The following is a 57,671-nucleotide window of genomic DNA, read 5'->3' as shown; positions in this document are numbered from 1 at the left end:
GTCCGCATCGCCAAGCGCCCGGCGCTGTCGGTGCGGGGCACGGGCGGCTTCACCCCATCGGCGGCGGATCCCCGGCTCGCGGCGCTGTTCGCGCGCGGCGGCTTCGATGCCGGTAGCTTCCGCTTCACCCCGGCCGAAACGCGTCGCGACAATCGCGCCGTCACCGTCGCCGTCCGCGCGCAGACCAACCGTGGTATCGATACCACGCGTCTCGCGACCAGCACCGCGCCGACCGTCGGATTGGCGCCGATCGCGTATAATCTGGGCATGTCGGTCGGCTGGAAGCGGTTTGCGGTGTCGGGCGATCTGGCACGCGTCGATCTGGCCGAGATGCCGGGCAGTCGCAGCTCCGCCGATGTGGCGGTCAGCTATGCGGGCAAGCGGTTCACGGGCAGCGTCAAGGCTGCGGCGGATCGTCCGCTCGCCAATACGCCGCGTCTCGTCGAGGATGCGCCGAGCTATTCGGTCGATCTCGGCGGATCCTATTCGCTCACGCGGAACATCGATGTGACCGCCGGCGTCCGCTATCGGTCGGATCGTGAGCGGTTCGTTCGGCTCGAGGACGATCGTCGCGACAGCCAGGCCGTCTATCTCGGGACCGCCTTCCGCTTCTGATCCGGGCGCAGCTGACCGGCGATAAGCCGTGAACCGCCCCTATCACGTCCACGCATCGATCGCGGCCCAGCCGTGAAAGCCCAATACCCGAAGCCGTCGCCACCGTGCGGCCGTCATACCGCCCAGCGCGATGACCGGCAGGTCGAGTCCGCGTGCAACCCGCAAAGCGGCTGCGGGACCGATCGCTGGTGCCCCCGGATGCGACCGCGTCGGATAGATCGGCGACACGAACAGCGCGTCGGTACCGGCCCGCGCGCCGAGCATCGCCTCGTGCCGATCATGCGCGGGCCAGGTCCGCAGGCTCCCACAGCGGCCGGCGCCATGCACGCCATCGATCCCGGCAAATCCGGGCCGCGCAACCACCACCAGCCGTCGTGCCTGCGCGATGCGGCGGATGCGCAGCGCCAGCGCCCGACGCTGCGCCGGGGGCGTCTGGTAATGGCGGATCACGACCCCTGATCCGGGTGGAATACGCTGCAGCGCATGCCATAGCGCATCGCTCATCCGCTCGTCGGTCATCAGCCAGAGGCGCGGGACGGGGTTTCGGTGCGGCATCTTGCTGCCTATAGCGCCCCGCATGACAGACACGAACGGCATGACCGACGAAACCGACCGCACGCAGCGCCTGGCCGAGATCCGCGCGCGGATCGCCAAGGCTGCCGAGATTGCCGGTCGCAAGCCCGAGGACGTCGCCTTGATCGCGGTGTCGAAGACTCATCCGGCGGCGGCGATCGAACCCCTGCTCGAACAGGGTCAGCGGATATTCGGCGAGAATCGCGTCCAGGAAGCGGCGGACAAATGGCCAGCGCTCAAGGCGCGATACCCCGACGTCGTCCTGCACCTGATCGGGCAATTGCAGTCGAATAAGGCGGCGGACGCGGTCGCGCTGTTCGACTGCATCCATGTCGTCGATCGTCCGTCGCTGGTCACGGCGCTCGGCAAGGCGATGCGCGAGAGCGGACGGCGGCCCGACTGCTATCTCCAGGTGAATATCGGTGATGAGCCGCAAAAGGGCGGCTGTGCGATCGCCGACCTGCCCGCGCTGCTCGACGCGGCCCGCGCGGCCGACCTCCCGGTTGCGGGGCTGATGTGCCTGCCTCCCGCCGACGTCGAGCCTGCGCCCTATTTCGCGCTGCTGGCAAAGCTTGCGCGCGATTGCGGGCTGTCGGGGCTGAGCATGGGCATGTCCGATGATTTCGAGACCGCGGTGACGATCGGCGCGACGCACGTCCGGATCGGCAGCGCACTGTTCGGCGCGCGGGGGCATCGCGCATGACCGGTGCATTCCGGTTCGATGCGCTGCTGTTCGATTTCGACGGTGTGCTGATCGACAGCGAGGCGCTCGGCAACCGGCATATCGCCGAATGGCTGACCGCTGCGGGGCACCCGATCACCCCGGAGGAGTCGATGGCGAACTTCATGGGGCTTGCCGGGCCGCAATTCGTCGACGCGATCGAGCGCTGGATCGACCGGCCGCTGCCCGAGGCGTTCTACGCGGCGCGCAAGGCGGAGGACGACCGCGTAATGGCCGCGGGTATCGATGCGATCGCGGGTGCGGTCGCCTTCGTCCGCGCCTTGCCGGCCGACCTGCCCAAGGCGATCGTCTCGTCGAGCCCGACCCGCTGGATCGCGCGGCACCTCGACCATATCGGCCTGCGCGACGCGTTCGGCGATCATCTCTACAGCGGCCGCGAGCATGTCACGAACGGCAAGCCCGCGCCTGACCTCTATCTCTACGGTGCCGAACGGCTCGGCGTCGACATCGGCCGGACCGCGATCCTTGAGGATTCGCCGGTCGGCGCGACCGGCGCGGTGGCCTCGGGCGGCTATGTCATCGGACTGTCGGCGGGGTCGCATTGCGGGCCGGATCACGGCGCGCGGCTCAAGGCGATCGGCGTCGATGCGCTGGCCGACGATTTCAACGCGGTGGCGCGCGTCCTGCGAGAGGGGGCCTAGGCCCGCCGCCTGCGCAGGATCGCGCCGACGCCCGCGACCAGGTCATAGGGGATCGCCGCAGCCTCGCGTGCGCGCATCTTGATCTGGTAGCGGCGGCTGCCGCCATGTGGGACGTGAATCGCGCTGGCGGGCATCCCCAACATTGCGAACAACATGCGGATGCGCGGTTGGTGATAGCCGTCGGTGCAGATCATGCACTGGGCATAATGCCCCGCGCGGGCGAACCGAGTGGCTGCGACCACGCTCTGCAGCGTATCGAGACTGGCTTCGTCGAGATGGATCCGCGACCGATCGACCGTTTCGGCCAGCCGATCGGCCATCACCGACGCCTCCGACGGACCATGACGGCCGATCGCGCCCGAGCAGAACAGGTCCGCCTCGGTATAGCGTGCCGCTGCCGCGGCCGCGAACGCGATCCGTCGCTTGAGCGTCGGGCTCGGGCTGCCATCCGCACGGACCGCGGCGCCGAACACGACGATCAGCCGCCGCGAGGGAGGTATATCGATCAAAGCTGATGTCCGGTGCGGTCGCGCTTGGTCGCGAGATAGCGGGCATTGTGCGGATTGGCGGGCAGCGCATGGGGGACGCGCTCCGCCACCGTAACACCGGTCGCTTCGAGCCCGGCGACCTTGGCCGGATTGTTGGTGAGCAAACGGACTCGGTTCTGGCCGAGCAGGCTCAGCATCCGCGCGGCAACACCGAAATCGCGCGCATCGATCGCGAAGCCCAGCCGGGTGTTGGCGTCGACCGTGTCGAACCCCTGATCCTGCAGCGCATAGGCGCGCAGCTTGTTGACCAGGCCGATGCCGCGCCCCTCCTGACGCAGATAGAGCAATATGCCCCAGCCGCTGTGCTGGATCGCGTGAATCGCGGCGTGGAGCTGCGGCCCGCAGTCGCATTTGAGGCTGCCGAGCACGTCACCGGTCAGGCATTCACTGTGCAGCCGGACGAGCGGGGCATCGCCGTTCGGCTGCCCGATCAGGAGGGCGATGTGTTCGTCGGCGCTTTCCGGCGAACGGAAGGCGACGATCTCGGCATCCTCCGCACCCTCGACCGGCAGCCGCGCCCGCGTCGCGATGACGAGCCGGGTCGCATCCTCATGCGCGTCGATATCGGCGGCGGTCGCGGTCGCCTCGGGCGCACCGCTGCCCAGGAAGAAGGCGGGCAACAGCCCGGCGATCCGTGCGAGCCGCAGCGCGGCCGCGGCTGCGTCGGGGTGCGGGACGGGCAGGGTGCGGAACGGACCCTTGAGCGGCGTCGCGAGGTCGAACTGCGGGTCGGCAAGCGCGGTCGCCGCGGGGAAATCGATCCAGGGCGCGCGATCGACCAGGACGGGGGCGGTCGGGTCGGCCGCCTCGAGTTGATTGGCGAGCTTCAGCGTCACCGCCCGTCCCGACGAGATCAGCACCCCGCCGGTCGCCGGCGGATCGAATGCCGCGAGCCGGTCCGCGTCCGCCGTCTCGACCGCGAGCAACGTCAGTCCGTCGATCGCGATCGGCCAGCCGCGGCGCAGGGCATCGACCGCGCGGGCCGCGGCGCGCGGATTGGGGCGATCGCTCAAAAGGCGAACTCGGTCAGGATCGGGATATGGTCGGAGGGCTTGAGCCAGCTGCGGCACGGCTCGAAGACGTGATGCGCGATCGCGGCGTCCGCGGCCGCGCCCGTCGCCCACATGTGATCGAGCCGCCGCCCGCGATCGGACGTCGCCCAGTCCTTCGCGCGGTAGCTCCACCAGGTGAACAGCCGCGCAGGGGCGGGATGGAAGCGGCGGCCGAGATCGACCCAGTTTCCCGCCGCCTGGAGCCGGGCCAGCGCCTCGACCTCGACGGGCGTATGGCTGACGACATCGAGCAGCTGCTTGTGACTCCAGACGTCCGCCTCGAGCGGCGCGATATTGAAATCGCCGACCAGGATCGTCGGGCCGCTGAGCGTTTCCGACCAGCGCGTCATCCGCTCGAGAAAGTCGAGCTTCTGGCCGAATTTCGGATTGGCGTCGCGGTCGGGGACATCGCCGCCCGCGGGAATGTACACATTCTCCAGCCGCACGCCGTTTTCCAGGCGCACGCCGACGTGGCGGGCTTCGCTGTTCGCCTGCCAGTCGAACCGGTCGTCGGCGACGATCGGCACCTTGCTCAGGATCGCGACGCCGTGATGCATGCGCTGGCCGTGGAGCACGATATGCTCATAGCCGAGCGCGCGGAACGTCTCGAAGGGGAAGTCGTCGTCGACGACCTTGGTTTCCTGGAGGCACAGGATATCGGGCGCGGCTTCCTTCAGAAAGTGCTCGACGATGGCGATCCGGAAGCGGACCGAGTTGATGTTCCAGGAGACGATTTTCACGCGTGCGATGTAGCGCCGCGTGGGGGTGGCGACAAGGATCGCGCGGCGGCGTGCCGATCAACGAAAAGACCCCCGCTCCGGGGGCGTGGAGCGAGGGCCGACTCAGCGTTCGTCACGCAGGCAGACAATGGGGACACCATCCGGGCAACAGGGGGAAAAATCCCGAATGCCCCACATCCGCGACTCAGCTCCTAGCGCCAGGAACCTGTCGCCGGGATGAATGAAACGACAATGCCGTTCATTTTCAGGAGGTGACCAGACTCACCGCGTCCGGCGCGGGTCGTTCCACCGGAAGGTGTTGTCGCTGACCGGTCCACCGAATTTCTGCTTGGACAGGCGGATGGTGGTCCGGTTGTTCTGGCTGTCGAGCGCGACCCAGCCCTGCAGCATCAGCCCGCCGGGGGCGGCGGCATCGCGTGCGAAGACCAAGGTGATGCGGCCATATTCGGGGTGCTTGGGGTCGTTCGCCTCGACCGAGACGACGCGGTTGTCATAGCCGGGCACCAGCTTGGCATAGCGCGTGATGTCGCGGCTCGGGTCGAGCAGCACGCCGAGCGGCGAATTCTTGATCGGCCAGCGCTGCACCTGCTTCACCGAATAGTCGATGAAGGTCAGCGCGCCGCCCTCGGCCACGATCAGGATCGGCACGCCCTTCTCATACTGGAACCGCAGCTTGCCCGGCTTCTTGAGCGTCAGCACGCCGGTCAGCACCTTGCCGTTGCGATCCGCCTGCGAGAAGTCGGCGGTCATCGTCGTGACCGATTGCAGGTGCTTCTGCACGGCCGCGAGGTCGCCGGTCGCCTGTGCGGCGATCGGCGACGGCACGGCGGCGACCGAGAGGGCGGCGATCGTCGCGATCACCGCGGGGCGGGTGTTGAACATCGAAATCTCCTTGGACGCCGGGCAATGCCGGGCCCGGCTTGAACGGGTTGTGAACTGGGATGCGTGAGGATCGGGTCATCGCCGCCAGAGCCTCCGTCATCCTGGGCTCGACCCAGGATCCAGGATGACGAGCGCCGGACTGCGTGGCTCTGGATCCCAGACCTCGCTGGGATGACGGGCAGGGTGTGGTGGACGCCCCCCTCAACCCCTCAGATCGCATGCCCTTCGGTATCGCGCAGGACCTCGCGGCGTCCGACATGATCGGGCCTGCCGACGATGCCATCCTTTTCCATCCGCTCGATCAATCGCGCGGCCGAGTTGTAGCCGATCCGCAACTGCCGCTGCAGCCACGAGGTCGACGCCTTTTGCGACTCGCAGACCAGCTGGATGGCGTTGCGATATTGCTGGTCTTCCGCCGAATCCTCGCCGGTCGGCGAACCTTCGAGCGTGAAGCCGTCCTCGGGCTCCTCGGTGACCGACGAGATGTAATCGGGCAGGCCCTGCGACCGCCAGTGATCCGCCACCAGCCGGACCTCGTCATCGCTGACGAACGGCCCGTGGACGCGGACGATGCCCTTGCCGCCGGGCATGTAGAGCATGTCGCCCTTGCCCAGCAGCTGTTCGGCGCCCTGTTCCCCGAGAATGGTGCGCGAATCGATCTTCGACGTGACATGGAAGCTGATGCGCGTCGGCAGGTTTGCCTTGATGACGCCGGTGATCACGTCGACCGACGGCCGCTGAGTCGCCATGATCAGGTGGATGCCCGCCGCGCGCGCCTTCTGCGCCAATCGCTGGATGAGGAATTCGACCTCCTTGCCCGCGGTCATCATCAGATCGGCCAGCTCGTCGACGATCACCACGATCTGCGGCAACACGTCATATTCGAGCTTCTCCTCCTCGTACATCGGCGCGCCGGTGTCGGGATGATAGCCGGTCTGCACCTTCCGCCCGAGCGGTTGCCCCTTGGCCTTGGCGCCACGCACCTTGTCGTTGAAGCCGGCGAGGCTGCGCACGCCGACCGACGACATCTGGCGATAGCGATCCTCCATCGTCTCGACCGCCCATTTGAGCGCGCGCACCGCCTTGGCGGGATCGGTGACGACCGGCGACAGCAGATGCGGGATGTCGTCATACATGCTCAGCTCGAGCATCTTCGGATCGATCATGATCATCCGGCACTGGTTCGGGGTCAGCTTGTACAGCAGCGACAGGATCATGCTGTTCAGGCCGACCGACTTGCCCGACCCCGTCGTACCCGCGACCAACAGATGCGGCATCGGCGCGAGGTCGGCGATCACCGAATCGCCCGCGATGTTCTTGCCGAGGATGATCGGCAGCTGCGCGGCCTGATCCTCGAACGTCTGGCTGCCGACGAGCTCGTGGAGCGACACCGCCTCGCGCCGCGCATTGGGCAGTTCGATGCCGATCACGTTGCGTCCCGGGATCACCGCGACGCGTGCGGAGATCGCCGACATGTTGCGCGCGATATCGTCGGCCAGCGCGATCACGCGGCTCGCCTTGATGCCGGGCGCGGGCTCGAGTTCGTACATCGTCACGACCGGGCCCGGCCGCACCTCGATGATCGATCCCTTGACGTGGAAATCGTCGAGCACATTCTCCAGCAGCCGCGCGTTGCGCTCGAGCCCGGCCTTGTCGACGACATTGCCCTGGCTCGGCGGCGACGGCGTCAGCAGGTCGACGCTCGGCAGCGTGTAATTGTCGCGCAGGTCGAGCTGGCGTTCCTTGGGTTTCGCCTGCGACGGCGCGTTCTGGCGATCGGCGATGACGGGCGCGGGGCGTGGATCGGGTTCGGCGATCGCGCGCGGCTCGACAGGCTTGCGCGTCAGCGTCAGCGGCTCGTCCTCGTCGTCAGGCCCACCGACATAGCCGTCGGCCCCGTCATCATAGCCGAGCGCCGGGATCCGGTTGCGCCGGAAGCGCCACTTGCGCTCGCCCAGATCGATCTCGATGCTCTTGCCCCAGACGATCGCACCCGCGATCGCGGCGACCAGGCCGACGGCGCGCGCCGACCAGAGTTCGGCGACCGGCTGGCCCAGGAAACCAAGACCCCAATGCACGGCATTGGCGACCGACAGGCCGATGATGCCACCCCAGCCTGCAGGAAGTGCGAGGACCGACGCGTCGGACACGAAGGCGAGCGCGCTGGCCATCAGCGCGACGCCGAGCGCCGCACCGCGCAGCATCCGTGCCCAGCGTCCGACCGGCAGGTCGCGCCACAGCCGCATCGCAAGGATCGGCCCGACCGGCAGCAGCAGCGCGACGGCGGGGCCGAACAGCGACAGCGCGATATCGGCGAACCACGCGCCCGGCGGGCCGATCAGGTTGGCGGGATAGCCGCCCGACGCGGTGTTCAGCGCCGGATCGCTGGCATGATAGCTGGCCAGCGCCAGCGCCATCAGCAACGTCGCGACGAACAGCGCGATCGCGGCGATCAGCGCGCCGCTGCGCACCGCTCCCGCCTTTACCGTCTCACGCCATAAGGCTGGCTGCGCGCGGCTGGCCATGACCTCAAATCCTTCAATGTGCGAAAATCCGACTTTTCATCGCGCCGAGCGGGTCCGACGTCAAGGCGAGCACGCGACAACACGGGTTAAAGCGACCCCGGATCGACGTTGGCAGCGGCGGGCGGGCGGGATAGAGCGGCACCATGGACACAGATGTACTCATCCTCGGTGGCGGGCTGGTCGGTGCGACGATCGCCGTGGCGCTCGACGTGCACGGCATCTCGACGATAGTGATCGATCCGGCGGACCCCGCGGTCACGCTGGCGCCGGGCTTCGATGGCCGCGCCTCGGCCGTCGCGAGCGCGAGCCACCGGATGCTCGATGCGATCGGTGTCGGCGCGACGCTGGCGGGGCAGGGCTGCGCGATCCGCCAGATCCGCGTCAGCGACGGGCTGGAACCGGGCAAGCTCGATTTCGTCCCCGCCGCGGACGACGGCGCGCTGGGCACGATGTACGAGAACAAGCTGCTCCGTCACACGCTGTTCGATGCCGCGAGCGCGGCGGCGCATGTCGACCTGCGGATGATGACGCGCGCGACCGATCTCGACCGCAGCGCCGCGGGGGTGACCGCGACGCTCGATTCGGGCGCGGTGGTCCGCGCGCCACTGGTCGTCGTCGCCGAGGGGCGCAAGTCGCCGACGCGCGAGGCGGCCGGGATCACGATGGCGCACTGGTCCTATGATCACACCGCGATCATCGCCGCCTTTCATCACGAACGCTCGCATGAGGATGTCGCCTACGAGATCTTCTACGCCAGCGGCCCGTTTGCGCTGCTGCCGCTGCCCGACGATGCGGAGGGGCATCGCTCGGCGATCGTGTGGACGGTCGACACGAAGAACGCCGCAGGGATGCTCAAGATGGGTGACCGCGCGTTCCTCGCCGAAGCGACCAAGCGCATGGGCGGCTTTCTCGGCGAGCTGTCGACGCTGACGCCGCGCTCCTCCTATCCGCTCGGCTTTCAGCATGCCGCCAGGATCACCGACACGCGGCTCGCGCTGGTCGGCGATGCGGCGCACGGTATCCACCCGATTGCGGGACAGGGGCTCAATCTCGGCTTTCGCGACGTGGCGACGCTGGCCGAAGTGCTCGTCGAGGGCAAACGCCTCGGCCTCGACCTCGGCGATGCGGCGCTGCTCGCGCGCTACCAGCGCTGGCGCGGGCTCGACACGTTCATGACCGCGGCCGCGACCGACACGCTGACCCGGCTGTTCGGCATGCCCGGCACGACCGCGAGCGCGGTGCGCCGCTTCGGCATCAGCGCGGTCAACGCGCTACCGCCGCTCAAGGATCGCTTCATGGCAGAGGCGCGCGGCGAGAGCGGCGACCTGCCCAAGCTGCTTCAGGGTCTGACGATCTGACCATCGCCCGTCCGCGCGATCTGGCGTTCGTGCGGGCGGGACAGCAGCATGACGGCGAGTGCGGCGCCGACCAGGCACATCAGCATGTCCCACTGCGTATCCCAGGGGTCGCCCTGCGTACCGAGAAACGCGTCTGCGCCCTCGCCGAGCGAAACCGCCGCACCGAATTCGATCAGTTCGTACAGCGCGCTGATGGCGAGGCAATAGGCCAGGACGGTGATGGTCAGCAGCCGTGGCGACGCGATATGCCGACCCCGGATTAACAGCTCGCGCAGCACGAGCGCGGGGACGAACCCCTGGATCAGGTGACCGAACCGGTCATAGGGATTGCGCGCGAGATGCAGCCAGTCCTGCACCATGAAACCGACCGGGACACGAGCATAGCTATAGGCGCCACCCAGCATCAGCACGAAGCCGTGAAACGCGATCAGGGATAGCGCCAGAGGGGTGAAGGCGAACCGGTGACGCAGCGCCACCAGGATCGGAAAGGCGATCAGGACGGGCGCCACCTCCATCCACCAGGTGGCGCGGTCGAAGGGCGACCATCCCGATGCCGCGAGCCCGATGCTCCAGGCCACCCCGAGAATGACGAGGCGGCGGTCGGGTTTCGCCATCAGGCGGTTGCGGCACCATCGATTGACCGCGCCTCTTCGACCAGCATCACCGGCACGCCGTCGCGGATCGGATAGGCGAGCCCGGCGGCATCGGAGATCAGTTCCTGCGCGGTCTCGTCATAGCGCAGGGGGGTGCGCGACACCGGACAGACGAGGCGTTCGAGCAGCCAGGGATCGAGCCCGCTCATTGCAGCGTCACCTGTTCGTCGCCGTCGTGTCGCCCGAAAAACTGCATCAGCTGGATGATCAATTCGGCACGCGTTTCGATGTCGGGGGCCTCGAGCAGCGCCTGCTTGGCGGCCGAATCGAACGGGGCGATCTGCGCGATGCCGTTGACGAGGCTCTCATCGTCGAGCCGCGCGACCGCGTCCCAGTCGACCGCATAGCCCTGCACGTCGGCAAAGCGACGCGATTCGAGTTCGAGCGACGAGCGTCGGCCGAGCGACAGCGTGTCGTCCTCGATCACCGGCAGCAGTTCTGCCTCGACCTGGCGGAAGGGCGTGGTGACATCGAGTTCGCGGACGATGCGGAACATCGCGACGCCCTCCAGCACGACATTGTACCGGCCGTCCTCCAGCGCCTCGACTTCGGCGATCTTGCCGACGCAGCCCAGTGCGTAGAGCTCTCCATCATCACCGCGCGGCTGGATCATGCCGATCCGCCGGTCGCGCGCCATCGCGTCGCTGATCATTGCCCGATAGCGCGGCTCGAACAGGTGCAGTGGCAACTGCATGCCCGGGAACAGCAGCGCGCCGGGCAGGGGGAAGATGGAGAGCCGGGTCGTCATCCGAACAGGATCGCAGACAGGCGCCGCCGCTGTCCAGAGACCCAGGGATCCTCGAGGCCCACCACCTCGAACAATTTAAGCAGCTGCGTCCGCGCGGCGCTCTCGTTCCAGTCGCGATCCGCGGCGATGATGGCGAGGAAGCTGTCCGCGGCGGCATCGCGGTCGTTCGCCGCCATCTGGCCGTTTGCGAGTGCGAAGCGCGCGGCCAAATCGTCTGGTGCTGCCTCGACCGCGGCGATCAGTGGCGACAGGTCGGCGACCGGGGGTGCGGACTGGGCCAGCGCCAGCGCGGCCTGCGCGCGGTGGATCGCCGGATCCTTGGCGATCGCGGGGTCCAGGTTCGCAAGCCAGTCCGCCGCCTCGTCGAGCTGCCCGGTCAGGACGAGCGCGCGGACGAAGCCGGCATGGACCGCGGGGTGCTCAGGCGCCATGTCGGCGATCTGGCGGAAGATCCCCAGCGCGCGTTCCCCGTCGCCCTCGGCAAGGACCTCCTCACCCATCGCGATCAGCGGTTCGATGTCGGGGGCGTCGGTATTGGCCTCCGCTTCGATCGGCAGCTGCTTGAGCAACTGATCGAGGATCACACGCAGTTGTGAATCGGTGCGTGCGCTGGTCATGTCGGCGACCAGCTGTCCCTGGTACATCGCATAGACGGTCGGGATCGACTTGATCTGGAATTGCGCGGCAATGAACTGGTTCTTGTCGGTATCGACCTTCGCCAGCACGACGCCCTTGTCCGCATAATCGGCGGCGACCTTTTCCAGCGTCGGACCGAGCGCCTTGCACGGCCCGCACCATTCCGCCCAGAAGTCGATGATCACGAGTTTCGTCATCGACGGTTCGACGACATCGCGACGGAACGCCTCGACGGCGTCCTTCTCGGCAGGCGACATTCCAAGCGTGGCCAACATACACTCCCGTATTGAACTCTGCGCTATCTGGGGCGGCGGCGCGGTGATTGCCACCATCTTACCGACACTCTCAATGGAAGTCGCGCGACTTGGGCAGGACACGCACGTCGCGGGGATGCTGCGCGCGCGAGGGTTGCAACAGCGACGTCCGTGAATCCGGACTGCGCGTCGGGACGGAGCGGACCACTTCGTCCGCGCGGCACAATGGTGCATCAAGCGCATGGTCCTCGGACAGGAACCGGAGCATCGCGCTGCGATCCTGGACACTCGATGCGATCAGATGCGTGACGCCCTCCTCGCTGCGCTGGATCACCCCTTCGAGAACCATCAGCCGCGAGGCCATCACCGCGCGGCGGTTCGCCTCGAAATCGCGCGCCCAGATCAGCCCGTTGGTGACGCCGGTCTCGTCCTCGATCGTCACGAAGATCGCATTGCCCTTGCCCGGGCGCTGGCGGACGAGGACGATGCCCGCGACCCTGGCGCGCCGGCCGTCCCTGGTGGCACAGGCCTGCGCGCTCGACAGGATTCCCTCGGCGGCGAAGCGATCGCGCAGGAACGCCATCGGATGCGCCTTCAGCGACAGGCCGGTCGTCTGGTAATCTGCAGCGACCTGTTCGGACAAGGGCATCGCGGGAAGCTGTGCATCGGGTTCGACCCCCAGCTCGGGCACATCGGCGGCGGCGAACAGCGCGAGCTGCCTGGGCGGGGTGCGGCGGACGTCCCACAGCGCCTCGCGGCGGTCCTTGGCGAGCGAGCGGAACGCATCCGCATCGGCGAGCAGGTTCATCGCGCGCTGCGGCAGGTCGGCGCGGCGGGCAAGGTCCTCGATCCCGGTGAAGCGCGCGAGCGTGCGCGCCGCGACGAGATTGTGCGCCCATTCCGCGCGGAACCCGTCGACCTGCCGAAAGCCGAGGCGCAACGATTCCTGCCCGTCCGTGGTACCGGCTTCGAGGCCATTGTCCCACAGGCTCGCATTCACGTCGACGGGCAGCACGGTCACCCCGTGTTCGACCGCGTCGCGCACCAGCTGTGCCGGGGCATAGAACCCCATGGGCTGCGAATTGAGCAGCGCGCAGGTGAACACGGCGGGGTGGAAGCATTTGATCCACGACGAGACATAGACCAGCCGCGCGAAGGACAGCGCATGGCTTTCGGGAAAGCCGTAGGATCCGAACCCCTCGATCTGTTTGAAACAGCGTTCGGCAAACTCCGCCTCATAGCCACGGCGGACCATGCCACCGATCAGCTTGGCCTGGAAATTATCCATGCCGCCGACCTTGCGGAACGTCGCCATCGACTTGCGCAACTGGTTCGCCTCGCCCGGCGTGAACCCGGCCGCGACGATCGCCAGCTTCATCGCCTGTTCCTGGAACAGCGGCACGCCATAGGTGAAGCGCAGCAGCTGCTGAAGTTCGTCGGGCGGACCGAAACGCGGGTGGGGCGAGGGGAAGTCGACCTTCTCCTTGCCGCTGCGGCGGCGGAGATAGGGATGGACCATGTCGCCCTCGATCGGTCCGGGGCGGACGATCGCGACCTGTACGACCAGATCATAGAGTTTGCGCGGACGCAGCCGCGGCAACATGTTGATCTGCGCGCGGCTTTCGACCTGGAACACGCCGATGCTGTCGCCCCTGCACAGCATGTCATAGACACGGTCGTCCTCGGCGACGGCGATCGTGTCGAGCAGGTGATTGCCGTGGCCATGCTCGCGCATCAGGTCGAAGCTCTTGCGGATGCAGGTCAGCATGCCGAGCGCGAGGATATCGACCTTCATCAGCCCCAGCGCGTCGATATCGTCCTTGTCCCATTCGATGAAGGTGCGGTCCGCCATCGCACCGTTGTGGATCGGCACCATTTCGTCGAGCCGTCCCTGCGTCAGCACGAACCCGCCGACATGCTGCGACAGATGCCGCGGGAATTCGAGCAGCCGGTCGACCATCTCGCGAAGCCGCGCGATCTCCGGATTGTCGGGATCGAACCCGGTTTCGGTGAAGCGGCGTTCGTCGAACCGGCTCGAAAAACTGCCCCAGACCGTGCTTGTCAGTTTCTGCGTCACGTCTTCGGTCAGGCCCAGCGCCTTGCCGACCTCGCGCACCGTGCTCTTGGGGCGATAATGGATGACCGTCGCGGCGATCGCCGCGCGGTCGCGACCATAGCGGCGATAGATATACTGCATCACCTCCTCGCGCCGTTCGTGCTCGAAATCGACGTCGATATCGGGGGGCTCGTCGCGTTCGCTGGACACGAAGCGCGAGAAGAGCAGGTCGTATTTCATCGGATCGACCGAGGTGACGCCGAGCAGATAGCAGACCACCGAATTGGCCGCCGAGCCGCGCCCCTGACACAGGATCGGCGGGTCGCAGCTGCGCGCAAATCGGACGATGTCGGAGACGGTCAGAAAGTAATAGGCGTAGTTCTTCTCGCGGATCAGCGTGAACTCCTCGTGGAGCAGCGCCAGCATCCTGTCGGGTACGCGGTCGTCATAGCGTTCGAGCGCGGTCTGCCAGACGAGATGCTCCAGCCAGTCCTGCGCCTCCCATCCCGGCGGGACAGGCTCGTGCGGATATTCGTAGCGCAGGTCGTCGAGCGAGAACGCGATCCGCGCCATCAGGCGGGCGCTTTGCCCCACCGCATCGGGACGATCGCGGAACAGCCGCGCCATCTCGTCTGTGTCCTTCAGATGGCGTTCGCCATTGGCGGCGAGCAGGCGACCGGCCTTGTGGATGCTGGTGCCCTCGCGGATGCAGGTGACGATGTCGTGCAGGTCGCGGTCGTCGGGATAGGCATAGAGCGCGTCGGTGGTCGCGAGCACGGGTATGCCCGCGGCGTCGGCGAGCCGCGCCAGCCGTGCCAGCCGCCGCCGATCGCGTCCGCCGCGCGGCATCGTCACGCCGAGCCAGACACAGTCCGCCCCCAGCCGCTTCACCGCGTGGAGGACGCTCGACAGGTCGCGGTCGCGGCGTTCGGGCAGCGTGTCACCGTCGGGCAGCGGCGAGACGGCCGTTGCGCCCCGTGCGCTGCTCTCGGGCATCACCACGAGCATCATGTCGGCATGATGCGCGATCAGGTCGCCGAGCCCGAGGATGCAGCCGCCTTTTTCGGCGCGTCGGTTGCCGACCGTCAGCAAGCGGGTCAGTCGCCCCCAGCCACGCCGGGTCGAGGGATAGGCGACGATGTCGGGGGTCCCGTCCTCGAACACCAGCCGCGCCCCGACGATCAGCCGGAAGTCGATCGGCGGCAGCATCATCCCCAGCAGTCCGTCTTTGGCCTTCTTCAGCGCCTGGTGCGCGCGGACCACGCCGGCGACGGTGTTGCGGTCGGCGATGCCGATGCCGCCAAGGCCCAGCTCGACTGCGCGACCCACCATGGTTCCGGCATCGCTCGCGCCGTCGAGGAACGAGAAATTGGTCGCCGCAACGAGTTCGGCAAAGGCGGAATCGGCAAAGGCGGTCACGGCGCGGTCATGCGAAGACGCCGTGGAGATACCAGCGCGGGGTCTCGACCTCCGAATACAGGCCGTGCCGGAAGATCCAGAAGCGGCGGCCGCGGCGATCCTCGACCCGGTAGTAATCGCGCGTCGGAATGTCCTGACGCCGCCACCATTCGCCTGCGATGCGTTCGGGGCCTTCGCTGTGCGCGACGTCGTGGACGGTGCGGCGCCAGCGGAACCGGTGCGGCGGACCGTCCGGAACCTCGGCCATCATCGATTCGATCGGGTGCGGCGGATCGAACAGATAGATCGGGCGCAGCGGCGGTTCGCCCGATTCGGGGGCGGCCCACGGTGCCGGGCGCGCACTGACCGCGGCGGCGTCCGCCGCCGGCAGCATCAGTTCGGCCTGTTCGGGGATATGGCTGTCGCGCGCCGCGAACCGCCTTACCCGTGCCCGACCGAGCCGCGTGCCGAGCTGGTCGACGAGTTGCGCCACGTTCCGGTTCTGGCCATCCCGGTCCTGACCGTCTCCCTTCTGCCCGCCCTCCAGTTTCAGCTGAGTCGCATCCAGTCGTTCGGCGAGCGCGATGTCGAGGCGGATCAGGTCATAGCCGAAGCCGGGGTCGAGCGGGTCGGCGAGACTGTCGATCCGTTCGCGGAACAGCCGCATCAGCACGGCGACGTCGCGCGTCGGCTGGCCCGTCTCGATCCGCAACCGCTGGACAAGCCCATCGGCGCGAAACAGTCTCGCCTCCCAGCGCCTGCCACCCTCATGGCGTTCGGCGAGCTGGATCCCGGCCTCGGTCGCAAGCTCAGACAGGATCTCGAGCGCATAGTCGGTCCGCGCGATCGGCTCGGCAAAGCGGCGTTCGACGCCGATCCGTGCGATCGTCTGCCGCGGCACGATCGGGCCTTTCACCGTTCCGTCGAGCCTGCGGATCATCATCGCGGCGTCTTCGCCGAATCGCGCCGCGATCACGCTGAGCGGGCGTGCCATCACGTCGCCCACGGTCTTCAACCCGGCGCGCGACAAGGCGGTCGTCGCATCGTCGTCGAGGCCGAGTGCTGCGACCGGCAGGCGCTTCACCGCGCGGCGTTCGTCGGGGGCAGGGGCCCCTGCGAACCGCGCAAGCGCCCGCGCGGTATCCGGCGTGTCGCCAAAGGCATGCCGCACCAGCAGGCCGCGGCGGGCCAGCCGTTCCTCGAGATCGGCGGCAAGCCGGCGCTCTCCCTCGAATTCATGGACGCAGCCCGCGATGTCGAGGATCAACCCGTCAGGGGCATCGAGCGCGACGGACGGGGTATAGCGCTGACATCCGTCCGCCAGCCGCTCGAGCCATTCGTGATCGGCATGCGGATCATGCTGATAGGTTTCGAGTCCGGGCACGCGCGCCCGCGCATCGGCAAGCGTCAGCCCGGGTTCGAGCCCGGCGCGAAGCGCTTCGCGGTCGAGCGACTTGAGCCGTACCCCGCCCGCAACCGTCTCGACGAACGCGATCGGTGCCTCAGCCCGTCCGACGAACAGATGGGGGCGCATCGTCCGCAGCCGCTCGATCGGCAACCATGGGAATACCAGCGCCAGATAGCGGCGCGGTATCGATGCCGGTTTCAATGTCGGGTTGGGGGAGGGCTTGTTCGAAGTCATACGCGTCACGATTCCACTCCACGCGCCAGCGCAGGCCGGCCTGGCCTCCGCGTCGACGCAGCAATTCGATATCGAAGGCCGGCTTGCCCGGGGCGTCCGCGTCCAGCGGTTGCGACCGGCACGATGTCACCTGCCAGCGCGTCGCGGCGGCGCTGGGCACGGGGGCCGCATCGATCCTGAGGCTGAGGATGGTCACGCCCGAGGTTTCCGCGGCCAGCATCAGTCGACGCGTCGCCGTCAGGTCGATGCTCGCCGCCCGACCCCAGGATTCGATGACCAGCGTTCCCAGCCCCTGGCATCGTGCGGCATCCGCGGCGGTGCGCAACAGGCTGGCCTCGTCATCGACCAGCGCGAGCACCAGCGACGATACGTCGAGCCCCATTTCCACCAGACCGTTCGCATGGAGTCGCCCGCCCTGGCGCTCGCTCGCCTCGGTGCGCAGCCACAATAAAGGCACCGCTCGCGCGGCCAGAGTCGTGGCGACCGCGAAACCCGCGGCGCTTGCCGAATCGTCGACCGACGCGAAGATCTCGTGCAGCTGCGCCTTGGCCATGCCCTCGGTCATCCAGGCCTCGACCGCCCGGCCATCGCGCTGCGATGGCAGGCCGGTCGTCGCAATCCGCTTGAGGCGGGCGATCAGGGCGGTCGAGTCGTTCACAATTGTTCTTGTAATGTTCTATTGGGGGAGTCGCCAAGGACAATCTTCGCGATGGTCGCTGCAAATTTTGCAAAGAAGGCGCTTGCCGGATCCGAAACCCCGGGCTAATAGCGCGCCTCACCCCGCCACCGTGTCGTTACTGACCGGCGGCACAGGCGCCAGAGCGGGCGTAGCTCAGGGGTAGAGCACAACCTTGCCAAGGTTGGGGTCGAGGGTTCGAATCCCTTCGCCCGCTCCAGTTTTCCAGTGGGTTCCCCACTGGATCCCCACTAAGGGGGACATTAGGGGTCCGTCATGGTGGCCTCACCTACCTCCTCCATCGTATCTTTAACCGAATCGGATCGTAGCGGATCGTCGGGTGACTTGCATGCGTCGATGTCGCTATCGAGCGCGTTCGCTACTAGCGTCGCAAACTCTGCCTTCTCCTTGGAGGTTAGTTCAGCCAAGCCTGCTGAGGCTTTTATATCGCGTAGCTGGCGCTCCGCCTCTGTGTGCAGCGCACACGCCTCTGCGGAGGCCGCTAACGTCTCTTGATACGCGAGCTGACTGAGGCGGCGTAGTTGCTCAGCTCGATATGAGCGAAGAGCAGCTAGCAGTCTTTCCACGTCCGCACCCGGTGGAGGTGCAAAGCCAGGAATGGTAGTGGTCAGTTCAGAGGATCGAATGAGGAGATTGGCGCTCGACGCATTCAGTTGATCGCGGTCAGCAATGATCCCCTGCTCGGCCGAGTCTATGCGATTTAGGATTCCCTGCTGAGTGATGACGAGCCGTTGGGCTTGCTCCGACGTAGCACGTAGCTGTGGGGGGACCTGCGCTACGCTGATAGCGTTGCAGAATGAGATAGCGAAGGCGATCGCTGCTGTTGTACCCGGTATCAACTGGCGGCGGCGGCGGCGGCGGCGGCGATCTCGTAGCATATGCATCGTTGCCTGACCCCTTGTGCGTTAAGCATAGAGGCGGCGGCTTGAAGCCGGGTGTTCGAAACCCCGGCAAAGCTCAAGGCGCAGACGCCTTTGGACCCTAAGGCCTTGGACATGCGCGCCCGCCACCCGGCCGCAGCATGACTGTGACCGGAGGCTTTGCTCGGGAGGTTTCGACGCCTCACTCCCGAGTGACGCGGGAGCAAGGCAACCTTAGAGGGTAACTGATACTGCCAACAAGAGGGTAATAATCGCGATCAACTAGATTGCGATTTTTCTCTCTTAATGTACAATTTTAAGACCTTAAGAGAAATAGAAAGCATAGCTTAGCGGAAGGGTAGTACCCATATTACCATACTCATTCTTATAAGCATTGAGTATCGCAAAAATGCCTCGGGGAAAATTTTTCCCTTTTAAGACGCCATTATATTTCAAAGCGAAAATTTCTGTGAGTACGCCACCTTTTACGTAGCACCATAAAAAATGACCATTAGCTCAGAGACGACCTATTTGACGAAATAAGAAAATCTAAAAAAGCAGACATCTTGATTTACAATTGATCTAAGCACGATTTTGAGCAGAATAGGGTCGGGTTTAAAAATATTTATTTACACCGGCTCACAAAGAATAAGGTAGTAACCTAAAATTGACAAAAACGTGGTCAACGCGGAAAAAAGACTTTATTGCTAGTGGCGCAATTACTTGCGAAACAACATAGCTTCGTCTTGCAGGCCACCTTTAATAATTGAGAATGGCCGGTTTCGGGCTGGTGTCAAATTGGTGTCTGCATCAGCTGATAGCTGGAATGGGTAGGAAAGCGGAACGGCGGCTTTCGGGTAGGTGGGGGCAATAGTTGCGATAGCTAGGCGGCTGTTTTTTTACCGGCTACCTCCCGCTCAACCTTCCACCACGAAAAGTGATGCGTTTTCAGGCACTTAGTGGAATGCATCGTGATTGAACCAACATACTGCCAATTATGGCATTTTTTATTGCGATAATTCGGCGTTCAGGTGACGATGCGTCAACAGGAGGGGTTATGTCGTTGAAGATATTGCATCTGTCAGATTTGCATTGGTCACCGTGGTCCGCAAAGGATCTTGAAATCGTTATAGATGCCCTCTTGATCGACCTTAAAAGAATGCGAGTCGAGAAGGGTTTGGAACCTGAGATCATTATCTTTAGTGGCGATTTAGCTATGGGGGGTGACGACAGCAGCTGGTTTCAAGGGGGGTATGACGCGCTCATAAAGCCGCTAATGGCCCAGACGGGCGTTCCTATTGATCGAGTTTTTTTAGTTCCCGGCAATCACGACATTGCTCGCGAAGAGGTCAGAGCGCGACCAAGTATCGAGCAATTCTATAAAGGTAAGCTGATAAGCAAGGAATCGATAAACGATTTTATCGATCGGCCGTCGAAGGCCGGTGACGAAAAAGAGTTATCCTTGCGCAGAATGAGTAACTTCTATGATGCTCATGACTCATATCATCCGTCAGCGATTTCAGCCACTGAATTTCTTAGAACATTTGAATTTACTCATCCCGAGTGCAGCGTAGGGGTCGCCTGCTTCAATACAGCTTGGCGGGCCAGTGGAGAGTCCGACAACAGAGATTATGGAAATCTGTTACTCGGTGAACGGGCGATAGATCAAGCGCTAAAGGATATTGGACACTGCGACTTCCGTATTGCAATTCATCATCATCCCCTCGATTGGCTTGTAGAAGCCGATCGAGCAGCAACTGATTTTCTTACCCGCAAGTCTTTTCACCTGTCTTGCTGTGGGCATGTGCATACCTCTCGTCCTTCAATGTCGAGGGACGCAGCCGGTATTTGCATATTGAGCCAAGCGGGTAGCGTTTACGATAAACGAGAGTGGTTCAATGGTTACCAGTTTATCGAGATCGACCTTCCTAGCAGAGACTATAAATTTACGGTGCGTGAATACATTGACAAACAGCGCCGGTTTGACGCTGCTAATACGGTGTGTGACGGCGGCGAAATGACGCTAAGTAACGTGCCGCAGGGTGATGAGCGCAGGACTGATCAAGTTGAGCTGTTTATGCGGGCCAATCGCAATGGTTTGCGAGATACTGTTGCGGCTCACCTGAACTTTGTCGGTCAACCGGCTATGTCAGCTGAGCAAGTTATTCGTCAGTTTGTATCACCACCATTTATGGAACGGGCTGCTAAGAGCCTTGATAAGGAAGTTGGTGAAGGTAAGTCGCTAAATCGCAAGGCGCTTTCTGATATTTTGGCTAGCAGAGACAATACCCTGTTTGTTGGTAGAAATCAGTCAGGAAAAACAAGTCTCGCGTACTTCATCGCTTATCAAATCGCCTTCGATAATTGGACAGTCGACCGTTCCATACCGGTATATATTGATGCTCGGACGTTCACGTTTAACAAGTATGGCTACAAAAAAGCTGTAACTAATCTTTATGATATGGTTCCAGCTGGTTTTAACATCGAGAAAGCCATTGAAAGCGGTTATTTCACTTTCATATTTGATAACGTTGAGGCAAATGAGGTAATTCTCGAAAAGCTGGCAGCCAATGTAGAGTTATTTAAAAATAATCGATGGATTATAGTAGGCGAGCCGAACTCAGATGGCATATCTCCTGACCGTCTTTTTAATGAGCAGTTGCCGTCATTTACTAAGTTACAAATTCGCCCGCTAAATCGCGGTGCAATTAGAACGCTCTCAAAAAGGTGGTGTGAAGGAACTACTGAAGATGCGAAGGTGGCGTACAACTTAGTAATGTCTCAGATCGTGCGGGACGGTCTTCCAAGGACTCCATATATGGTGTCGCTTCTACTTTGGGGGCTTCATCAGACTAAAGAAATGGTAAAGATAAATGAAGCGATATTGCTTGGCAATATCATTGATCACCTTATCGGAAAAGCGGATTTTCGCCTGTCGCGGCGGGGCGCGCTTCATCCCGTTGGCAAAGAGATAACCCTACAAAACCTTGCCAAGTTTCTTAAAGATAAGGGTGGATCAGCTGACGAAAACGAGGTTGTTACTTATTTGATTGGATTCTTCGATAAGAAAAAGCTGTCTTTTCTGGGGGGTGACGTTCTCGATAAGCTTGTTTCCTGTGGAATACTAAAGCGTGACGGAGACTTAATCGCTTTCAAGTATCCATGTTTTCAAGACTATTTCTATGCTCAGCTACTGCGGAACGACAGAGGTCTTCTAGACTTTCACATGAGCGGGCTGAACTTCCTAGAGGTTCGTAGAGAGATTGAATTGCTAGCCGGTATTCGCCAGCAGAATGACGATCTCATAGCGTCAATAATTGAAACAATCGACGCGCGTGTGCCTGAAAAATTCTCGAACCAGTCGGTGGCGGCGTTCGATTTGATCGCCGAATCCAGATTAAAATCGGGAACGACCCGTGCAGACCTTGGGCGTATAAGGCGATCCCGGTTATCCGACGAGCAAGTCGACGAAATGATGGATGAGGCTGACCGGCGCGCGCTGGGTCGCGGGGATCGACCGGTTAGTGAAAGTCTCGACCGAGCTGACGGTAACATCGAAATTGCTGCGAAGGAGCGTGAGGCGGACGCTATCGCGAACGATCGAGATCAGGGTGATGGCCCCATACGCCCGGCTACGCACATGGCAGCGATCGATACGCTCGCGAGGATCGTTCGGAATTCAGATTTTACGGATTATGACCGTAAGGGCCCCGCGGCACGGCACGTTGTTCAAAGCTGGGTTAGGATCTTTCTCCTAATTCTTGAAGAACTATCTGCTGTGCTCTCCAACATCGGCGAGAAAAGCGGCGAGAAGCTGAGTGATGACGAGTTCGCGGCAATATCATATATTATGTCAAAGTGGATGCTAAACTCGGTCGGTGAAGCGTTGATTGGACACCTTTCTTCTCCCGCAATGAACGATACATTGTTGACGATTTTAGACGATGAGGACGTTGGCTCTGGTGAAAAGATGCTTCTACTATTTATGTTAGAAGAAGCCGATGTTCCTGGATGGCAGGAGCGATGGGGAGCAGTCATTCGCGACAAGGCAAGTTCGGGCTTCATGATAGACTCATTCGTTGAGCGTCTAATGTCCGTGTGTGGCAGCAAAGCACTGGATGACGCTCAATTTATACGCGTAGGCAGTGTCGTTGATGAGGTTGAGCATCGATTAGGGTGGACGAACGACAAGAAGGTTGCCGTAGTCGAAACCATCCGAAGTGCTGCCGCGCTAGCCTCGGTCAACGAGGGACTTACGCTCGTTGACGACTGATACAACGGATCCTCGAACCTTATCGAATGAGTCGAAACCCGTAGCTATATCGGAGCCGCCCGCTTCTGATACACAGTCGATTGACTGGGAAAGCGGCATGTTATCGTTGTGTCGTAATGGCGGGGTTTCGAGCTACGTTTCTAGTATAGGCTTTGCCGCTCCCAGCGGGCGGAATTCGCGGAAGAGATCGTCCGACGGGAAAGCGGCCCCGCCAAATGGTGATAACCGCCGTCAGGTTAGCCGCTTTCTCGAAAATTTCCTTTATCTGACCTTAGGTAACTGCAGATCACTTTGCTGAACGGATCTCCGCTTCCGGGGTAGCGGAATACCGACCGGGGCGTCCGGTGGGCGTTTTCAGGCATTCGCCAATTGCGGTGCACACCATCAGCACGTCGAGCCTACCGGAGGACGGCATGACGATGGCAGGCGATCCGCTCGCTGACGGGCACATCCCATCGCGGCTTCGCTCTCCTATGGGCGTTACAGTTTCAAGGGCGGTTGCCTCGCTACGTGATTAGTGCCTGGTTCTCACGGTCTACCTAAGTTCTGAATCTGTCATCGCTAAACTTAAATGGGGGCTGCGGGGCATTGCAGCCCCGAATCCCTTGTAGGCGGCCATGCAGCCCCTGTGGGCGCTTCGACAACCTTTCGCTATACCAACTAGCTCTTACACCTACAAGCCCCTGCAAGGGCGTTATAACGGTTTTGCGTGGTGTCTCGACGCTAATGCCCTTAAAGGTCAGTTGGTCAGAATCGAAATAAACTGTAACTCTATATTATTATGTTACCTTTTTTCTTTTCGCGTAAATAATAAAAAGAGAGATAATATCAATTATCGAGTTTACTCTCTATCTCAGATGGGGATGCTGGAAAGTGATCAGTGACGTAAAGTCCTTTGAAAAATCTCGGCTTGTAGATCCCATAGTGCAGACAATCGGGAAAATATATTCCCGATGCATTACATAAGCGTTCTATTTGCGAGATTCTCCAGTCGTGAGACCAAGGGCGCTGAACGGCACGGATTAACTCATTGCGGTTCAAGCCTGTAATACTGCTGGCTTCCGTGTTTGAAAGATTACGTGATTCAGTGAGGTCATATACAATGCTGCCAAGATGTGACCGCAGCCGCATTGAATGGTCACTTAGTCCAAATGGCACTTCGTCGGTCCGACTGCCGCAATAGCTTGGGTCGATCTTTTTGCAGAGCGTGCGAACGCTGACCGTTGCGAGGCCTAACCTGTCAGCTATCGTAACAGGCGACAGGCCTTCCGCCATCAAAGCCCTGACGGAGCCCGGCGATGTGGTTGTGTTGCGGGTTGGCCGAGTAGCCTGCTCCTGATCGGCGGCGCTCACTTGCCTGCTCCATGAACTGCTGCATGCTGTCCGTTGGCAAGGCGGTCGGCAACCTTCGCGACTTCTGAGCGCAGGTAGCGCCGCGATGATCCGATATGGATCGCATCGATGTCGAGAATATGGGGCAGGCCGTGGACGCGCTTGTGGCGCTGCCCACGGACCCACGGAGTTGACATCGCAAAAACCGCAGCGACGTCACGGTCATTCATATACGTACGCAAATTATTCATTATCGTCTCCGATTCAAAACATAACCTAGATATGGAGAATCGGAGAAAACAGATTTATGAGAAACTTAAGAACGCGCTATCAAGCAAAGTTGTTCCAAGAGGATTGTATACGGCGTAGGTAGACATAAGCATGTCGGTATTTGAATGACCGAGACGTCCCGCGACCGTTCTCATATCCACCCCTGCGTCGACAAGTCGCGTAGCGTTAGTACGTCTAAGATCGTGCAGCCTTACATCGCCGAGTCCGCAGCGCTTCCACAGGGTTGTAAGCTTTCTTTTCAGAGTAGTTAACGAAATGGGGAAAAGCCGGATATCACCATCAATACGCTCGACCGCTTTCAATCGCTCGACAATCCTACACATTTCAATAGTTCCCGGTATTGTTCTAGACTTCCCGCTTTTGCTAGTATGAACAATGACGGCCATGCCGCTCGCGTGGGTTATTGTATCATTGAACGTTAAATCCAACATTTCTTGGCGACGCATTCCACTATGGAGAGCCCAAAGTATGAAATCGCGAAGCCAGCCGCGCTTTTGAAAAGGCATTAGATCGGCGATAGCGTTATCTTCGGTCTCAATTTCTTTAGCGACCATAAGGACGTGGGCAATTTGCTGAGCTCCAAGTATGACCTGTCGCGACGTAGCTCCTTTGATCTTGTCAGCCAATCTGGCCGGATTACTTGCAATATGCCCTGCTTTAACGGCATTGTTTAGGATCGAACTCAATGTAGAAAACTGCCGATTTACCGTAGCAGGCTTGAAACCGAGCGCGCGTTGTGATGCCGCCCATCGATCTACATCTATAACCTTTATATCCCGGAGGAGCTTGTCGCCAAACGCTAATAGAAGATGATTGTATACATGCCCTTTAATAGTTCCATAACCTTTTACCGTTGGCTTCTTTTGTTTCAACCAAGCCTCGGCGTGTAACGAAAAAGTGGGGTGTACTTTATCCTCAATATCTTCACCACGGTCGGCTCTACCTTGATATTCGCGCCTACGAGCGTCCAACTGCTCCCAGGTAAACGAACTTAATAAGCCGATCTTAATTTCCTTAGATCGAGAGTTGGGCAGGCGTATCTTCACGTATGCAGTGATCTCACGTTGCCCGTGCAAGAGGCCTATCCCGTTTACGTAATGAGCCCTCTTTCCGTGGTTGGCCGGTGGATTATCCCGCAAACTTTCTAGCGCCTCGAACCGTCGTGGTCGGCCGCGTGGTCTTGTCACTTGTTGTGAGGTCATTTGATATGTTCCTGATATTGCTTATAAATATTCAACGGTTCAGGAGGGAATAAGATTCATCAATCCCCCACCGGTTCCCCACTAAGAACGGCTAGAATTGAATATAACGGCGTTAACCAGCATAACGGTCAGGGAGAGCTTAGCTCTGCCAAGATCTGTCGGAATGAACTGTTATAACGCTGAAAACGTCTGACTCCGGCCTTGCCAAGGTTGGGGTCGAGGGTTCGAATCCCTTCGCCCGCTCCAGTCGCTGCCTCGAACGGCAGCGGCTTTCGCCGATTGGTGATTCCAAACCTACACGTTAAACTCCCAGATGGCGTCACGCCATACGTACGGGATGCTTGATCTATGTATGCCCGACAACGACGATTTGTTGAGGCGGACCTGACCGATAGCGGCGCCGCGTTGCTATAAATTGGTCATCTACCGCTATATTCGGAGCCGTCCGTGTCCGTTGACCAAGTTTCGTCGCGTCTCGCCTTCATGGAAATGGGAGCCGATCAACAGGCAACCGTCGCCGCCGTCCGGCCCTTGATCGAATCCCTGATCGGCGGCGCGCTCGACAAATTCTACGACCGGGTCCGCAATCAGCCCGAAACCTCGCCCTTCTTCCGCGATGCCGGCCACATGACTTCGGCCAAGTCGGCCCAGGCCAAGCACTGGATGAACATCGCGCGAGGGCAGTTCGACGCGAGCTTCTATGACAGCGTACGGCGGATCGGGACCGTTCACGCGCGGATCGGGCTTGAGCCGCGATGGTATGTCGGCGCCTATGCGCTCGTCCTCGAAAATCTGCTTGCGGGGATCGGCCGCCACTACAGCCCTTGGCGGCGGCTGGTGAAGGGGCTCCGCACGCCGAGCGCGACCGATGCCAGCATCGCGATCGTCAAGGCGGCGCTGCTCGACATGGAATTGTCGCTGTCGGTGTATTTCGAGGAAGCCCAGGTCGAACGCAACGCTGCGATCACGACCATGGGCAAGGCGCTGAACGCGCTTGCCGCCGGGGATCTGTCGACGACGCTGACGGGGCTCCCGGCCAGCTTCGCGCCGCTCGAGGACAGCTATAACGACGCGCTCAACCAGTTGCGCACGCTGATCGGCGCGGTGTCCGAAAGCGCCACCGCGATCCGCACCGGATCGAACGAGATCGCGCAGGCGTCGGAGGATCTTGCCCGCCGGACCGAGAGCAATGCCGCTTCTCTGGAGGAGACTGCCGCGTCCGTGACCCAGATGGATGGCCGGCTTCGCGCCTCAGTGACCGCGGCCAGCCAGACCGTCGAACGCGCCGATCAGGCGATCGCGACGGTCGGGGGCGGTCGCACGGTGGCGGATCTGGCGGTACAGGCAATGGGCCGCGTATCGGACAGCGCCAAGGGCATCGACAGCGTGATCGAGGGGCTGGACAAGATTGCCTTCCAGACGCGCGTCCTGGCGATGAACGCCGCGGTCGAGGCGGGAAGGGCCGGCGATGCGGGTCGCGGATTCGCGGTCGTGGCCGATCTGGTATCCGCGCTCGCGATGCGTGCGGAGGAAGAGGCCAAGCGCGCGCGCGACCAGCTGACGGTGACGCAGACCGACATCGTCACCGCGGTTGATGCGGTGACGAAGGTCGATGGCGCGCTCGCGGCGATATCGGACGACGTGGCGCAGGTTCACGCCCTGCTCGCCACCATGGCGCGGGACAATCAGGCACAGTCGGTCGCGATCACCGAGATTTCCGCGACGATCGGGACGATGGACCAGACGACGCAGCAAAATGCCGCGATGGTGGAGGAAACGTCGGCAGCGGCGCGCAACCTAGCCGCCGAGGTGGGCACGCTGGCCGATCAGGCCCGACGGTTCCGCACCAGCGATTCCCGCGCTGCCAAGCCGCCGGTCGCACCTGCGAAACGGGATTATGGCCAGCCCGAAAGCTATACGTCGCCGGTCAAGCCGTTGCCGCCAGCCGCAATCACGGCGATGGTTCGCCACGAGGACGACTGGAACTCCTTCTGACGCCCTGACAAGTCCTAGGCGACAGGCCTCGGCCGGTCGACCTGGCGGGGTGTCAGGGGGCGGGTACGGCGACCGGCGCCTCGGTCTGCGTCGATGTCGCCACCGGTGGCAGCACCGGGGTGGTGACCACGATCGGGCTTGGCTGGGGCTGGCCCGCCTGGCCCATCAGCGCGGTGTTCTCGAGAATATCCAGCGCCTTGCGCGCGACGATGTAACGGCGGGCGGCGTCCATCCAGTTGCTCGCCTGAGTCGCGCCGGGCAGGCGCTCGACCTCGGCGCGGGCCGCCTCGACCTGGCCGGCCTCGAGCAGACGCCGCGCCCGTGCAAGGCGGTCTGCCGGCATGGGCGAGGCCATGCTCTCCTCGCGCAGCACGATCAAGTTACTGAATTCGCGCCGCACGGTCTGCAGCCAGCTGTCATTGGTGGTCCCGTTGGTGCTGGTGATCTGCGGCGCGATCGTATCGAGCCCCTGGCGCAGATCCTCGATCGTGACCGGCTGGTGCGCGGCCTGGATCACTGCGGCCGTGGGGCGCGGCTGGGCGCGCCCGAAGCGCAGCCGCAGCTGCTCCTCGATATAGCCCAGCCCGACACCGCGCTCGATCGCCCGACGCGCGGCGAACGCGACCATCAGGCCTTCCGCGCGGGTCGCCTGACCCCCGGCTGCCATCGCGTCGCTTGACACGGCCGCGGTCCGGGCCTCGAGCGCGGTGAGCTGGCCCGCCAGCGTCGCCTCGCGCGTCGCCAGCATTGCGGTGTCGACCCGCGGCTGTTCGCCATTTGCGTTGAGCGGTTGCGCGGGGGTGAAATCGGGGTTGCCCGATGCCGCCGCGGCCGTGGTCGATCCAGCGGCCGTCAGACCGGTGCGCTGACCAAACCATGGCATCGTTTTCAGCGCATAGCCCATCGCTACCGATCCGGCGATAAAAGCCAGTCCGATCAATATGATGATAACACCCAGGCGGGGGCCGCGTGCCCGGGGACGCTCGATCGGCACGTGGTCGCTCATGACGCGCTTATCCCCGCGACGCGCGTCAGGGTCAATCGCGCGCTTTGCGGCGATCGTCACGAGCGCATCGTCGGTGGGTGTCTCCGCCACAACCAGCGCGGCCCAGCCGCTGCCCGCGGCGTCGGCCGCGGCTTGGCTGATCGCAGCGATCGTGACGCGCGACCGGTCGATGCCGGCCTGTGCGACATGCTCGGCAAACGCATGCGCGGCGCGGGGTGAATGGATCAGTACGAGCAGGTCTTCGTGCCGAGGCAACATGATATCGCCGATCCGCAGCGCCTCACTCGCATAGACGGTGCACGCGACGACGTCCGGGCCGGTCGGCCTGCGGTCGCGACCCGCCGGGTGGAACAGGCGGTCGAACCCGGATGCCCGCGCCGCGTCGATCGCGGCATCGACGTTGCTGGTGCCGGTCACCGCGACATTGAAGCCGGCGAGCCGGGCGGCGGCGGCCGTGGCGTCGCCGACCGCAATCACAGGCAGCGCCTTGAGTGTGTCGGGCAGGGCGCCATGGCGAACCGCGTTTGCGCTGGTCAGCAGAACGGCATCGAACCCGCCGAAGTCCGGCGGCGTCCAGGCGACGGGGACGACCGTGAACACGGGCATCGCCAGGGGCTCGAGCCCCAGTCCGCGAAGCTTGGCGCATGTGTCGGCGTTGCCCGGCTCCGGGCGCAGCACGACGACGCGGGTCATGCGGCGAACAGGCGCCGGACGCTGGCGGGGGCGCGGGTCAGCAGGTCGAGCGCAAGTGCGGTACCAAGATCTTCGTCGATCCCGCCTTCGATCGCGCCGGAGACGTCGCACGACCCGTCCTCGGCGATCAGTTCGCCGCGCAGCGTCAGCGTCTCGCCGGCCAGCGAGGCAAGGGCTGCCACCGGCGAATGGCAATCCGCCCCCAACCGCGCGAGCAACGCGCGTTCGGTCCGGACGCACAGGCTGGTATCGGCGTGATCGATCGCCGCGACGATCGCCTGTGCCGGCTTGCCGACCAGCGTCTCGATCCCGACCGCACCCTGGGCGGGTGCGGGCAGCATGATGTCGGTCGGGATGGCATGACCGATCGCCGTCCGCCCGAGACGATCGAGCCCGGCGGCGGCAAGCAGCGTCGCGTCCATGTCGCCGGCCGCGACCCGCGCGAGCCGCGTATCGACGTTCCCGCGAATTAGGACGATGTCGAGATCGGGGCGCGATCGCAGCATCTGCGCGCGTCGCCGCGGCGAGCTGGTGCCGACGACCGCGCCCTGGCGCAAATCGGCAAGCGTTTCTGCGCCGATCAGCCGGTCGCGCACGTCCGCGCGCGGCAGCATCGCGGCGATCTGCAGGGTCTGCGGGCGGATCGTCTCGACATCCTTCATCGAATGCACCGCGCAATCGATCTCGCCGTCGTGCAGCGCGCGATCGAGTTCCTTCGTCCACAGCGCCTTGCCGCCGATCTCGGCGAGCGCGCGATCCTGCACACGGTCGCCCGTGGTACGGATCACGACCGTCTCGATCCGATCCGGGGACCAGCCATGCGCGGCGCACAAGGCGTCGCGCACCATGCCTGCCTGCGCGAGGGCGAGGGGCGAGCCGCGTGTGCCGAGCCGAAAACGAGTCATGACGCCTGCATGCAGAAACGCGGCGCGTTCGACAAGCGTGAGGACAAGCCTTGTCCGGCGCGATAGGGATATGGGATGATCATTCTGGGTATCGAATCCTCATGCGACGAAACCGCCGCCGCGCTCGTCACCGCCGATCGACAGGTGCTGGCGCACCGGTTGCTCGGGCAGGAGGCAGCGCATGCGCCGTTCGGCGGAGTTGTGCCGGAGATCGCGGCACGCGCGCATGTCGAGGCGCTCGAGCCGCTGATCGTCGCGGCGCTGGCCGACGCGGGGCTCAAGCTGGCCGATGTCGATGCGATCGCCGCGACGGCCGGGCCGGGGCTGATCGGTGGGGTCATGGTCGGGCTCGTCACCGGCAAGGCGCTCGCGCACGCCGCGGGCAAGCCGTTGATCGCAGTCAACCATCTGGAAGGCCATGCGCTGTCGCCGCGGCTGTCCGATCCCGATCTTGCCTTCCCCTATCTCCTGCTGCTGGTGTCGGGCGGGCATTGCCAGTTGCTGCTGGTCGAAGGGGTCGGCGCCTATCGCCGACTCGCGACAACGATCGATGATGCGGCCGGTGAGGCGTTCGACAAGACTGCGAAGATCCTCGGCCTCGGATTCCCGGGAGGCCCCGCGGTCGAGCGGGCCGCCGCGCTGGGTAATCCAAAGGCCGTGCCGCTGCCGCGCCCGCTCAAGGGTTCCGCCGAACCACATTTCTCCTTTGCCGGTCTCAAGAGCGCGGTCGCGCGGGTCGTCGGGGACTATGCGCCGGAGGATATCGCCGCGTCGTTCCAGGCCGCGGTGGTCGACTGCCTGATCGACCGCACGACCAAGGCGCTGAACGGTCTGAGGGTCACACCCACCGCGCTGGTCGTCGCGGGTGGGGTCGCGGCGAACGGCGCGGTTCGCGGCGCACTGCAGACGCTTGCCGCGGCCCGCGGCCTGCGGTTCGTCGCGCCGCCGCTCTGGCTGTGCACGGACAATGCGGCGATGATCGCCTGGGCCGGGGCGGAGCGGTTCGCGGCCGGACTGACCGACCCGCTCGACACCGCAGCCCGCCCGCGCTGGCCGCTCGATCCGGACGCCGAGGCGGTGCGCGGTGCAGGGGTGAAGGCATGAGGATCGGCGTCATTGGTGGCGGCGCCTGGGGCACCGCGCTGGCACAGGTCGCGGCGCATGAAGGTCGCGACGTGATCCTGTGGGCGCGCGAGCCGGCCGTCGTCGACTCGATCAACGCGACTCATGCGAACGCGCTGTTTCTCGCCGGCGTCGCGCTGTCGCCAACGATCCGCGCCACCGGCGACCTTGGCGCGCTGGCGGACATGGACGCGATCCTTGTCGTCGCGCCGGCGCAGCATGTCGGCAGCGTGCTCGCCGCCGCGCCGATCGGCGGCATCCCGCTAGTGCTGTGCGCCAAGGGGATCGAGGCGGGGAGCAAGCGGCTGGTCGGCGAGGTCGCGCGCGCGGTACATCCCGACGCGCCGATCGCGGTGCTGTCAGGGCCGACCTTCGCGCATGAGGTGGCGGCGGGGCTGCCGACCGCGGTGACGCTCGCCTGCGAGGACGAGGCGCTTGGCGAGGCACTCGCGACCCGGCTCGCGGCGCGGCATTTCCGGACCTATGCGTCGACCGACGTCGCGGGCGCGGAGATTGGCGGGGCAGTGAAGAACGTGCTCGCGATCGGCTGTGGCGTGGTCGAGGGGGCCGGTCTCGGCCAGAATGCACGTGCGGCGCTGATCGCGCGCGGTTTTGCCGAGATGACGCGGTTCGGGCTCGCGCGCGGCGCCCGTGCGGAGACACTCGCCGGGCTGTCGGGGCTTGGCGACCTGGTGCTCACCTGTTCCTCGACGAGTTCGCGCAATTTCTCGCTTGGCGTCGGTCTCGGGCGCGGCGAGGCCGCCGCCGCGTTGCTGGCTGATCGCCGCACGGTCGCGGAAGGCGCATTCACCGCCCCCGTGCTGCGCGAGGCCGCGCGTGACGCGGGCGTCGACATGCCGATCACCGAGGCCGTCTGCCGCCTGCTGGAAGGGACACCGGTTCGCGACGTGATCGGGGATCTCCTCGCGCGGCCGCTCAAGGACGAGGCGGGCTGACAGGAGGCGATTGCTTTATTCTCTCCGTGCCGGGGGAGGATCAGGTTACCGCAGCACCCGCGCGGCCAGCCCCGAGCAATCCGCATCTCTTGCGGCCGGGCCCTGTTTCCCCGTGATCGCGCGGCCGATCGCCTTGAAGATGTTGCCGACGGACTTCACCTCGGGCGGGATCGTTACCGTCGGCCGCTCGATCGTGCCGGTCATATAGGCCGAGCCCGGCACGCGCAGCAGCGCATGCTGTTTCGGCGTGCCCGTCAGCCGGATGTTCAGCGTCTCGCCTGGAAACACCACGCTTCCCTGACCGCGCAACAGGCTGGCGGTCGTGTCGACGATCATCGGATCGATCCGACCATGGCCGCGCGTCACGTCGAGTTTCAGCACGACGCAGCGCAGCCCCGCGCGCTCACCATCCTTCGCCAGCAGCGCGCGCGCCGCATCGAACCCCAAAGCCGCCGCGATTCCCTGCGGCAATTGCCCGTCGCGCGCGACGAACCCGATCGTGCCGTTCGCATTGCCGACCGCCGCGCGGATCGTCGTGCCGGGCCCCTTCAGCCGGGCGCGCGCGCTGACATTGCCGCTGAAATCGCCGCGGCCGCCCGCGAGATCCTGCACGCTGCTGCCACGCAGCCGCAGGTTGATATCAACCATCGGCACCTTGCGGTCGCCGCGCTGGTCGACCGTCAGCTTCCCCTCGACCCGGCCATGCGGCAATCGCGCGTCGAGGTCGCTGAGCGTCAGCAGCTGGTGGTCGATCGCCAGCACGCCCCTGGCGGACAGGATCGGCGACGCGCCCTTGGCGCTCACGATCCGCTTGATCCGGAACGCCATCCGCGCATCGGTGGTGTCGATCTTGCCGATATCGATCCGCGTGTTGGGCACGAGCCGCGGGCCGATCGCGCGCTCGAGCGCGGCCCCCTCAGCCTTGCCCTCGTCCGACGCCAGATCACCAAAATCAAACTGTCGCGACACGATCGCGCCGTCGACCTTGCTACGGCCATCCTGCTTGTCGACGCTGACATGCCCGGTGAAATCGGACCGCCCGACCACGCCCTTCAGCTGGGTGACGGTCCATTTCGGCTGGTCGTGGCGGACATGCGCGGAGAATGACACCGGCTGCGTGCGGAACAGCCCCGCCTCGATCACTGCGTCGATCAGCTTGAGATCGGTCGCGCGCGCGGTCACGTCGAGTTCCATCGCGTCGGTGTCGAGCGGGTGGTCCATCCGGCCCTTCGCGGTGATCGAGAGCGCGTCGCCATCGATCGACGCGGTGAACGGCCAGGGCTTGCCCTGGAACCGCTCGACCGAAGGCCCCGCCACGGCGATCCGCACCGCCGCACCGCGGATCGTGCCGTTGCCGGCCGCGCGGATGCCGTGCACCGGATCGGCGGTGAAGCGTGCGGTGACGAACCGGTCCTGCTTGTCGTCGCGATAGGCGATCACGCTGTCGCTGATCGTCAGTCCGTCAAGGTCGGTCGAGCTCCCGCCGCCCTTCGGCTTGCCCGGTCGTTCCCAGTTGGTCCGGCCGTTCCTGTCGCGGACCAGCACGAGCCGCAGCCCGCGCGCCTTCACGTCGCGCGGCCCGAACGCACTGTTCAGCAAAGCGAGCCCGGAAAACGTCGCCTCCGCCTCGCGCAACCGGACGAAATCGCCCGTTCCGGCCCATGCCGCCTGCGGGATACGGACGTCGGTGATGCGGATCGTGGGGTTGAACCCGAACGTGTCGACGCGCTCGATCCCGCCGATCGTCACCGGCCGGCCGAACCGCGCGGTAAGCTGCCGCTGGATCACGCCTTTGAGAGAGCCCCAGGGGAAGGCGGCGAGCACGATCAACCCCAGCACCACCACGCCAGCGACGACGATGCCGGTGATTTTCACCCAGCGTTTTGCGAAGAATCCCCTCATCCTACCGCGACGCGCCGCCGTGAAATACGTTCCGCGTGCGTCAGGACCGCTGCCGCAGATTTACCCACACAACCTCTGTCATTCCCGCGTAGGCGGGCATCCATAGGGGCGAAGCGTGCGGCCTCACCGCCGACAACCGGGAATATGGATCCCCGCCTGCGCGGGGATGACGGATGTGGAGCAGCGCTGGATCAGGCTTCGAAACGACGAAGCGATCAGAAGTCGATCGCCATGCCCTTCAGTTCCCAGTCGCCATAGCGCGTCGGGTCGCGCGGTTCGGGGTCCTTGTCGGGCGCGATCGGCTCGGGCTGTGGCACCGGTGTATCCTTCGACAGATAGGCGGGTGGCTTCACATGGTCGGGGCGCTGGCCCATCATGGCTCTCCGGATTGCGTGTTGGCGTCGTAACCGCCACATGGGGCGCGCCGTGCGACTTGCCAATGCAGCGCGCGGCACCCGAACGCGAAGGACCTTCTTATGCCCGACTACACGCACGCCCCCGAGCCGCTTGGCGTCCCCACCCGCCGCGCCGCGCTGCGCCTGCTCGACGCGGTGCTGCGTCGCGGGGAATCGCTCGAATCCGCGCTGCCCGCCGCGACCCGCGCGATCCACGGACCCGATCGCGGGCTTGCGCATGCGATCGCCGCCGAGACGCTGCGCCGGCTCCCCGATCTCGACGCGATGATCGATTCGGTCACCAAGACCAATCTGCCCGACGATGCGAAGGCGCGGATGGCGCTGCGGATCGCGCTCGTCCAGGTGCTGATCCTCGGTACGCCGTCGCATGCCGCGATCTCGACCGTGCTGCCGCTGGTCGATGGTGGCCCGCGCAAGCTGGTCCACGGCGTGTTCGGGACGCTGTTCCGCGCCAACATGCTGCTGCCCGAGGTGCCGACGCTGCCCGCTCCGGTCGAGCTGCGCTGGGAAGCCGCATGGGGCGAGGAGATGGTCGACGATGCGGGCCGTGCGATCGCCGCACCGCCGCCGCTCGACCTGACGATCGCCGACCCCGCCGAGACCGAAGGCTGGCGCGAAAAGCTCGGCGGCGAGAGCTTCATGCCCGGGCATCTGCGGCTCGGTGATCACGCCTCGGTCCCCGACATGGAGGGCTTTGGCGACGGCGCCTGGTGGGTGCAGGACATCGCCGCCTCACTGCCCGCGCGCTTGCTGGGCAAGGGGGAGGGCCATGTCCTCGATCTGTGCGCGGCGCCCGGCGGCAAGACGCTGCAGCTTGCTTCGGCAGGCTGGACCGTCACATCGGTCGACAATTCGCAGAGCCGGATCAAGCGTCTGCGCGAGAATCTCTATCGCACGCATCTGAAGGCCGAGGTGGTGAACGCCGACCTTCTCGAATGGGCGCCCGCCGAGCCCGCCGACGCGATCCTGATCGACGCGCCGTGCAGCGCGACCGGCATCTTCCGTCGCCACCCCGACGTGCTCCACCGCGTCCGCCCCTCGATCATCGCCGAGACCGCGGCGCTGCAGGCGCGGATCTTCGCGCGCGCGGCCGATTGGGTAAAGCCCGGCGGCACGCTCGTCTACGCGACCTGCTCGCTCGAACCGTCGGAGGGCGAGGCGCAGCTCGACGCGTTCCTCGCCGCGCGCAGCGACTATTCGATCGTGCCGGTCGACCAGGCCGAGCTCCCCGCCGGGATCACGCCGACCGACACTGGCACCGTCCGCACGCTGCCGGGCATGCTCGCCGAACACGGCGGTTGCGACGGCTTCTTCATCACCCGTCTGAAGCGCGCCTGATCATTCCTCCCCCGCTTTGGGGGAGGATTGAAGGCCTTCGCACCACGTGAATCCCCCGCTAGGACACATTCATGCAACCCGTCCGCATCGCCCCCTCGATCCTGTCCGCTGACTTCGCTAAACTGGGTGAGGAGGTCCGCGCCATCGATGCGGCCGGCGCCGACTGGATCCATATCGACGTCATGGACGGGCATTTCGTGCCCAACATCTCGTTCGGCCCCGCAGTCATGAAGTCGGTGCGCGGCGTCACCGCCAAGCCGTTCGACGTCCATCTGATGATCGCCCCCGTCGACGCGTATCTCGATGCGTTCGCGGAGGCCGGCGCGGACTGCATCACCGTGCATTACGAGGCGAGCCCGCACATCCACCGCTCGCTCCAGCACATCAAGTCGCTCGGCAAGCGCGCGGGCGTCGTGATCTGCCCCGGTACGCCGGCGAAGATGCTCGATTACCTGCTCGACATGGTCGACCTCGTGCTGGTGATGAGCGTCAATCCCGGGTTTGGCGGGCAGAGCTTCATCCCCAGCCAGCTCAAGAAGATCACCGCGATCCGGACGATGATCGAGAAGAGCGGTCGCATGATCGATCTCGAGGTCGATGGCGGTGTCGACGCCGAATGGGCGAAGCGCTGCATCGATGCGGGTGCGGACGCGCTGGTCGCGGGGACGTCGGTGTTTCGCGGGGGGCCGGCACAGTATGCCGCCAACATCGCGGCATTGAGGGGCGATTGACCGACCAGCCCGATCCCGTGACCGATCCAATGCTCGACGGTATCGACGAAGGACGTCGCCTGATCCGGCTCGGCGGCGACAACGGGCTGTCGCTCGCCGATCGGCTGGCGGAGCGGTTTCACCGCCTGACCTGGCGTACGCCGCTCCACGCCTTGCGGCTCAAGGGGCGCTATCCGCTCAAGCTGATCGCAGTCCCCGAGGATCCGGTGCTCGGCGACATCCCGCGGGGCACGATGCTGCTCGAGGGCCTGCTGTCGTTCCGCGGCGAGGCGCGCGATATCGAGACGCTCGATCTGGCAAAGCCGCTGCCCGGTCCCTTTGCCGACTATTTCCATAGCTTTGCCTGGCTGCGCGACCTGTCGACCGTCGCAACCCGCGCGCGCGGGGCACCGATCGCCGAATATCTGATGGGGCTGTGGCTGACCGCTTATGCCGACACGCCGGGCGGGATCGCGTGGCGGCCGGACCTCTGGGGCAGGCGGATCCTGTTCTGGACCGCGCATGCGCCGCTGATCCTGTCGTCGTCTGACCTCGTTTACCGCTCGAAGGTGCTGAACGCGCTCGCGCGGGGCGCGCTGCACCTTGATCGAAGCGCGGACAAGGTGCCCGCGGGCGCACCGCGGATCGCGGCATGGTGCGGCGTCGTCGCCGCCGGGCTGCTGATCCCGGGCGGCGACCCGCGCCGTGCGTTCGGCGAGGCCGGGCTGCTGCGCGCGCTCGGCACCGGGTTGTTCGACGATGGCGGTTCGGTCTCGCGCAGCCCGGCGATGCTGCTCGACTCGATCCAGCTCCTGACGCTGCTTCAGGACAGTTATCTGGCACGCAACCTGGCCTTGCCCGAACCCGTCGCGACGACGCTCACCAGGATGGTCGCGGCGCTGCTCGGCGTGACGCATGGCGATCTTGGACTGTCGAGCTGGCAGGGCGGGGGCCCCGCAAGCGAGACCCAGGTCGCCGCGGTGATCGAGGCGAGCGGCGTCCGGACCCGGCCGCTCCGCCAGGCGCGCGACTGGGGCTATCAGCGGCTGGCGGCGGCAACCTCGGTGCTGATCGTCGACGCCGCGCCGCCACCCGTCGCACGCCTGGTCGAAGGCGGGTGCGCTTCGACGCTCGCGTTCGAATTCTCCGATGGCCCGGCGCGGCTGGTCGTCAATTGCGGCGGCGCGCGGGCGGGGATCGCGCAATTGCCGCCGGCGATGGTCGAAGGTCTGCGGTCGACCGCCGCGCATTCGACGCTGACGATCGCCGACAGCAACTCGACCGCGATCCACGCCGACGGAACGCTCGGACGCGGCGTTGCCGAAGTGGAGCTGAGCCGGCAGGAATCGGAGGCGGCGAGCCGGATCGAAGCGAGCCATGACGGCTATGTCCGGCGCTGGGGATTCCTGCATCGCCGCCAGCTGATGCTGACCGGCGACGGCCGCGAGCTGCGCGGCGAAGACGCGCTGTTGCCCAAGGGCAGCAAGCGGCGCCTGGGCCTTTCGCTGTTCGCGATCCGCTTCCATCTGGGCGCAGGGGTGCAGGTGTCGCCGACCGCGGACGGTCTGGGCGCGATCCTCCGCCTGCCGGGCGGCGCGATCTGGCAGTTCCGCTGCCGCGGCGGTGCGCTGGTGGTCGAGGACAGCGTCTGGATCGACGCGGACGGCCGCCCGGTCGCGACGCAGCAACTGATGATCACTGGCGAGGCCGCGGCGGGCGGCGCGAGCGTGAGCTGGGCACTGAAAAAGGCCTGACACTTTCTCCGGCCAGATCACGACCCAATGGTCTTTTCATTTCCAGACACTGCCACCCCCCCGGCGAAGGCCGGGGTCCAGTTGCGAGGTGGTGCTGACAGGGGACAGCGCGTCGTTACGACGGCCTTTCCAACTGGACCCCGGCCTTCGCCGGGGAGGTGCTTCCTTTCGCGATGACTGGTCGAGACGCCACCTTCGAAGATCGCCGCGTTCCCGCACGCCCCCTGTTCCCAAACTCCAACCGACGCTAAGGCCCGCCGCACGGCGAAACCCGGATCACGAAAGACCTGTCATGACCAGCATCCCGATAAAGCGCGCACTCCTGTCCGTCTCCGACAAGACCGGGATCGTCGATCTCGGCACCGCGCTTGCGAGCCACGGTGTCGAGCTGGTGTCGACCGGCGGTACCGCCACCGCGCTGCGGGCGGCGGGGCTGACGGTGCGCGACGTGTCGGAGCTGACCGGCTTTCCCGAGATGATGGACGGCCGCGTCAAGACGCTGCACCCGATGGTCCATGGCGGGCTGCTCGCGGTGCGCGACGATGCGGGGCATGCCGCGTCGATGGAGGAGCACCAGATCGGCGCGATCGACCTCGTGATCGTCAATCTCTACCCGTTCGAGGCGACCGTCGCCAAGGGCGCGGACCGCGACACCGTGATCGAGAATATCGACATTGGCGGCCCCAGCATGGTGCGCTCGGCCGCCAAGAACCACGCCTATGTCGCGATCGTCACCGATCCTGCGGACTATGCGCTGGTCGCGGGCGGCAGCACGACGCTCGACGACCGCAAGCGCCTCGCCGCCAAGGCGTTCGCGACCACCTCTGCCTATGACTCGGCGATCGCGACCTGGTTCGGCACAGTCGACCAGGGCGAGCAGTTTCCGGCCACGCTGCCGATCACGCTCAAGCGCGGCGATGCGCTCCGCTACGGCGAGAACCCGCATCAGTCGGCGGCCTTCTACACCGCGACCGACGGCGTCCGCGGCATCGGTCAGGCGCGTCAGGTGCAGGGCAAGGCGCTGAGCTACAACAATCTCAACGACGCGGACGCCGCGCTCGAGCTCGTCGCCGAGTTCCGTGATGCCGCCCCCTCGGTCGTCATCGTCAAGCATGCCAATCCGTGCGGCGTCGCGACCGCCGCGACGCTCGAGGAGGCCTATGCCGCGGCGTTCGCCTGCGACACCGTGTCGGCGTTCGGCGGGATCATCGCGGTCAACCGCCGTCTCGATGTCGAGACCGCGCGCGCGATCACCGGCATCTTCACCGAAGTCGTCGTCGCACCCGATGCCGATGAGGAGGCGATCGCACTGTTCGCCGCGAAGAAGAATCTGCGTCTGCTTCTGACCGGCGACCTGCCCGATGCGGCGCGCGCAGGGCTCACCGCCAAGTCGATCGCGGGTGGCTGGCTCGTCCAGGGGCGCGACAACGGCACGCCCGGCGAATTGCAGGTGGTGACGAAGCGCCAGCCCACGCCGCAGGAACTCGCCGACTGCCGCTTCGCCTGGACCGTCGCCAAGCACACCAAGTCGAACGCGATCGTCTATGCCAAGGACGGCAGCACCGCAGGCATCGGTGCGGGGCAGATGAATCGCCTCGAATCCGCGCGCATCGCCGCGTGGAAGGCCAAGGATGCGGCGGACAAGGCGGGCTGGGCGACGCCGCGGACGATCGGCTCGGCGGTTGCCTCCGACGCGTTCTTCCCGTTCGCCGACGGGCTGCTCGCGGCGGTCGAGGCAGGCGCGACCGCGGTGATCCAGCCGGGCGGGTCGATCCGCGATGCCGACGTGATCGCGGCGGCGGACGAGGCGGGGCTGGCGATGGTGTTCACCGGGATGCGCCACTTCCGGCATTGATCGCCGGCGGCCCCCCGGCTTCGGGGGGCCGGATCAGCGGACCGGTGATCCGCTCCGCGGCAGCGTCGCTTCGCTGGGCTCGGGGGTCTTGGCGAACAGGGCACGGTCGGCGGGCCCGAACGCCCATTTCCACAGGATGAAGAGATAGGTCGCGGCGATCGCCGGCTCGCCGACCGCGAGTTCGACCCATTCGAGCCGCTTGGGCAGCGCGGTAAAGCCCGCGCCCACGACGATCGCGGCAAGCGCCGCCCAGACCAGCGGCCAGCGCCACGGCGAGACGCTCGCGCCGAGCAGGCTTCCAAGCAGCCGCGACTTGATCACCGAGGTCAGCGCGACCGAGATCATGAGCGCGATCGCGGGCCCTGCGGCCTGATAGTTGACCGGATAGCCAAGCCGGCGGATCGCGAAGATCAGCGCGAAGCTGAGGCCGATCTGGAAGGCGAGCATCACCGCCGAGATCATCAGATTGCGGTGCCGCGCGATATAGACGAGCGCGGATTCGCTGACCGCGCCGCTCGAGGCGAGGAATTCGGCGGTCAGCAGGAAGGCGAGCGCGGCGGTGCCAGCGACGAATTGCGGCCCGACCACGCCCATCACCGCCTCGCCGGGGATCGATCCCATCAGCGCGAGGCCACCCTGTGCCGCCATGATCCAGAACGCGACCTGGCGGACCTGGTTGGCGATCGCCGCGCGGTCGTTGACCGCAAGACTCTGCGTGATGACGGGGCCGAGGATCGGGTCGAAGCTTGTCTTAAGCTTCTGCGGCAGGCTCGCGACCTGTTGCGCCATATAATAGATGCCGACGACCTTGGGCTCGAACATCACGCCGAGGATGAAGCGGTCGACGTTGCGGCTGCCCCATTCGAGGATGTCCGCGCCCGCCAGCGGCACATTGGCGCGGGCGAGCGCGTAGAGCGGGCGCAGATGCGGCGACCAGCCGCGCGGCAGCCCGTAGCTGCGCACGAACGGCACGAGGCTGGCGATCAGCGCCGCAGTCATCGACGCGACATAGCTCAGCACGAGCCCGTCGCGGATCGTGAAATAGGAAAAGGCCCAGGCGGCGATCGAGATCGTCCACGGCTCGACCACCGCGCGCGCGGTGACCGCGGCCTTGACGTTCAGCCGATAGGCGAGTGCTGCCAGGCTGACGTCGGACCAGGCGACCGCGACGATGATGAGCGGCAGGAACCGGTCGAGCCCAGTGATCGCCGTATTGGGATACATGATCTCGGGGAAGGTGAAGAGCACCGCGCTCGCGATCAGCGACGCTACGAACGCCACCGCCATCGCATCCCACACGACATAGGCGTGCGGCCGCTCGGTGCTGCTCAGCGCCTGCGCGAGACCGCGCTTGAGCCCGAGCGTCGCCAGCAGCGCGGCGAGTTCGACCACCACGACCGCGATCGCGAATCGGCCGACCAGGTCCGGGCCGTAGATGCGGCCCGCGATGAACAGGAACGGGATGCGCGCGGCGAGGCGGAGGACGAAGCCCGCAATGTTGGTCCGACCGCCCTTGGCGAGCGTGTCGATGTCCTTGGTCGATTCGGTCACGGGCGGGCGCCGCTGGTGCGTCGCGCCGCGGCAAAGCCGTGTCGTCGGTCGGAGCAAGCGCTCCGCCGGCCGCGCTTGTGCGAGTCAGCCGGGCGTGGCCGGCTGCCGCCCTGCGCGATCAATGCGCTGCGCCCCAGCTCAGGCCGGTGCCGATCTCGATCCCCAGCGGCACGTCGAGCGTCACCGCCGGCTCGGCCGCGGACGCCATCACGCGTTCGATGACGGGCTTGGCCGCCTCGACATCGCCCTCGGGCAGTTCGAACACGAGTTCGTCGTGGACCTGAAGCAGCATGCGCACGTTCGGCAGCCCGGCTTCGAGCAGCGCCGGCCCCATGCGGACCATCGCGCGCTTGATGATGTCCGCGCTCGTCCCCTGGATCGGCGCGTTGATCGCGGCGCGCTCGGCGCCCTGGCGTTCGTGCTGGATCTTCGAGCGGATCCGCGGGAAATGCGTCTTGCGACCGAACAACGTCGTCGTGAACCCGGTCGCGCGGACGCTTTCGGTGGTGTCGACGATGTAGCTCGAGATGCCGGGGAAGCGATCGAAATAGCGGTCGATCATCGCCTGCGCTTCGTCCGCGCTCACGTCGAGCCGGCCGGCGAGCCCCCAGCGCGAGATGCCGTAGAGAATTGCGAAGTTGATCGTCTTGGCGCGGCCGCGCGTGTCGCGGTTGACCTCGCCGAACAGCTCCTGCGCGGTGAGGCTGTGGATGTCGTCGCCATTCGCGAACGCCTGCTTCAGCGCAGGGACGTTCGCCATGTGCGCGGCCAGCCGCAGCTCGATCTGCGAGTAGTCGGCGGCGAGAATGACGTTGCCGGGCTCGGCCACGAACGCGTCGCGGATCTGGCGGCCGATCTCGGTGCGGATCGGGATGTTCTGCAGGTTGGGATCGGTCGACGACAGCCGTCCAGTCTGCGCGCCCGTCAGCGAGTAGGACGTGTGGACGCGGCCCGTCGCGGGGTTTATCTGCGCCTGCAACGCATCGGTATAGGTCGATTTCAGCTTCGAGAGCTGGCGCCAGTCGAGCACCTTGCGCGCGATCACCGCGCCGGGCGAATCCTTGTCGGCGGCGATCCGCTCGAGTTCGGTGACGTCGGTCGAATAGACTCCGGACTTGCCCTTGCGGCCGCCCTTGATGCCCATCTTCTCGAACAGCACGTCGCCGAGCTGCTTGGGGCTGCCGATCGTGAAGGGGCCGCCGGCGAGTGCGTGAATCTCGGTCTCGAGGCTCGCCATCTGTGCGGCGAACTCGGTCGAGAGCTTCGACAGCTTCGCGGCGTCGACCTTGATCCCGTGCATCTCCATCTGCGCGATGACGGGGACAAGCGGGCGGTCGACCATCTCGTAGACGCGCGTCGAACCCTCGGCGGGCAGGCGGCGCTTGAACCGCCGCCACAGGCGCAGCGTCACGTCCGCGTCCTCCGCGGCATAATGGGTCGCGGCCTTGAGGTCGATTTCGTTGAAGCTGCGCTGCGACTTGCCGGTGCCGACCACGTCCTTGAACGCGATGCAGGTGTGCGAAAGGTGCGTCGCGGCAAGCTCGTCCATGCCGTGGCCGTGAAGCCCCGCGTCGAGATCGAAGCTCATCAGGATCGTGTCGTCGAACGGCGCGATCGTCACGCCACCGGTGGCCGCATAGGCGCGGGCCAGCACGATCATGTCGTATTTGAGATTATGGCCGATCTTGAGGATGCTCGGATCTTCCAGCAGCGGCTTCATCTTCGCGAGCACGACCGCGCGGTCGATCTGGACCGGGTTTTCCGCGAGCAGGTCCGTGCCGCCATGCGCGATGGGCACGTAGCAGGCGAGGTTCGGATGCAGCGCGAGGCTGATCCCAACCAGGTCCGCGCGCGTCGCGTCGATCCCGGTCGTCTCGGTGTCGATCGCGATCCAGCCCTGATGCTTCGCCAGCGTGATCCAGCGGTCGAGCGCCGCCTCGTCGACGACGGTCTCGTAATCGTCATGCTTGCATGGCTCGTCCGCGTCCATGTCCGCGACGACGGTCGACTCGGCGACCGGTGCTTCGGCGACGGCGGACAATTTGGCGATCAGCGACTTGAAGCCGTGATGATCAAGGAACGCGCGCAAGGGTGCGTCGGGGATGCCCTTGAGCTCGAGATCCTCGAGCGGCTCGGGCAGCGCGACGTCGCATCTGAGCGTGACGAGCACCTTCGACAGCCGCGCCATCTCGGCATGCTCGATCAGATTGTCGCGCAGCTTGCCCTTCTTCATGCCCTCGGCGGCGGCGAGCACCGATTCGAGATCGCCATGTTCGAGGATCAGCTTGGCAGCGGTCTTCGGGCCGACGCCGGGAACGCCCGGCACATTGTCGACGCTGTCGCCCATCAGCGCGAGCACGTCGCCGAGCTGCGATGGCGTGACGCCGTGGAATTTCTCCGCGACATGCTCCGCACCCAGCCGGCGGTTGTTCATCGTGTCGTACATGTCGAGCCCGGGCTCGATCAGCTGCATCAGGTCCTTGTCCGACGAGACGATCGTGACCGACCAGCCCTGCGCCAGCGCAGCCTTCGAATAACAGGCGATGATGTCGTCCGCCTCGAGCCCCTCGGTCTCGATGCACGGCAGCGAGAAGGCGCGCGTTGCGTCGCGGATCATCGGGAACTGGGGGACGAGATCCTCGGGTGGGGGCGGACGCTGTGCCTTGTACTTGTCATAGAGATCGTTGCGGAACGTCTTCGACGACTTGTCGAGAATGACCGCCATGTGCGTCGGGCCATCGGCCGCGTGGACCTCGTCCGCGAGCTTCCACAGCATCGTGGTATAGCCGTACACCGCGCCGACCGGCTCGCCATGCTTGTTGGTAAGCGGCGGCAGCCGGTGATAGGCGCGGAAGATATAGCCGGAGCCGTCGACGAGATAGAGATGGGGCATCGCGCGCGGTCTAGCGGATGCGCGCGCGCGGACCAATGGGCGAAGCGTGGTTGTTGGGTATCAGGTGTGAGGAAAATCTCAGACCGACGGGCGGGCGCCACCGGCATGCGCGGCGACCGCGGCGGCGACCGCCTGGATCAGCATCTGGCGTTCGCGGATCGGCCGCAGCGTGTCGCCGATCATCACCGCGATCGCATAGCGCTTGCCGTCGGGTGCGGTGAGAAGTCCGACATCGTTGAAGCCGGCGTTGCGGGGACCGAGATCCTGGCCGGTGCCGGTCTTGTGCGCGATCCGCCACCCCGCGGGCAGCGCGGCGCGCAGCCGGGCGCGGCCGGTGACCGACGCGCCCATCGTGTCGAGCAGGACCTGCGTCGAACTGGCGCTGAGCAATTCGCCCCGCGCGAGCCGGGCCAGCGCGTCCGCGATCGCGATCGGCGCGGCGCCATCGGGCGGATTCGCGACATAGGCGTCGAGTGCGGCGGCGCGGATCTGCGGATCGAGCCGTGCGCGCGCGACCGCAAACGCGTTACCGAGCGCATAGGCGGGTTGCCAGACGAGCCCCGCCGTCTCGCTCTGCAACAGCCGCTCGCCCGGACCGAAGCGGATCTCGCCCAGCTGTTTGCGCAGGATCATGCCGCGCACCGCGCGCGGGCCGCCGACATAGCTCAGCAGCCGGTCGTTCGCGGTATTGTCGCTATGCGTCAGCGCACGCCTGAGCAATTCGCCGACGGTGGTGTGATAGCCGTCGCCGGTGACGAGCATCGCGATCGGCTGATGGAACAGCGTCAGATCCTCCGCGCGGACGACGACCGGATCCTCGAGCTTCGCCTTGCCCTGGTCGCGCAGGTCGAGCAGCGTGATCGCGACCCAGAGCTTGCTGACCGATTGCTGCGGCAGGCGCTGGCGTCCGCCGGCCTCGACCGTCCAGCCCTCGTCCACCGCGCGGATCGCGATCCCCGCCTTGCCCGCAAAATCATGGTGTAAGGCGTCGATCGCGGTGACGAGCGGAGCGGGCGCGGCACGGGTGGCGCGTGCGGTGGGTAATGGGACCGGGATCGATACGCTGGTGGTCCCATCGCCCTGCGGCGCGGCGCCGGTCGCCCCGGGGCGTGACGTCGAGCCACAGCCGGTCAGCGCGAGCGCGATGCCGCCGGTCACGAAAAGACGCGCGAACCTGCCAAATGCCATGGGTGTCGGATATCCTGCGATAGCGCTATGATCCTGATACGGTCCGGATCGCCGCGATACGCCCCGCGCGGCCGGCTGCGACGAACTGCACGTCCGATGCGCCGGGACGCGGAACGTCAGGGCGTCAGGACCGTGTCGACCGCCTCCGGCAACATCTGCGGATAATCGAGCGTGTAGTGCAGGCCACGGCTTTCGTGACGATGTAGCGCCGAGCGGACGATCAGTTCGGCGGTCTGAAGCAGGTTGCGCAGTTCGATCAGGTCGGGCGTGACGCGGAAATGCTGGTAATATTCGGCGACCTCCTCGTTCAGCATCGCGATCCGGTGCTGCGCGCGTTCGAGCCTTTTGGTCGTGCGGACGATGCCGACATAATTCCACATGAAGCGGCGGATCTCGGTCCAGGTCTGCTTGATCACCACCTCCTCGTCGGAATCGGTGACGCGGCTTTCGTCCCAGGGGCGGATCGGCGGCGGCGGGGGCAGGCTGTCCCAATCGGCGGCGATGCTGTCCGCCGCGGCCTCGCCGAACACGAAGCATTCGAGCAATGAGTTCGACGCCAGCCGGTTCGCGCCGTGCAGCCCCGATTCGGTGCATTCGCCCGCCGCGTAGAGCCCGGGAAGGTCGGTCTTGCCATGCTCGTCGACGACGATCCCGCCACAGGTGTAATGCTGGGCGGGGACGACCGGGATCGGCTGCGTCGTCATGTCGATCCCGACCGTCAGCAGCTTTTCGTGAATGTTCGGAAAATGATGCCGGATGAAGTCGGCGGGCATGTGGCTGATGTCGAGATGGACGTAATCGAGCCCGTAGCGCTTGATCTCGGCATCGATCGCGCGCGCGACGATATCGCGCGGCGCCAGCTCCATCCGGACGGGATCATAATAGGTCATGAAACGCTTGCCGGTGGTCGGGTTGATCAACCGTCCGCCTTCGCCGCGCACCGCCTCGGTGATCAGGAAATTCTTGACCTCCAGATTGTAGAGGCAGGTCGGGTGGAACTGCATCATCTCCATGTTCGACACGCGCGCGCCCGCGCGCCAGGCCATCGCGATGCCGTCACCCGTCGCACCGCGTGGCGCGGTCGAGAACAGATAGGTGCGGCCCGCGCCCCCGGTCGCGAGGATCGTCGCGCGCGCCGTGTAGAGTGCGACGCGTCCGGTGCCGCGGTCGACCGCATAGACGCCCCAGACCCGGCCGGCGCCCGAATAGCGCATCTCGTGCCGCCCGGTGGCAAGGTCGATCGCGACCTGGTCGGGGACCAGCGTGATGTTGGGATGCGCCTCGGCGGCCCTCTGCAGCGCCTCCTGCACCGCCCACCCGGTCGCGTCGGCGACATGGACGATCCGGCGATGACTGTGGCCGCCCTCGCGCGTCAGGTGCAGCGCGTTCCCTTCGGTCTCGAACGGCACGCCGAGATGGGTGAGCCGTTCGATCGCGGCAGGGGCACCCTCGACCACCATCTCGACGATCCCGCGATCGTTCAGCCCGGCGCCGGCGACCATCGTGTCCTCGACATGATTCTCGAACGTGTCGCCGGGTTCGAGTACCGCGGCGATCCCGCCCTGCGCCCAAGCGGTCGACCCTTCGTTGAGCGCCCCCTTGGCGAGCACGGTGACGGTGAAACGGTCGGCGAGGGTGAGCGCGGCGGTCAGCCCGGCGGCGCCGGAACCGATGATGAGAATGTCGCTGGTCATGCGGCTCGGGATCCGGGGCAGGGGACAGGGTGATGCGGGGTCCTGCTGTTGCACGAAAGTGAGACCACAGGACAGGGGGGTGTTCCGATCGATCGCCCGGACTTATCCGCGCGCGCGCTTCTTCGTCTCGGGCATAGCGACCAGATAGAGCAGGAACCCGCATCCCGCGATCGCTGCTAGGGTGAGGAAGTTCGCGCTGTAGCCTGCCCAGACGATGATTGATCCCGCCAGCGTCGCCGACAGCGCCGCGCCAAGCCCCTGCGTCGTCGCGACCGCGCCCTGACTGACGTTGAACCGGCCGCTGCCTTCGGTCAGGTCGGCGATCACGACGGGGAACAGCGCGCCGAAAATGCCCGCGCCGACGCCGTCCAGTGCCTGCACGCCGACCAGCCAATAGGGGTCGTCGGACAGCGTGTAGAGCGCGCCGCGCGCGGCGAGGAATCCGAAGGCGACGAGGAACAGCGGCTTGGTGCCGAGCCGTTCGGCATGCCGGCCGACGAAGATCGCGACGGGCACCATCACGAGCTGTGCCGCGACGATGCACGCGGCGGTCAGCGACGTCGCCTGATCCTTGCCGACGGTGCGCGCGAGCAGCTGGCTGACCGAGGTCAGCATCGCGGCATTCGCCAGATGGAAGAGGAACGCGATCACCGCGAAGGTCATCAGCGGGCGGTTTTCGATCAGCGTCTTCCAGCCGCTCGGCTCGTCGCAGTCCGCATCGGGCTCGCAGTCGAGGCCACGCGCGACGGCATTGTCGATATCGTCGTTGTGGAGCCGCGTCGCGGTGACGATGCTGGCGACGGTCAGCGCGCCCATCAGCCAGAAGACCACGACCGGTCCGAACTTCCAAGCGAGCACGCCTGCAAGCCCGGCGGACACCGCATTGCCGGCATGGTTGAACGCCTCGTTACGGCCGACCCGCTTGGCGAACATCTTTGGCCCGACCAGACCGAGCGTGATCGCCGAGATTGCGGGGGCGAAGATCGCGCCCGCGACGGCGGCGACCGACTGGGTGATGGTCACCACGGTGAAGCCCGTGACGAACGGTAGCGATACGCTGGCCAACGTCACCAACAACGCTGCCACCATGACGATCCGCGGCTTGTTGCGGCTCTTGTCGATCAGGCTGCCGGCGGGCGTCTGCGCGATCAGGCCGACGATCCCGGCGATCGTCAGGACCAGCCCGACCGTCGCCTCGTTCCAGCCATGCGCGGGGCCGCGGACCGCGACCAGATAGATGGCGAGATAGGGCCCAAGCCCGTCGCGCACGTCGGCGAGGAAGAAGTTCAGCGCGTCGAGCGTACGTCCCGCCGGCGCATGACGGTGCGGGGCTTTGCAGCCGGGGGGGTGGGAGGGCAGGGAAGCGGAGAGGGTCGCCATGGTCGGTCCTTGGTCCTGGGAAAGAGGGGGCGGCAGAGAGGAGCGTCGAGGGTCAGCCGATCAGCAGGCGCGTGCCGAGCGCGGCGGCGAGCGCGGGAATCATCGTCACCGCGCCGACCTTCAGGAAGCGCAGGAAGCCGACATCAAGGCCTTCGCGGCGGATTGCCTGGAGCCAGAGGATCGTCGCGAGCGACCCGGTGATCGACAGGTTGGGGCCGAGATCGACGCCGATCAGCAGCGCATCGACGACGACGCGCGGCGGCTGCGCCTGCGCGACCGCGGTGCTCGCGATCAGCCCGGCGGGAAGATTGTTGACCAGGTTCGACCCGAAAGCGAGCAGGGTCCCCGCGGTCATCGCCGCGCGCGCCGGATCGGCGGCCTCTGCACGCAACCACGCCGCGACGTGGCCGATGACGCCGCTATGATCGAGCGCCTCGACCAGTACGAACAGCCCGGCGACGAGCGGCAGCACGCTCCACGACACGTCACGCACGACCATGAGGGGTGACATGCGGACCAGCAGGCAGATGGCGAGCGTCGTCGCGACCCCGGCGATGCAGGTCGGCAACCCCAGTTGCACGTCGAATGCCGAGGCCAGCAGCAGCACGACCGCCGTGACGACGATCCCCGCCAGCGCCGCCTTGCCGCCGATGGTCAGCGGCGTGCGCGCGATCTCCGTCTCGCATTGCCCGACGAGTCGTGCACGCTCGGTCCAGCGGAGCGCGCCATAGGTCACGACGATCGCCGCGACCGATGGCAGCGCGAACGACGCGAACCACTGGCCGAGCGGGGGCATCGTGCCGCCATAGAGCACGAGGTTCGCCGGATTGGAGATGGGCAGCACGAAGCTTGCCGCGTTGGCGATGAGCGCGCAGGCGAACAGCAGCGGCAGCGGATCCGCCTTGGCCTTGCGCGCGGCGGCATAGACGGCGGGCGTGAGCACGACCGCGGTGGCGTCGTTCGACAGAAAGGTCGTGGTGACGATCCCGGTGACATAGACGAGCGCGAACAGGCGGACGGGCGACCCCCGCGCGCCGCGCGCGGCGGTCGCGGCGATCCAGTCGAACAGGCCCTGCTGGCGCGCGGTCTCGCTGAGCAGCATCATGCCGATCAGGAAGAGATAGACGTCCATGCCCTTGCCGACCGCGGTCAGCCCGGCAGCGACCGGCAACAGACCCAGCGCGAGCAGCGCGACCGCGCCGGCGACCGCCCAGACCGCTTCGGGCAGGCGGAACGGGCGCGCGATCACCCCGGCCGTTGCCGCACCGCAGATTGCCCAGGTCAGACCAATCCCGGCGGTCACGCGCAGAGTCCGTCGCTGCTTCCAATGCGGCACCGATCCGGCGCGACACAGCAGCTATAATCGCCATAACGACCAGCATAGCCGGCCATCACCCTGGTCCTCGTCATGGTCTTTTCAGACTAGGCGGTGTGATCGGGAAGTGTTGTTGCCCTAATGATTGTATTACGCATCGATCCGGCCCCTGACATGACTTGCGGACAACTGGTGTCAGGCGCGACAACACAGCAGCAGGGGCAAAGGGCCCCGCCGCGATCGTGACAAATCGTTCATGTGGCAATCGGACCCGGATTGACGGGTTTATTGCCTGTTCCCAGCGGCTTGATTGCAGCGGCTGGGCGGCGAGCGGCGGCAAGGCCGGGGCCCGTCCGTCAGGACGTGGCCCCGGCGTCGCGGGTCGATCAGAGGAAGCGGTTGATCAGGTTTTCGAGGCGTTCCTGCTGGCCCGAAACCGGCTTCGGATCAATGTCGCGCTCGACCGCAAGATCGGCGATACCGGCCAGATCGAGCCCGCCGATCGTGCTGCCGAAGTCACCGTCCCAGCCGGCATAGCGCTTGGCCTTGATCACATCGACCCGACCATCCTCGATGATCGCGGCAGCGGCGAGCAGGCCCTTCGCGACGACGTCGATGCCGCCGACATGGCCGTAGAACAGGTCGGCCGCGTCCATGCTCTGGCGCCGGACCTTGGCGTCGAAGTTGAAGCCGCCGGTGGTGAAGCCGCCGCCGCGCAGGATCTCGACCATCGCCAGCGTCAGTTCCTCGACCGAATTGGGGAACTGGTCGGTATCCCAGCCATTCTGCGGATCGCCGCGATTGGCATCGATCGACCCGAAGATGCCGAGCGCGTTGGCGGTCGCGATCTCGTGTTCGAAGGTATGCCCCGACAGCGTGGCGTGGTTCGCCTCGATGTTGACGCGCACCTCGTTCTCGAGCCCGTAGCGCTTGAGGAACCCGTACACCGTCGCGGTGTCGAAGTCGTACTGATGCTTGGTCGGCTCGTGCGGCTTGGGTTCGATCAGGATCGTGCCGGTGAAGCCGATCTTGTGCTTGTGCTCGACGACCAGGCTGAGGAAGCGGCCGAAATTGTCGAGTTCGCGCTTCATGTCGGTGTTGAGCAGCGTCTCATAGCCTTCGCGACCGCCCCACAGCACGTAGTTCTGGCCGCCGAGGCGATGCGTCGCCTCGAGCGCGTCGCGGACCTGCAGCGCGGCAAAGGCATAGACTTCGGGATCGGGGTTGGTCGACGCGCCCGCGGCATAGCGCGGATGGCTGAACGCGTTGGCGGTGCCCCAAAGCAGCTTGCGGCCCGACGCGGCCTGGAGCTGTTCGAGATGGTCGACGGCTTCGGCGAAGAAGCGGCGATGCTCGGTCACGTTGGCGGCATCCGCCATGACGTCGACGTCGTGGAAGCAGTAATAGGGCACGTCGAGCTTCTTGAAGAAGTCGAACGCGACCTCGCGCTTGTGCGCCGCGGCGGCCGAATCGTTGGCGCCGGCATGCCAGGGGCGGTTGAACGTGCCGCCGCCGAACACGTCCGACCCCGGCCAGCAGAAGGTGTGCCAGAAGCACGCGGCGAAGCGCAGATGCTCCTCCATCGTCTTGCCGAGCACGACCTTGCTCTTGTCATAATAGCGATAGGCGAGCTCGTTGCTGCTGTCGGGGCCCTCATATTTGATCTGGGGGATATCGGCGAAGAAGTCGGACATCGGGTATTCCTATGACTTGGGGGTGATACGGGAATAGGCCTGGCGGAACGCCGCCTTTTTCTCGGCGAGCGCGGCGACGAGGGCGGGGTCGGGAGCGATGCGGTGCGACACGGGCGGTGCGACGCAGACGGTCGCGGGATCGCCGCCATCGACACCGAGCTGCGCGAGCCGCGCGGCGCCGAGCGCGGGGCCGACCTCGCCGCCCTGGAGATAGACGAGTTCGACCTCCATCGCCGCGGCGAGCACCGCGCCCCAGTAGCGCGAGCGCGCGCCGCCGCCGATGACCGCGAGGCGTTCGACCGTCGTCCCCGCCGCGCGCAGCACGTCGAGCCCGTCGGCGAGCGCGAAGGCGACGCCCTCGAGCACCGCCTGCGACAGCCGGCCGGCATCGGTGTCGTTGTCGAGCCGGAGGAACGCGCCGCGGACCTCGGCATCATTGTGCGGCGTACGCTCGCCCGACAGATAGGGGAGGAAGATCTCGGGGCCGCTGGCGGGACCGGCGGCTTCCGCGCGTGCGAACAGGTCGGCCGGGCCGGTCGCGCCGGTGATCCTCGCCACCCAGTCGATGCACGACGCGGCCGACAGATGGACCGACATCTGGTGCCACATGCCCGGCAGCGCATGGCAGAAGGCATGGACCGCGCTATCAGCGTTGGGACGGAAGTCCTTGGTCGCGACGAAGATCACCCCCGAGGTGCCGAGCGAGAGCAGTGCATCGCCGTCCGCGACCACGCCGACGCCGACCGCACCCGCGGCATTGTCGCCACCCCCCGCCGCGACGGGGACCGGCGGCATGCCCCAGAGTTCGGCGACCTCGGCGGTCAGCGTGCCGGTGATCTCGGAGCCTTCGTACAGCCGTGGCATCTGCGCCTGCGTCAGTCCGCACGCGGCCAGCAGCGCGTCGCTCCAGCTCCGCGCGGCGACGTCGAGCCACAGGGTCCCTGCGCTGTCCGACAGGTCGGATGCCTTGTCGCCGGTCATCAGCAGGCGGACATAGTCCTTGGGCAGCAGCACGGTCGCGATCTTTGCGAAGATCTCGGGCTCATGCTCGCGCACCCAGAGCAGCTTGGGCGCGGTGAAGCCCGGCATCGCGATGTTGCCCGCGATTGCGCGCAGATCGGGCACCGCACGCTCCATCGCTTCGCACTCAGCAAAGCTGCGGCCGTCGTTCCACAGGATCGCGGGGCGTAAAGGGCGGTCGTCGGCGTCGAGCAGGGTCGCGCCGTGCATCTGCCCGGCAAGCCCGACGCCGCGGACCGAACGGCGGACGGCCGGGTCGATCGCCTGGACCGCCGCGGTGGTCGCATGCCACCACGCATCGGGATCCTGTTCGGACCAGAGCGGATGCGGCCGCTGGACGCTCAGCGCGGCAACGCCCTGGCCGACGACGCTGCCGGCCTCGTCGAGCACCACGGCTTTTACGCCGGAGGTGCCGATGTCGATTCCCAGGAACATCAGTTGACGAACGGATCGATGGTGGGGATCGAGCCGTCGGGCGCGAACTTCAGCTCGGTCACCTTGACGTTGCGCAGGTGGTTCTTGTTGCTCAGCTGCGTGTCCGCATAGAACAGCCACCATTTCTTGTTCCACTCGATGATCGAATGGTGGCTCGTCCAGCCCTGCACCGGCTTCAGGATATGCCCCTTGTAGGTGAACGGCCCGTACGGGTTGTCGCCGGTCGCATAGTTCAGGAAGTGCGTGTCGCCGGTCGAGTAGGTGTAGTAATATTTGCCGCCGCGCTTGAAGACCCAGGAGGCCTCGAAGAAGCGCCGCTCATGATCGCCGCCGAGCACGGGCTTGCCGGCCTCGTCGAGGATCTGGACGTCGCGCGGCGTCTCGGCAAAGCTCTTCATGTCGGGGTTCAACCGCGCGATCTTGCCCGACAGCGCGGGCTGGTCGTCCTGGCCGAGATCGGTGTCGGAGCCGTTGGGATCGAACTTGCCGTCCTTCCAGCGCTGCAGCTGGCCGCCCCAGATGCCGCCGAAATACATGTAGCTGGCGCCGTTCGCGTCGGTGAACACCGCGGGATCCATCGAGAAGCTGCCCGCGATCGGCTTGGGGTCCGCCTTGAACGGGCCGACCGGGCTCTTCGAGGTCGCGACGCCGATGCGGAAGGTGCCGAGCCCGTTCTTGTCGAGCTGTTTGTCGCGTACCGGGAAATACAGATAATAGGTGCCGTTCTTATAGGCCGCGTCGGGCGCCCACATCTGCTGCGACGCCCAGGGCACGTCCTTCACGTCGAGCGCGACGGGGTTCACCTTCACCGGCCCGCCGATCCGGTCCATCGACAGCACGCGGTAATCGCGCATCGCATATTGGTTGCCCAGATCGTCGTCGGCGGTCGTCACGTCGATGTCGTGGCTCGGATAGACGTAAATCTTGCCGTTGAAGACATGCGCGGACGGGTCAGCGGTGTAGATGCTGGTGACCAGCGGCTGCGACAGATAGCGCTTGCCCTCGGGGCTGCGCGGTTCGCCCTGCGGCTTGGCGGCGGACTGTGCCGTCGCGGCCCCGCCCGTGAACAGCGCGGGTGCGAGACCCGCCAGAACGGGAATGACCAGAGCGGAGACGGCCAGCAACGGGACCGCGCGCGCACGGCGGGCGGGCATGGGGAAACGGAGGCGCATGACCTTAATGATCCTTCCTAAGAGCTGGTCTTCTACGAGACCTGTCCTCCGCCGGGGCGGGAGATAGCGCTATCATATCCCTCTCGTGCGCCGGAGCAAGGGGGTTCCGCATCGTCGCGCACGAAAAATACCCCATGAAAAGAATGGCAGGCGTCTCGCAACGGGGCGAGTCGTCGATCGAGGCCCGACGACGATAACCGACTCGGGATCGGATCGCGTGGGGCTTTGCCGCGTCAAGGGGGTGCGCTAACGGTTGGTACATGAACACTTCCTCGATCGGCCGCGTCAAGACGTCGCGGCGCACCGGCGGCGCGCCGACCATCAGCGACGTCGCGCGACTCGCCGGGGTCTCGCCGATGACCGTGTCGCGCGTGATCAACGGCACGAGCAATGTGCGCGCCGCGACGCGCGACGCGGTGACTCACGCGATCGCGACGCTGAACTATGCGCCCAACCCGGCCGCGCGCAGCCTGGCCGGGGCGGGGCAGGTCCGCATCGGCCTGCTGTACAGCAACCCGAGCGCGGGCTTTCTCAGCGAGTTCCTGCTCGGCAGCCTCGACCAAGCCGCGCGCAGCGACGTGCAGATCATCATCGAGAAATGCGACCTGGGCGAGCACGAGATCGCGGTGACGCGTCACCTGATCGAGGGCGGGATCGACGGCATCATCCTGCCGCCGCCGCTGTGCGAGGCGGATGCGGTGCTCGACCTGCTGGCGGCGGCACAGGTCCCGACCGTGTCGCTAGCGAGCGGTCTGCCCGTGCCCGACATGCTGGCGATCCGCATCGACGACCGCGAGGCGGCGCTGACGATGACTCGGCACATCATCGCGCTGGGCCATCGTCGGATCGGCTTCATCACTGGCAATCCTAATTTGTCGTCGAGCGCGCGCCGGCTCGAAGGCTATGCGGCGGCGCTGGACGAGGCCGGGATCGCGCGCGACGAGTCGCTGATCGCGCACGGGCTGTTCACCTACCGATCGGGGCTCGATGCGGCCGAGACGCTGCTGGGGCTCGCCGAGCAGCCATCGGCGATCTTCTCGTCGAACGACGACATGGCGGCTGCGACGGTCGCGGTCGCGCATCGGCGCGGGCTCGACGTGCCGGGCGACCTGACGGTGTGCGGGTTCGACGACACGACTTTGTCGACCGCGATCTGGCCCGAATTGACGACGATCCACCAGCCGATCGCGGACATGGCGCGGTCGGCGGTCGAAATGCTCGCCTCGACCATCCGCCGGTCGCAGGCGATCGATCCGCAGGACCGGCACAAGACGTTCGATTTCACGCTGATCCGGCGCCAGTCCGACTCGGCACCGCGGCGCAGGCCCAAAGTCTCCGTCGACTGATCCGCCACGTGCCACCCGTTAATGATAGCGATATCATAAACGGGTGGCGGGGGCCGATCAGGCGCGGGTGCGCTGCTTCACCGCGTGATCGGCGGCGCGTGCGGTCAGTGCCATGAAGGTGAGCGACGGATTGACGCAGGAGGCCGAAGCCATCTGCGCGCCGTCGGTGACGTAGAGGTTGGTGGCCTCGTGCGCGCGGCTCCACGCGTCGAGCACCGAGGTGCGCGGATCGCGCCCCATGCGCGCGCCGCCCATCTCGTGGATCGCGTCACCGGGGACGTGCTCCTGTTCCGAACTCTTGACGTTGGTCAGCCCGGCACCGCGGAGCATCGCCTCACCCTGCGCCCGCGCATCGGCCATCATCTTGAGTTCATTGTCGTGGAAGCGCACGTCGAACCGGAGCAGCGGCACGCCGAACCGGTCGACCTTCGACGCATGCAGCGACACATGGTTGTCGGCATAGGGCAGGCATTCGCCGAACGCGCCCATGCTGAAGTGCCACGGCGCATAGTTGCGCATCCCGTGCTTCATCGATGCGCCGAACCCGACGGGTGCCGCGGGCGTGCGATAGGCGCCGCCCTGATAGCCATAGCCGCGCTTGAAGCCGACACCGTCGTCGCCGCCGATGTTGCGGAAGCGCGGGATATAGACGCCCCCCGGGCGGCGGCCATATTCGATGAACTCCTGCATCCCGCCGATCTCGCCGTCGACCCCGACGCGGAAGATATGGTCCATCACATAGCGGCCGAGCGTGCCGCTCGTGTCGAAATGGCTGCGATCGCTGCCCGCCGGACGCGAATTGAGCAGGATTTGCGTCGATGCCATCGCCGAAGCGCAGAGGAAGACGAGGTCGGCCTGGACCGACTGCGCCTGGCCGGTCTTGGTATCGATGTAGCGGACGCCGGTCACGCGCTTGGCCTTGGGATCATAATCGAGGCTGGTGACGACCGCGTCCGATTGCAGCGTGAGCCGGCCGGTCGCGCGCGCCGCGGGCAGCGTCACCGCCTGGGTCGAGAAATAGGCGCCGAACGAGCAGCCATTGCTGCACTGGTTACGGAACTGGCATTTGGTCCGGTTCTGCTCGGGCTTGTCCTCGGTCATGTTGGACAGGCGCGTGTTGATCAGCTTGCGACCGGGGAAGCGGCTCTCCAGATTCTGCTTCAGCCACTTTTCCGCGACGTTCATCGGGATGGGTGGCTGGAATTCGCTGTCCGGCAGATAGGGCAGATTCTCGCGCGAGCCGGACACGCCGATATATTTCTCGACATAGCTGTACCAGGGCGCGACGTCGCCATAGCGGATCGGCCAGTCGCCATCGATTCCGTCGCGCTTGTTCGCCTCGAAATCCTCTTCGCTCCACCGGAAGCACCAGCGCCCCCAGATCAGCGACTTGCCGCCGACCGCCGCGGGCCGGATCCAGTAGAATTTGCTGCCCTCGTCATAGGCATAAGGGTTCAGCCGGTCGTCATTGTAGAAGGCGCGGTTGCTGGGTGCGACATAGCCGTGCTTGGCGATGAAATAATCGCTTTTGACGAGCGCCGGGGGCATGATGTTGCGCGCGGGCACCTCGTAGGCGGGCTTGCCGTCATAGGCATAGCCTTCGCCGTGCTCGA

Annotated in this window: 44 protein-coding genes and 1 tRNA gene (1 of these 45 running past the window's edge); 14 read left to right on the top strand and 31 right to left on the bottom strand. The window is 65.4% G+C overall.

Translation table 11 applies throughout. The features are described from left to right. A protein-coding gene (locus tag ASE89_RS00820; protein ID WP_236701574.1) for a hypothetical protein crosses the window boundary here: on the top strand, window positions 1-615 show its 3' portion. Its footprint begins 96 nt before the window's first position; 615 of the gene's 711 nt are visible here — the last part of the coding sequence; the start codon falls outside the window, past its left edge; its stop codon occupies window positions 613-615. A gap of 42 nt (window positions 616-657) precedes the next feature. Here ASE89_RS00820 and ASE89_RS00815 read toward each other — a convergent pair whose 3' ends face one another. Beyond that, entirely contained in the window at window positions 658-1,170 is a 513-nt protein-coding gene (locus tag ASE89_RS00815) for a thiamine phosphate synthase (protein WP_056673168.1), read from the bottom strand. Between the two features lie 40 nt (window positions 1,171-1,210). Between ASE89_RS00815 and ASE89_RS00810 the strand changes: the two genes are divergently transcribed. Continuing rightward, window positions 1,211-1,891: a YggS family pyridoxal phosphate-dependent enzyme gene (locus tag ASE89_RS00810; RefSeq protein WP_056675078.1), complete on the top strand. Its 681-nt coding sequence runs from the start codon at window positions 1,211-1,213 to the stop codon at window positions 1,889-1,891. After that, entirely contained in the window at window positions 1,888-2,571 is a 684-nt protein-coding gene (locus tag ASE89_RS00805) for an HAD family hydrolase (protein WP_056673166.1), read from the top strand. The genes ASE89_RS00810 and ASE89_RS00805 overlap by 4 nt, the downstream gene beginning before the upstream one ends. Here the strand turns inward: ASE89_RS00805 and ASE89_RS00800 are convergent. The 5 genes from ASE89_RS00800 to ASE89_RS00780 form a co-directional block, all read right to left on the bottom strand. Further along, window positions 2,568-3,080 carry a YdcF family protein gene (locus ASE89_RS00800; RefSeq protein WP_082451168.1) on the bottom strand — a complete coding sequence of 171 codons (513 nt, stop codon included), beginning with the start codon at window positions 3,078-3,080 and terminating at the stop codon, window positions 2,568-2,570. The genes ASE89_RS00805 and ASE89_RS00800 overlap by 4 nt on opposite strands. Then, on the bottom strand, window positions 3,077-4,132 hold the full coding sequence (ribA, locus tag ASE89_RS00795; protein ID WP_056406628.1) for a GTP cyclohydrolase II: 1,056 nt from the start codon (window positions 4,130-4,132) through the stop codon (window positions 3,077-3,079). The genes ASE89_RS00800 and ribA overlap by 4 nt, the downstream gene beginning before the upstream one ends. Continuing rightward, complete coding sequence (locus ASE89_RS00790; protein WP_056673163.1) at window positions 4,129-4,911, bottom strand: exodeoxyribonuclease III; 783 nt, start codon at window positions 4,909-4,911, stop codon at window positions 4,129-4,131. Before ASE89_RS00790 ends, ribA begins: the two co-directional genes overlap by 4 nt. A 261-nt stretch (window positions 4,912-5,172) precedes the next feature. Continuing rightward, window positions 5,173-5,793, bottom strand: coding sequence for a LolA family protein (locus ASE89_RS00785; RefSeq protein ID WP_031395416.1), 621 nt, complete (start codon window positions 5,791-5,793; stop codon window positions 5,173-5,175). Window positions 5,794-6,002: 209 nt separating this feature from the next. Further along, window positions 6,003-8,318 (bottom strand): DNA translocase FtsK, encoded by a 2,316-nt coding sequence (locus ASE89_RS00780; protein ID WP_056406624.1) that lies wholly within the window; start codon window positions 8,316-8,318, stop codon window positions 6,003-6,005. A 143-nt stretch (window positions 8,319-8,461) separates the two neighbouring features. On the opposite strand from ASE89_RS00780, the gene ASE89_RS00775 reads away from it, so the two are divergent. Beyond that, the gene (locus tag ASE89_RS00775; RefSeq protein WP_056673160.1) at window positions 8,462-9,676 is read left to right on the top strand and encodes a UbiH/UbiF/VisC/COQ6 family ubiquinone biosynthesis hydroxylase; all 1,215 of its coding nucleotides are present in this window, start codon (window positions 8,462-8,464) and stop codon (window positions 9,674-9,676) included. On the opposite strand, the gene ASE89_RS00770 is transcribed toward ASE89_RS00775, so the two are convergent. The 7 genes from ASE89_RS00770 to ASE89_RS21055 form a co-directional block, all read right to left on the bottom strand. Then, window positions 9,658-10,290, bottom strand: coding sequence for a DUF2238 domain-containing protein (locus ASE89_RS00770; protein ID WP_056673157.1), 633 nt, complete (start codon window positions 10,288-10,290; stop codon window positions 9,658-9,660). The genes ASE89_RS00775 and ASE89_RS00770 overlap by 19 nt on opposite strands. Continuing rightward, a complete protein-coding gene (locus ASE89_RS00765; RefSeq protein ID WP_056673153.1) occupies window positions 10,290-10,478 on the bottom strand; it encodes a Trm112 family protein in 189 nt (62 codons plus the stop codon). The genes ASE89_RS00770 and ASE89_RS00765 overlap by 1 nt, the downstream gene beginning before the upstream one ends. Continuing rightward, window positions 10,475-11,077, bottom strand: a complete 603-nt coding sequence (locus tag ASE89_RS00760; RefSeq protein WP_031395355.1) for an LON peptidase substrate-binding domain-containing protein — start codon at window positions 11,075-11,077, stop codon at window positions 10,475-10,477. Before ASE89_RS00760 ends, ASE89_RS00765 begins: the two co-directional genes overlap by 4 nt. Beyond that, window positions 11,074-11,970, bottom strand: a complete 897-nt coding sequence (locus tag ASE89_RS00755) for a tetratricopeptide repeat protein (protein ID WP_056673149.1) — start codon at window positions 11,968-11,970, stop codon at window positions 11,074-11,076. Before ASE89_RS00755 ends, ASE89_RS00760 begins: the two co-directional genes overlap by 4 nt. Window positions 11,971-12,058: 88 nt before the next feature. Beyond that, a complete protein-coding gene (locus ASE89_RS00750) occupies window positions 12,059-15,442 on the bottom strand; it encodes an error-prone DNA polymerase (RefSeq protein ID WP_056673146.1) in 3,384 nt (1,127 codons plus the stop codon). Between the two features lie 7 nt (window positions 15,443-15,449). Then, complete coding sequence (locus ASE89_RS00745; protein ID WP_236701640.1) at window positions 15,450-16,955, bottom strand: Y-family DNA polymerase; 1,506 nt, start codon at window positions 16,953-16,955, stop codon at window positions 15,450-15,452. After that, window positions 16,924-17,721, bottom strand: coding sequence for an ImuA family protein (locus ASE89_RS21055; protein WP_056673143.1), 798 nt, complete (start codon window positions 17,719-17,721; stop codon window positions 16,924-16,926). Before ASE89_RS21055 ends, ASE89_RS00745 begins: the two co-directional genes overlap by 32 nt. Before the next feature lie 163 nt (window positions 17,722-17,884). Here ASE89_RS21055 and ASE89_RS00735 point away from each other — a divergent pair. Beyond that, a tRNA-Gly gene (locus tag ASE89_RS00735) sits at window positions 17,885-17,959 on the top strand. A 43-nt stretch (window positions 17,960-18,002) separates the two neighbouring features. Here ASE89_RS00735 and ASE89_RS00730 read toward each other — a convergent pair. Then, the gene (locus tag ASE89_RS00730; protein ID WP_156363225.1) at window positions 18,003-18,644 is read right to left on the bottom strand and encodes a hypothetical protein; all 642 of its coding nucleotides are present in this window, start codon (window positions 18,642-18,644) and stop codon (window positions 18,003-18,005) included. A 1,033-nt stretch (window positions 18,645-19,677) separates the two neighbouring features. On the opposite strand from ASE89_RS00730, the gene ASE89_RS19515 reads away from it, so the two are divergent. Beyond that, window positions 19,678-22,893: a metallophosphoesterase gene (locus tag ASE89_RS19515; protein WP_168427517.1), complete on the top strand. Its 3,216-nt coding sequence runs from the start codon at window positions 19,678-19,680 to the stop codon at window positions 22,891-22,893. Between the two features lie 828 nt (window positions 22,894-23,721). Here ASE89_RS19515 and ASE89_RS21050 read toward each other — a convergent pair. Genes ASE89_RS21050 through ASE89_RS19510 form a run of 3 tightly spaced genes read right to left on the bottom strand, consistent with a single transcriptional unit; the run spans window position 23,722 to window position 25,562 of the window. Then, a complete protein-coding gene (locus ASE89_RS21050; RefSeq protein WP_156363223.1) occupies window positions 23,722-24,246 on the bottom strand; it encodes a hypothetical protein in 525 nt (174 codons plus the stop codon). Beyond that, on the bottom strand, window positions 24,243-24,476 hold the full coding sequence (locus ASE89_RS00715) for a hypothetical protein (protein WP_082451166.1): 234 nt from the start codon (window positions 24,474-24,476) through the stop codon (window positions 24,243-24,245). Before ASE89_RS00715 ends, ASE89_RS21050 begins: the two co-directional genes overlap by 4 nt. A 54-nt stretch (window positions 24,477-24,530) precedes the next feature. Then, complete coding sequence (locus tag ASE89_RS19510; RefSeq protein ID WP_168427515.1) at window positions 24,531-25,562, bottom strand: tyrosine-type recombinase/integrase; 1,032 nt, start codon at window positions 25,560-25,562, stop codon at window positions 24,531-24,533. A gap of 639 nt (window positions 25,563-26,201) precedes the next feature. Here ASE89_RS19510 and ASE89_RS00710 point away from each other — a divergent pair. Next, on the top strand, window positions 26,202-27,713 hold the full coding sequence (locus ASE89_RS00710; protein WP_056673128.1) for a globin-coupled sensor protein: 1,512 nt from the start codon (window positions 26,202-26,204) through the stop codon (window positions 27,711-27,713). Between the two features lie 52 nt (window positions 27,714-27,765). On the opposite strand, the gene ASE89_RS00705 is transcribed toward ASE89_RS00710, so the two are convergent. Beyond that, complete coding sequence (locus ASE89_RS00705; RefSeq protein WP_056673124.1) at window positions 27,766-29,412, bottom strand: uroporphyrinogen-III synthase; 1,647 nt, start codon at window positions 29,410-29,412, stop codon at window positions 27,766-27,768. Beyond that, entirely contained in the window at window positions 29,409-30,317 is a 909-nt protein-coding gene (gene hemC / locus ASE89_RS00700; RefSeq protein WP_056673121.1) for a hydroxymethylbilane synthase, read from the bottom strand. Before hemC ends, ASE89_RS00705 begins: the two co-directional genes overlap by 4 nt. 75 nt (window positions 30,318-30,392) lie before the next feature. Here hemC and tsaD point away from each other — a divergent pair, with 75 nt between their 5' ends. Beyond that, complete coding sequence (gene tsaD, locus ASE89_RS00695; RefSeq protein ID WP_056673118.1) at window positions 30,393-31,421, top strand: tRNA (adenosine(37)-N6)-threonylcarbamoyltransferase complex transferase subunit TsaD; 1,029 nt, start codon at window positions 30,393-30,395, stop codon at window positions 31,419-31,421. Further along, a complete protein-coding gene (locus ASE89_RS00690; RefSeq protein ID WP_056673116.1) occupies window positions 31,418-32,395 on the top strand; it encodes an NAD(P)H-dependent glycerol-3-phosphate dehydrogenase in 978 nt (325 codons plus the stop codon). Before tsaD ends, ASE89_RS00690 begins: the two co-directional genes overlap by 4 nt. A 45-nt stretch (window positions 32,396-32,440) precedes the next feature. Here the strand turns inward: ASE89_RS00690 and ASE89_RS00685 are convergent, their stop codons facing one another. Together ASE89_RS00685 and ASE89_RS19505 are read right to left on the bottom strand one after the other, a co-directional pair. Then, window positions 32,441-34,270, bottom strand: a complete 1,830-nt coding sequence (locus tag ASE89_RS00685) for an AsmA family protein (protein WP_236701572.1) — start codon at window positions 34,268-34,270, stop codon at window positions 32,441-32,443. 242 nt (window positions 34,271-34,512) lie between these two features. Then, window positions 34,513-34,671, bottom strand: a complete 159-nt coding sequence (locus ASE89_RS19505; protein ID WP_082451263.1) for a DUF1674 domain-containing protein — start codon at window positions 34,669-34,671, stop codon at window positions 34,513-34,515. A gap of 102 nt (window positions 34,672-34,773) precedes the next feature. Between ASE89_RS19505 and ASE89_RS00680 the strand changes: the two genes are divergently transcribed. The 4 genes from ASE89_RS00680 (at window position 34,774) to purH (ending at window position 40,370) form a co-directional block, all read left to right on the top strand. Further along, complete coding sequence (locus tag ASE89_RS00680; protein ID WP_056673109.1) at window positions 34,774-36,051, top strand: RsmB/NOP family class I SAM-dependent RNA methyltransferase; 1,278 nt, start codon at window positions 34,774-34,776, stop codon at window positions 36,049-36,051. 71 nt (window positions 36,052-36,122) lie between these two features. Continuing rightward, window positions 36,123-36,782: a ribulose-phosphate 3-epimerase gene (gene rpe, locus ASE89_RS00675; protein ID WP_031396295.1), complete on the top strand. Its 660-nt coding sequence runs from the start codon at window positions 36,123-36,125 to the stop codon at window positions 36,780-36,782. A 29-nt stretch (window positions 36,783-36,811) separates the two neighbouring features. After that, window positions 36,812-38,515 carry a heparinase II/III family protein gene (locus tag ASE89_RS00670; protein WP_056675070.1) on the top strand — a complete coding sequence of 568 codons (1,704 nt, stop codon included), beginning with the start codon at window positions 36,812-36,814 and terminating at the stop codon, window positions 38,513-38,515. Window positions 38,516-38,807: 292 nt separating this feature from the next. Beyond that, the gene (gene purH, locus ASE89_RS00665; protein ID WP_056673105.1) at window positions 38,808-40,370 is read left to right on the top strand and encodes a bifunctional phosphoribosylaminoimidazolecarboxamide formyltransferase/IMP cyclohydrolase; all 1,563 of its coding nucleotides are present in this window, start codon (window positions 38,808-38,810) and stop codon (window positions 40,368-40,370) included. Between the two features lie 33 nt (window positions 40,371-40,403). Here purH and ASE89_RS00660 read toward each other — a convergent pair whose 3' ends face one another. The 9 genes from ASE89_RS00660 to ASE89_RS00620 form a co-directional block, all read right to left on the bottom strand. Continuing rightward, complete coding sequence (locus ASE89_RS00660; RefSeq protein WP_056673101.1) at window positions 40,404-41,921, bottom strand: lipopolysaccharide biosynthesis protein; 1,518 nt, start codon at window positions 41,919-41,921, stop codon at window positions 40,404-40,406. Between the two features lie 118 nt (window positions 41,922-42,039). After that, on the bottom strand, window positions 42,040-44,814 hold the full coding sequence (polA, locus tag ASE89_RS00655) for a DNA polymerase I (protein ID WP_056673098.1): 2,775 nt from the start codon (window positions 44,812-44,814) through the stop codon (window positions 42,040-42,042). A gap of 78 nt (window positions 44,815-44,892) precedes the next feature. Continuing rightward, window positions 44,893-46,002 (bottom strand): serine hydrolase, encoded by a 1,110-nt coding sequence (locus ASE89_RS00650; RefSeq protein ID WP_192003302.1) that lies wholly within the window; start codon window positions 46,000-46,002, stop codon window positions 44,893-44,895. A gap of 116 nt (window positions 46,003-46,118) precedes the next feature. Then, window positions 46,119-47,696: an L-aspartate oxidase gene (nadB, locus tag ASE89_RS00645; RefSeq protein ID WP_031440868.1), complete on the bottom strand. Its 1,578-nt coding sequence runs from the start codon at window positions 47,694-47,696 to the stop codon at window positions 46,119-46,121. A 102-nt stretch (window positions 47,697-47,798) separates the two neighbouring features. Continuing rightward, window positions 47,799-49,076, bottom strand: coding sequence for an MFS transporter (locus ASE89_RS00640; protein ID WP_056673095.1), 1,278 nt, complete (start codon window positions 49,074-49,076; stop codon window positions 47,799-47,801). 52 nt (window positions 49,077-49,128) lie between these two features. Continuing rightward, the gene (locus ASE89_RS00635) at window positions 49,129-50,379 is read right to left on the bottom strand and encodes an arsenic transporter (protein WP_056673094.1); all 1,251 of its coding nucleotides are present in this window, start codon (window positions 50,377-50,379) and stop codon (window positions 49,129-49,131) included. A 398-nt stretch (window positions 50,380-50,777) separates the two neighbouring features. Further along, the gene (xylA, locus tag ASE89_RS00630; protein WP_056673089.1) at window positions 50,778-52,085 is read right to left on the bottom strand and encodes a xylose isomerase; all 1,308 of its coding nucleotides are present in this window, start codon (window positions 52,083-52,085) and stop codon (window positions 50,778-50,780) included. A gap of 9 nt (window positions 52,086-52,094) precedes the next feature. Next, window positions 52,095-53,540, bottom strand: coding sequence for a xylulokinase (xylB, locus tag ASE89_RS00625; protein WP_056673086.1), 1,446 nt, complete (start codon window positions 53,538-53,540; stop codon window positions 52,095-52,097). Further along, window positions 53,540-54,694, bottom strand: coding sequence for a glycoside hydrolase family 43 protein (locus ASE89_RS00620; RefSeq protein WP_056673083.1), 1,155 nt, complete (start codon window positions 54,692-54,694; stop codon window positions 53,540-53,542). The genes xylB and ASE89_RS00620 overlap by 1 nt, the downstream gene beginning before the upstream one ends. Before the next feature lie 278 nt (window positions 54,695-54,972). Between ASE89_RS00620 and ASE89_RS00615 the strand changes: the two genes are divergently transcribed. After that, window positions 54,973-56,058 carry a LacI family DNA-binding transcriptional regulator gene (locus ASE89_RS00615; RefSeq protein WP_082451164.1) on the top strand — a complete coding sequence of 362 codons (1,086 nt, stop codon included), beginning with the start codon at window positions 54,973-54,975 and terminating at the stop codon, window positions 56,056-56,058. 57 nt (window positions 56,059-56,115) lie between these two features. Here the strand turns inward: ASE89_RS00615 and ASE89_RS00610 are convergent. After that, window positions 56,116-57,671: GMC oxidoreductase (locus ASE89_RS00610; protein ID WP_156363300.1), on the bottom strand; the 1,556-nt coding region annotated here is incomplete at its 5' end.

The organism is Sphingomonas sp. Leaf30 (genome assembly GCF_001422525.1).
In the GTDB taxonomy this organism is placed as follows: Bacteria; Pseudomonadota; Alphaproteobacteria; order Sphingomonadales; family Sphingomonadaceae; genus Sphingomonas; species Sphingomonas aerolata.
The sequence above is the reverse complement of the archived record's forward strand: the minus strand, read 5'-3'. Positions and strand labels throughout refer to the sequence as shown.

Bases quoted from the DNA above. Each gene is read 5' to 3' on its own strand.
- ASE89_RS00815 (WP_056673168.1), bottom strand. From the start codon at position 1,170: ATGCCGCACCGAAACCCCGTCCCGCGCCTCTGGCTGATGACCGACGAG.
- ASE89_RS00810 (WP_056675078.1), top strand. From the start codon at position 1,211: ATGACCGACGAAACCGACCGCACGCAGCGCCTGGCCGAGATCCGCGCG.
- ASE89_RS00805 (WP_056673166.1), top strand. From the start codon at position 1,888: ATGACCGGTGCATTCCGGTTCGATGCGCTGCTGTTCGATTTCGACGGT.
- ASE89_RS00785 (WP_031395416.1), bottom strand. From the start codon at position 5,793: ATGTTCAACACCCGCCCCGCGGTGATCGCGACGATCGCCGCCCTCTCG.
- ASE89_RS00780 (WP_056406624.1), bottom strand. From the start codon at position 8,318: ATGGCCAGCCGCGCGCAGCCAGCCTTATGGCGTGAGACGGTAAAGGCG.
- ASE89_RS00775 (WP_056673160.1), top strand. From the start codon at position 8,462: ATGGACACAGATGTACTCATCCTCGGTGGCGGGCTGGTCGGTGCGACG.
- ASE89_RS00770 (WP_056673157.1), bottom strand. From the start codon at position 10,290: ATGGCGAAACCCGACCGCCGCCTCGTCATTCTCGGGGTGGCCTGGAGC.
- ASE89_RS00765 (WP_056673153.1), bottom strand. From the start codon at position 10,478: ATGAGCGGGCTCGATCCCTGGCTGCTCGAACGCCTCGTCTGTCCGGTG.
- ASE89_RS00760 (WP_031395355.1), bottom strand. From the start codon at position 11,077: ATGACGACCCGGCTCTCCATCTTCCCCCTGCCCGGCGCGCTGCTGTTC.
- ASE89_RS00755 (WP_056673149.1), bottom strand. From the start codon at position 11,970: ATGTCGCCTGCCGAGAAGGACGCCGTCGAGGCGTTCCGTCGCGATGTC.
- ASE89_RS00745 (WP_236701640.1), bottom strand. From the start codon at position 16,955: ATGCGCCCCCATCTGTTCGTCGGACGGGCTGAGGCACCGATCGCGTTC.
- ASE89_RS00730 (WP_156363225.1), bottom strand. From the start codon at position 18,644: ATGCATATGCTACGAGATCGCCGCCGCCGCCGCCGCCGCCGCCAGTTG.
- ASE89_RS19515 (WP_168427517.1), top strand. From the start codon at position 19,678: ATGTCGTTGAAGATATTGCATCTGTCAGATTTGCATTGGTCACCGTGG.
- ASE89_RS00715 (WP_082451166.1), bottom strand. From the start codon at position 24,476: ATGAATAATTTGCGTACGTATATGAATGACCGTGACGTCGCTGCGGTT.
- ASE89_RS00710 (WP_056673128.1), top strand. From the start codon at position 26,202: ATGGAAATGGGAGCCGATCAACAGGCAACCGTCGCCGCCGTCCGGCCC.
- ASE89_RS00705 (WP_056673124.1), bottom strand. From the start codon at position 29,412: ATGACCCGCGTCGTCGTGCTGCGCCCGGAGCCGGGCAACGCCGACACA.
- hemC (WP_056673121.1), bottom strand. From the start codon at position 30,317: ATGACTCGTTTTCGGCTCGGCACACGCGGCTCGCCCCTCGCCCTCGCG.
- tsaD (WP_056673118.1), top strand. From the start codon at position 30,393: ATGATCATTCTGGGTATCGAATCCTCATGCGACGAAACCGCCGCCGCG.
- ASE89_RS00690 (WP_056673116.1), top strand. From the start codon at position 31,418: ATGAGGATCGGCGTCATTGGTGGCGGCGCCTGGGGCACCGCGCTGGCA.
- ASE89_RS19505 (WP_082451263.1), bottom strand. From the start codon at position 34,671: ATGGGCCAGCGCCCCGACCATGTGAAGCCACCCGCCTATCTGTCGAAG.
- ASE89_RS00680 (WP_056673109.1), top strand. From the start codon at position 34,774: ATGCCCGACTACACGCACGCCCCCGAGCCGCTTGGCGTCCCCACCCGC.
- rpe (WP_031396295.1), top strand. From the start codon at position 36,123: ATGCAACCCGTCCGCATCGCCCCCTCGATCCTGTCCGCTGACTTCGCT.
- ASE89_RS00670 (WP_056675070.1), top strand. From the start codon at position 36,812: ATGCTCGACGGTATCGACGAAGGACGTCGCCTGATCCGGCTCGGCGGC.
- purH (WP_056673105.1), top strand. From the start codon at position 38,808: ATGACCAGCATCCCGATAAAGCGCGCACTCCTGTCCGTCTCCGACAAG.
- polA (WP_056673098.1), bottom strand. From the start codon at position 44,814: ATGCCCCATCTCTATCTCGTCGACGGCTCCGGCTATATCTTCCGCGCC.
- ASE89_RS00650 (WP_192003302.1), bottom strand. From the start codon at position 46,002: ATGGCATTTGGCAGGTTCGCGCGTCTTTTCGTGACCGGCGGCATCGCG.
- nadB (WP_031440868.1), bottom strand. From the start codon at position 47,696: ATGACCAGCGACATTCTCATCATCGGTTCCGGCGCCGCCGGGCTGACC.
- ASE89_RS00640 (WP_056673095.1), bottom strand. From the start codon at position 49,076: ATGGCGACCCTCTCCGCTTCCCTGCCCTCCCACCCCCCCGGCTGCAAA.
- xylA (WP_056673089.1), bottom strand. From the start codon at position 52,085: ATGTCCGACTTCTTCGCCGATATCCCCCAGATCAAATATGAGGGCCCC.
- xylB (WP_056673086.1), bottom strand. From the start codon at position 53,540: ATGTTCCTGGGAATCGACATCGGCACCTCCGGCGTAAAAGCCGTGGTG.
- ASE89_RS00620 (WP_056673083.1), bottom strand. From the start codon at position 54,694: ATGCCCGCCCGCCGTGCGCGCGCGGTCCCGTTGCTGGCCGTCTCCGCT.
- ASE89_RS00615 (WP_082451164.1), top strand. From the start codon at position 54,973: ATGAACACTTCCTCGATCGGCCGCGTCAAGACGTCGCGGCGCACCGGC.